Source organism: Subdoligranulum sp. DSM 23681 (assembly GCF_057005535.1).
The window spans coordinates 2183004-2239841 of the sequence record NZ_CM168050.1; the positions used below are offsets into that span (position 1 = coordinate 2183004).

General features: G+C 61.0%; 58 protein-coding genes and 1 pseudogene (2 of these 59 running past the window's edge). 48 read left to right on the top strand and 11 right to left on the bottom strand.

Annotated elements, in window-relative coordinates:
* The 8 genes in view from AC127K_RS10030 to AC127K_RS10065 are tightly spaced (at most 36 nt apart) and all read left to right on the top strand, a layout consistent with a single transcriptional unit that may run on beyond the window.
* Positions 1 to 639 carry the 3' portion of a DUF4867 family protein gene (locus AC127K_RS10030; protein ID WP_007048103.1) on the top strand. Its footprint begins 3 nt before the window's first position, so only the last 639 of its 642 coding nucleotides appear in the window; the start codon falls outside the window, past its left edge; its stop codon occupies positions 637 to 639.
* Between the two features lie 36 nt (positions 640 to 675).
* The gene (locus AC127K_RS10035) at positions 676 to 2166 is read left to right on the top strand and encodes an L-fucose/L-arabinose isomerase family protein (protein WP_483720476.1); all 1491 of its coding nucleotides are present in this window, start codon (positions 676 to 678) and stop codon (positions 2164 to 2166) included.
* 25 nt (positions 2167 to 2191) lie between these two features.
* Entirely contained in the window at positions 2192 to 2851 is a 660-nt protein-coding gene (gene fsa / locus AC127K_RS10040) for a fructose-6-phosphate aldolase (protein ID WP_483720477.1), read from the top strand.
* A gap of 1 nt (position 2852) precedes the next feature.
* Positions 2853 to 3704, top strand: coding sequence for a transketolase (locus AC127K_RS10045; protein ID WP_483720478.1), 852 nt, complete (start codon positions 2853 to 2855; stop codon positions 3702 to 3704).
* Positions 3701 to 4639 (top strand): transketolase family protein, encoded by a 939-nt coding sequence (locus AC127K_RS10050; RefSeq protein ID WP_483720479.1) that lies wholly within the window; start codon positions 3701 to 3703, stop codon positions 4637 to 4639. The genes AC127K_RS10045 and AC127K_RS10050 overlap by 4 nt, the downstream gene beginning before the upstream one ends.
* Before the next feature lies 1 nt (position 4640).
* On the top strand, positions 4641 to 5072 hold the full coding sequence (gene rpiB, locus AC127K_RS10055) for a ribose 5-phosphate isomerase B (protein WP_007048729.1): 432 nt from the start codon (positions 4641 to 4643) through the stop codon (positions 5070 to 5072).
* Positions 5072 to 5728 carry a ribulose-phosphate 3-epimerase gene (locus AC127K_RS10060; RefSeq protein WP_330032670.1) on the top strand — a complete coding sequence of 219 codons (657 nt, stop codon included), beginning with the start codon at positions 5072 to 5074 and terminating at the stop codon, positions 5726 to 5728. Before rpiB (AC127K_RS10055) ends, AC127K_RS10060 begins: the two co-directional genes overlap by 1 nt.
* Positions 5729 to 5959: a cysteine-rich KTR domain-containing protein gene (locus tag AC127K_RS10065; protein ID WP_330032671.1), complete on the top strand. Its 231-nt coding sequence runs from the start codon at positions 5729 to 5731 to the stop codon at positions 5957 to 5959. It abuts the gene before it with no gap.
* Positions 5960 to 6003: 44 nt separating this feature from the next.
* Here the strand turns inward: AC127K_RS10065 and AC127K_RS10070 are convergent, their stop codons facing one another.
* A complete protein-coding gene (locus tag AC127K_RS10070; RefSeq protein WP_483720481.1) occupies positions 6004 to 6363 on the bottom strand; it encodes a helix-turn-helix transcriptional regulator in 360 nt (119 codons plus the stop codon).
* 517 nt (positions 6364 to 6880) lie between these two features.
* Between AC127K_RS10070 and AC127K_RS10075 the strand changes: the two genes are divergently transcribed.
* The 4 genes from AC127K_RS10075 (at position 6881) to AC127K_RS10090 (ending at position 8341) form a co-directional block, all read left to right on the top strand.
* Complete coding sequence (locus AC127K_RS10075) at positions 6881 to 7141, top strand: hypothetical protein (protein ID WP_483720482.1); 261 nt, start codon at positions 6881 to 6883, stop codon at positions 7139 to 7141.
* A gap of 224 nt (positions 7142 to 7365) precedes the next feature.
* Positions 7366 to 7695 (top strand): hypothetical protein, encoded by a 330-nt coding sequence (locus AC127K_RS10080; RefSeq protein ID WP_483720483.1) that lies wholly within the window; start codon positions 7366 to 7368, stop codon positions 7693 to 7695.
* Positions 7679 to 8140: a hypothetical protein gene (locus tag AC127K_RS10085; RefSeq protein WP_483720484.1), complete on the top strand. Its 462-nt coding sequence runs from the start codon at positions 7679 to 7681 to the stop codon at positions 8138 to 8140. The genes AC127K_RS10080 and AC127K_RS10085 overlap by 17 nt, the downstream gene beginning before the upstream one ends.
* 6 nt (positions 8141 to 8146) lie before the next feature.
* Positions 8147 to 8341 carry a hypothetical protein gene (locus AC127K_RS10090; RefSeq protein WP_483720485.1) on the top strand — a complete coding sequence of 65 codons (195 nt, stop codon included), beginning with the start codon at positions 8147 to 8149 and terminating at the stop codon, positions 8339 to 8341.
* A 225-nt stretch (positions 8342 to 8566) separates the two neighbouring features.
* On the opposite strand, the gene AC127K_RS10095 is transcribed toward AC127K_RS10090, so the two are convergent.
* Entirely contained in the window at positions 8567 to 9412 is an 846-nt protein-coding gene (locus AC127K_RS10095) for a PocR ligand-binding domain-containing protein (protein ID WP_483720486.1), read from the bottom strand.
* Positions 9413 to 9511: 99 nt separating this feature from the next.
* On the opposite strand from AC127K_RS10095, the gene AC127K_RS10100 reads away from it, so the two are divergent.
* The 18 genes and pseudogenes from AC127K_RS10100 (at position 9512) to AC127K_RS10185 (ending at position 27901) form a co-directional block, all read left to right on the top strand.
* Positions 9512 to 11095: a xylulokinase gene (locus AC127K_RS10100; protein ID WP_193503355.1), complete on the top strand. Its 1584-nt coding sequence runs from the start codon at positions 9512 to 9514 to the stop codon at positions 11093 to 11095.
* Positions 11096 to 11123: 28 nt separating this feature from the next.
* On the top strand, positions 11124 to 11783 hold the full coding sequence (gene fsa, locus AC127K_RS10105) for a fructose-6-phosphate aldolase (protein ID WP_193503312.1): 660 nt from the start codon (positions 11124 to 11126) through the stop codon (positions 11781 to 11783).
* A gap of 1 nt (position 11784) precedes the next feature.
* A complete protein-coding gene (locus AC127K_RS10110; protein ID WP_483720487.1) occupies positions 11785 to 12636 on the top strand; it encodes a transketolase in 852 nt (283 codons plus the stop codon).
* Positions 12633 to 13571, top strand: a complete 939-nt coding sequence (locus AC127K_RS10115; protein WP_483720488.1) for a transketolase family protein — start codon at positions 12633 to 12635, stop codon at positions 13569 to 13571. The genes AC127K_RS10110 and AC127K_RS10115 overlap by 4 nt, the downstream gene beginning before the upstream one ends.
* Position 13572: 1 nt before the next feature.
* Positions 13573 to 14004 (top strand): annotated as a pseudogene (gene rpiB / locus AC127K_RS10120) (ribose 5-phosphate isomerase B).
* Complete coding sequence (locus AC127K_RS10125) at positions 14004 to 14507, top strand: ribulose-phosphate 3-epimerase (RefSeq protein ID WP_483720489.1); 504 nt, start codon at positions 14004 to 14006, stop codon at positions 14505 to 14507. The pseudogene rpiB (AC127K_RS10120) and the gene AC127K_RS10125 overlap by 1 nt, the downstream one beginning before the upstream one ends.
* Complete coding sequence (locus AC127K_RS10130) at positions 14417 to 14650, top strand: hypothetical protein (protein WP_483720490.1); 234 nt, start codon at positions 14417 to 14419, stop codon at positions 14648 to 14650. Before AC127K_RS10125 ends, AC127K_RS10130 begins: the two co-directional genes overlap by 91 nt.
* Before the next feature lie 315 nt (positions 14651 to 14965).
* Positions 14966 to 16444: an L-arabinose isomerase gene (araA, locus tag AC127K_RS10135; RefSeq protein WP_483720491.1), complete on the top strand. Its 1479-nt coding sequence runs from the start codon at positions 14966 to 14968 to the stop codon at positions 16442 to 16444.
* An 8-nt stretch (positions 16445 to 16452) separates the two neighbouring features.
* Complete coding sequence (locus AC127K_RS10140; RefSeq protein ID WP_193502944.1) at positions 16453 to 17148, top strand: L-ribulose-5-phosphate 4-epimerase; 696 nt, start codon at positions 16453 to 16455, stop codon at positions 17146 to 17148.
* Positions 17149 to 17225: 77 nt separating this feature from the next.
* Complete coding sequence (locus tag AC127K_RS10145) at positions 17226 to 19589, top strand: phosphoketolase family protein (protein WP_483720493.1); 2364 nt, start codon at positions 17226 to 17228, stop codon at positions 19587 to 19589.
* A 222-nt stretch (positions 19590 to 19811) separates the two neighbouring features.
* Positions 19812 to 20015 carry a cysteine-rich KTR domain-containing protein gene (locus tag AC127K_RS10150; protein ID WP_298729881.1) on the top strand — a complete coding sequence of 68 codons (204 nt, stop codon included), beginning with the start codon at positions 19812 to 19814 and terminating at the stop codon, positions 20013 to 20015.
* Positions 20016 to 20936: 921 nt separating this feature from the next.
* Positions 20937 to 21227, top strand: a complete 291-nt coding sequence (locus AC127K_RS10155; protein WP_483720495.1) for a hypothetical protein — start codon at positions 20937 to 20939, stop codon at positions 21225 to 21227.
* Positions 21172 to 22605, top strand: a complete 1434-nt coding sequence (locus AC127K_RS10160) for a recombinase family protein (protein ID WP_483720496.1) — start codon at positions 21172 to 21174, stop codon at positions 22603 to 22605. The genes AC127K_RS10155 and AC127K_RS10160 overlap by 56 nt, the downstream gene beginning before the upstream one ends.
* A gap of 234 nt (positions 22606 to 22839) precedes the next feature.
* Entirely contained in the window at positions 22840 to 23673 is an 834-nt protein-coding gene (locus AC127K_RS10165) for a DUF8171 family membrane protein (protein WP_483720497.1), read from the top strand.
* Between the two features lie 6 nt (positions 23674 to 23679).
* Positions 23680 to 25383, top strand: coding sequence for an ABC transporter ATP-binding protein (locus tag AC127K_RS10170; protein WP_483720498.1), 1704 nt, complete (start codon positions 23680 to 23682; stop codon positions 25381 to 25383).
* Positions 25380 to 26207 carry an energy-coupling factor transporter transmembrane component T family protein gene (locus AC127K_RS10175; protein WP_483720499.1) on the top strand — a complete coding sequence of 276 codons (828 nt, stop codon included), beginning with the start codon at positions 25380 to 25382 and terminating at the stop codon, positions 26205 to 26207. Before AC127K_RS10170 ends, AC127K_RS10175 begins: the two co-directional genes overlap by 4 nt.
* A gap of 12 nt (positions 26208 to 26219) precedes the next feature.
* Positions 26220 to 27044 carry a PHP-associated domain-containing protein gene (locus AC127K_RS10180; RefSeq protein ID WP_294542778.1) on the top strand — a complete coding sequence of 275 codons (825 nt, stop codon included), beginning with the start codon at positions 26220 to 26222 and terminating at the stop codon, positions 27042 to 27044.
* Between the two features lie 32 nt (positions 27045 to 27076).
* The gene (locus AC127K_RS10185) at positions 27077 to 27901 is read left to right on the top strand and encodes a MurR/RpiR family transcriptional regulator (RefSeq protein WP_294542777.1); all 825 of its coding nucleotides are present in this window, start codon (positions 27077 to 27079) and stop codon (positions 27899 to 27901) included.
* Positions 27902 to 27993: 92 nt separating this feature from the next.
* Here the strand turns inward: AC127K_RS10185 and AC127K_RS10190 are convergent, their stop codons facing one another.
* Positions 27994 to 28209 (bottom strand): TIGR03905 family TSCPD domain-containing protein, encoded by a 216-nt coding sequence (locus tag AC127K_RS10190; RefSeq protein ID WP_483720500.1) that lies wholly within the window; start codon positions 28207 to 28209, stop codon positions 27994 to 27996.
* 37 nt (positions 28210 to 28246) lie between these two features.
* On the opposite strand from AC127K_RS10190, the gene AC127K_RS10195 reads away from it, so the two are divergent.
* The 3 genes from AC127K_RS10195 (at position 28247) to AC127K_RS10205 (ending at position 30594) form a co-directional block, all read left to right on the top strand.
* Positions 28247 to 28432, top strand: coding sequence for a hypothetical protein (locus AC127K_RS10195; protein WP_483720501.1), 186 nt, complete (start codon positions 28247 to 28249; stop codon positions 28430 to 28432).
* 644 nt (positions 28433 to 29076) lie between these two features.
* On the top strand, positions 29077 to 29211 hold the full coding sequence (locus AC127K_RS10200) for a hypothetical protein (protein ID WP_483720502.1): 135 nt from the start codon (positions 29077 to 29079) through the stop codon (positions 29209 to 29211).
* Between the two features lie 21 nt (positions 29212 to 29232).
* Positions 29233 to 30594 (top strand): glycoside hydrolase family 2 protein, encoded by a 1362-nt coding sequence (locus tag AC127K_RS10205; RefSeq protein WP_483720503.1) that lies wholly within the window; start codon positions 29233 to 29235, stop codon positions 30592 to 30594.
* 183 nt (positions 30595 to 30777) lie between these two features.
* Here AC127K_RS10205 and AC127K_RS10210 read toward each other — a convergent pair whose 3' ends face one another.
* From AC127K_RS10210 to AC127K_RS10235, 6 genes are read right to left on the bottom strand one after another with little or no spacing between them, the layout of a single operon-like run.
* The gene (locus tag AC127K_RS10210) at positions 30778 to 31587 is read right to left on the bottom strand and encodes a carbohydrate-binding protein (RefSeq protein ID WP_483720504.1); all 810 of its coding nucleotides are present in this window, start codon (positions 31585 to 31587) and stop codon (positions 30778 to 30780) included.
* Between the two features lie 57 nt (positions 31588 to 31644).
* Positions 31645 to 33240 carry a glycoside hydrolase family 43 protein gene (locus AC127K_RS10215; protein WP_483720505.1) on the bottom strand — a complete coding sequence of 532 codons (1596 nt, stop codon included), beginning with the start codon at positions 33238 to 33240 and terminating at the stop codon, positions 31645 to 31647.
* 6 nt (positions 33241 to 33246) lie between these two features.
* Positions 33247 to 35337 carry a glycoside hydrolase family 36 protein gene (locus tag AC127K_RS10220; protein ID WP_483720506.1) on the bottom strand — a complete coding sequence of 697 codons (2091 nt, stop codon included), beginning with the start codon at positions 35335 to 35337 and terminating at the stop codon, positions 33247 to 33249.
* A 27-nt stretch (positions 35338 to 35364) separates the two neighbouring features.
* Entirely contained in the window at positions 35365 to 36717 is a 1353-nt protein-coding gene (locus AC127K_RS10225) for a glycoside hydrolase family 28 protein (protein ID WP_483720507.1), read from the bottom strand.
* A 20-nt stretch (positions 36718 to 36737) separates the two neighbouring features.
* Positions 36738 to 38318: a GH39 family glycosyl hydrolase gene (locus AC127K_RS10230; protein WP_483720508.1), complete on the bottom strand. Its 1581-nt coding sequence runs from the start codon at positions 38316 to 38318 to the stop codon at positions 36738 to 36740.
* Between the two features lie 19 nt (positions 38319 to 38337).
* Positions 38338 to 39492, bottom strand: a complete 1155-nt coding sequence (locus AC127K_RS10235; RefSeq protein ID WP_483720509.1) for a glycoside hydrolase family 88 protein — start codon at positions 39490 to 39492, stop codon at positions 38338 to 38340.
* 370 nt (positions 39493 to 39862) lie between these two features.
* Between AC127K_RS10235 and AC127K_RS10240 the strand changes: the two genes are divergently transcribed.
* From AC127K_RS10240 to AC127K_RS10280, 9 genes are all read left to right on the top strand, one after another.
* Positions 39863 to 41218 carry an ABC transporter substrate-binding protein gene (locus AC127K_RS10240; protein WP_294541338.1) on the top strand — a complete coding sequence of 452 codons (1356 nt, stop codon included), beginning with the start codon at positions 39863 to 39865 and terminating at the stop codon, positions 41216 to 41218.
* 93 nt (positions 41219 to 41311) lie between these two features.
* Positions 41312 to 42199, top strand: coding sequence for a carbohydrate ABC transporter permease (locus tag AC127K_RS10245; protein WP_294541337.1), 888 nt, complete (start codon positions 41312 to 41314; stop codon positions 42197 to 42199).
* A complete protein-coding gene (locus AC127K_RS10250; RefSeq protein WP_483720511.1) occupies positions 42199 to 43071 on the top strand; it encodes a carbohydrate ABC transporter permease in 873 nt (290 codons plus the stop codon). Before AC127K_RS10245 ends, AC127K_RS10250 begins: the two co-directional genes overlap by 1 nt.
* A 78-nt stretch (positions 43072 to 43149) precedes the next feature.
* Entirely contained in the window at positions 43150 to 45030 is a 1881-nt protein-coding gene (locus AC127K_RS10255) for a sensor histidine kinase (protein ID WP_483720512.1), read from the top strand.
* Positions 45005 to 46537: a response regulator gene (locus AC127K_RS10260; RefSeq protein WP_483720513.1), complete on the top strand. Its 1533-nt coding sequence runs from the start codon at positions 45005 to 45007 to the stop codon at positions 46535 to 46537. The genes AC127K_RS10255 and AC127K_RS10260 overlap by 26 nt, the downstream gene beginning before the upstream one ends.
* Positions 46530 to 48212: a DUF2264 domain-containing protein gene (locus tag AC127K_RS10265; protein WP_483720514.1), complete on the top strand. Its 1683-nt coding sequence runs from the start codon at positions 46530 to 46532 to the stop codon at positions 48210 to 48212. Before AC127K_RS10260 ends, AC127K_RS10265 begins: the two co-directional genes overlap by 8 nt.
* 181 nt (positions 48213 to 48393) lie before the next feature.
* Entirely contained in the window at positions 48394 to 48726 is a 333-nt protein-coding gene (locus tag AC127K_RS10270; protein ID WP_483720515.1) for a hypothetical protein, read from the top strand.
* A gap of 45 nt (positions 48727 to 48771) precedes the next feature.
* Positions 48772 to 49236, top strand: coding sequence for a sigma-70 family RNA polymerase sigma factor (locus AC127K_RS10275; protein ID WP_483720516.1), 465 nt, complete (start codon positions 48772 to 48774; stop codon positions 49234 to 49236).
* Positions 49226 to 50011 carry an anti-sigma-I factor RsgI family protein gene (locus tag AC127K_RS10280; RefSeq protein WP_483720517.1) on the top strand — a complete coding sequence of 262 codons (786 nt, stop codon included), beginning with the start codon at positions 49226 to 49228 and terminating at the stop codon, positions 50009 to 50011. The genes AC127K_RS10275 and AC127K_RS10280 overlap by 11 nt, the downstream gene beginning before the upstream one ends.
* A 61-nt stretch (positions 50012 to 50072) precedes the next feature.
* Here AC127K_RS10280 and AC127K_RS10285 read toward each other — a convergent pair whose 3' ends face one another.
* The gene (locus AC127K_RS10285) at positions 50073 to 51032 is read right to left on the bottom strand and encodes an AraC family transcriptional regulator (protein WP_483720518.1); all 960 of its coding nucleotides are present in this window, start codon (positions 51030 to 51032) and stop codon (positions 50073 to 50075) included.
* 149 nt (positions 51033 to 51181) lie between these two features.
* Here AC127K_RS10285 and AC127K_RS10290 point away from each other — a divergent pair, with 149 nt between their 5' ends.
* Positions 51182 to 52354 (top strand): MFS transporter, encoded by a 1173-nt coding sequence (locus AC127K_RS10290; RefSeq protein ID WP_483720519.1) that lies wholly within the window; start codon positions 51182 to 51184, stop codon positions 52352 to 52354.
* Between the two features lie 39 nt (positions 52355 to 52393).
* On the opposite strand, the gene AC127K_RS10295 is transcribed toward AC127K_RS10290, so the two are convergent.
* On the bottom strand, positions 52394 to 53056 hold the full coding sequence (locus AC127K_RS10295; RefSeq protein ID WP_483720520.1) for a Crp/Fnr family transcriptional regulator: 663 nt from the start codon (positions 53054 to 53056) through the stop codon (positions 52394 to 52396).
* Positions 53057 to 53252: 196 nt separating this feature from the next.
* Between AC127K_RS10295 and AC127K_RS10300 the strand changes: the two genes are divergently transcribed.
* From AC127K_RS10300 to nifS, 5 genes are all read left to right on the top strand, one after another.
* A complete protein-coding gene (locus AC127K_RS10300) occupies positions 53253 to 53579 on the top strand; it encodes a cupin domain-containing protein (RefSeq protein ID WP_483720521.1) in 327 nt (108 codons plus the stop codon).
* A 28-nt stretch (positions 53580 to 53607) separates the two neighbouring features.
* Positions 53608 to 53793 carry a ferredoxin gene (locus AC127K_RS10305; protein WP_483720522.1) on the top strand — a complete coding sequence of 62 codons (186 nt, stop codon included), beginning with the start codon at positions 53608 to 53610 and terminating at the stop codon, positions 53791 to 53793.
* Between the two features lie 42 nt (positions 53794 to 53835).
* On the top strand, positions 53836 to 55476 hold the full coding sequence (hcp, locus tag AC127K_RS10310; protein ID WP_483720523.1) for a hydroxylamine reductase: 1641 nt from the start codon (positions 53836 to 53838) through the stop codon (positions 55474 to 55476).
* A 177-nt stretch (positions 55477 to 55653) separates the two neighbouring features.
* Positions 55654 to 56586, top strand: coding sequence for a cysteine synthase A (cysK, locus tag AC127K_RS10315; protein WP_294542527.1), 933 nt, complete (start codon positions 55654 to 55656; stop codon positions 56584 to 56586).
* A gap of 38 nt (positions 56587 to 56624) precedes the next feature.
* Positions 56625 to 56838: the start of a cysteine desulfurase NifS gene (gene nifS, locus AC127K_RS10320; RefSeq protein ID WP_483720524.1), read on the top strand. Its footprint extends 977 nt past the window's final position; the window shows 214 of its 1191 coding nt (coding positions 1-214); it begins with the start codon at positions 56625 to 56627; the stop codon falls past the right edge of the window.

The window sequence follows — 56838 nt, forward strand, 5'->3', positions numbered from 1 at the left end:
ACCATCTATCCTGTTACTGCCCCCGAGTTTGCCCCTTACGGCCGTGTCATCACCGGATATGAAACCGAATGCGAGGCCGTGGTTGCAGCCCTGAGCGCTTCCACCCCGCTGCCGGAGGGCACCGACTATCTGGCTGAAGATCCGGCCCTGCAAAACCTGCCGGAATCCGCCGCGCTGGGGGCTTCGCTCTTTGGCGGTATGCCCTTCCAGATGGGCTGGTGCAACGGCCACAACACCAAGCTGAACTGCCTGGAATACCACCGGGACAGCGAGTTCAATCTGGGCACCCGGGACTTCATCCTCCTGCTGGCCAAGCAGGACGAGATCGTGGACGGCACGCTGGACACCAGCAAGGTGAAGGCTTTCCGTGTGCCCGCGGGTACCCTGGTGGAAGTCTACGCCACCACCCTGCACTACGCCCCCTGCCACACCGACCCCGCCAACGGATTCAAGGTGCTGGTGGCTCTTCCCAAGGGAACCAACACCGACAAGCCGAATATGCCCATCAAGGGCGGGGACGATGCATACCTCTGGGCCTGCAACAAGTGGCTGCTGGCTCATCCCGATTCCGCCGAGGCCGCCCAGGGCGCTGTGGCGGCCCTGACCGGCGAGAACATTGATATCGAAAAAGATCTATAACTAGAATCATCCACATAGAAAACGGAGGAATTTGACATGAAGTCTACCAACATTCCCGAAGTCCGCCTGGGCATTGTGGCTGTCAGCCGCGACTGTTTCCCCATTGCCCTGTCCACTCAGCGGCGCCAGAACATCGTGACCGCCTGCAAGACCAAAGGCTTTGAGCCTTATGAGTGCAGCGTCACGGTGGAAAACGAGACCGATATGCTCAAGGCTGTCGAGGAGGTCAAGGCCGCGGGCTGCAACGCCCTGACGGTGTTCCTGGGCAACTTCGGTCCCGAGACGCCGGAGACCCTCATCGCCAAATACTTCGACGGCCCCGTCATGTACGTGGCGGCTGCCGAGGGTGACGGCGACATGATCAACGGCCGCGGCGACGCCTACTGCGGCATGCTGAACTGTTCTTATAACCTGGGTATGCGCCACCTGAAAGCCTACATCCCCGAGTACCCCGTGGGCACCGCCGAGGAACTGGCGGACAAGATGGCGGAGTTCCTGCCCATTGCCCGGGCCGTGCTGGGCGTGAAGGACCTGAAGATCATCTCCTTCGGCCCCCGTCCCCAGGACTTCTTCGCCTGCAATGCTCCCATCAAGGGCCTGTATGAGCTGGGCGTGGAAGTGGAAGAAAATTCCGAGCTGGACCTGCTGGTGGCTTATAAAGAGCACGCCGACGACCCCCGCATCCCCGAGGTCTGCGCCGACATGGCCGCCGAGATGGGCGAGGGCAAGTATTACCCCGACCTGTTGGCCCGCATGGCCCAGTTCGAACTGACCCTGCTGGATTGGGCCGAAGCCCACAAGGGCAGCAAGAAGTATGTGGCCTTTGCGGACAAGTGCTGGCCGGCTTTCCCGTCCCAGTTCGGCTTTGAGCCCTGCTATGTGAACAGCCGCCTGGTCAGCCGCGGCATCCCTGTCTCCTGCGAGGTGGATATCTACGGTGCCCTGAGCGAATATATCGGTATGTGCGTTTCCGGTGACACCGTCACCCTGCTGGACATCAACAACAGCGTACCCAAGTACATCTACGACGAGGAGATCGCCGGCAAGTTCGATTACAAGCTGACCGATACCTTCATGGGCTTCCACTGCGGCAACACGCCGTCCTGCAAGATGTGCGCCGACCGTGCCGTGAAGTACCAGCTGATCCAGCACCGTCTGCTGGAGCCGGCGGGCAGCGATCCCGACTTCACCCGCGGCACCCTGGAGGGCGACATCGCGGCATCGGACATCACCTTCTACCGCCTGCAGTGTGACAGCGAGGGCAACCTCCGGGCCTACATTGCCCAGGGCGAGGTGCTGCCGGTGGCCACCCGTTCCTTCGGCGGCATCGGCATCTTCGCCATCCCCGAGATGGGCCGCTTCTACCGCCATGTGCTGATCCAGAAGCGCTATCCGCACCACGGTGCGGTGGCCTTCAGCCACTGCGGCAAGGCCCTGTTCGAGGTCTTCAAGTACCTGGGCATCGGCGACATCGCCTACAACCAGCCCGACAGCCTGCCCTATCCCACCGAGAATCCCTGGGGTTGATTGATCAGAAAGGAAGTCTTTTGTTATGAAATTCTTTATTGATACCGCGAACGTCAACGAGATCCGCGCCGCCAACGACATGGGCGTCATCGCAGGCGTCACCACCAACCCCAGCCTGATTGCCAAGGAGGGCCGGGACTACGCCGAGACGCTGGCTGAAATTGCCACCATCGTGGACGGCCCCATCAGCGGTGAGGTGAAAGCCACCACCAGCGATGCCGAGACGATGGTCAAGGAGGGCGAGGCCATCTACGCCCTGGACCCCAAGCACATGGTCGTAAAAATCCCCATGACCGCCGAGGGCCTCAAGGCCATCAAAGCCTTGTCCGCCAAGGGCATCCCCACCAACTGCACCCTGATCTTCAGCGCCAACCAGGCGCTGCTGGCCGCCCGCGCCGGTGCCACCTACGTCAGCCCCTTCCTGGGGCGCCTGGACGATATCTCCCAGCGGGGCATCGAGCTCATCGAGACCATCCACGACATGTTCCTCAACTACCCCGACATCGAGACCCAGATCATCGCGGCCAGCGTGCGCAACCCCATCCATGTGACCGACTGTGCCCTGGCCGGTGCCGACATCGCCACCGTGCCCTACAAGGTCATTGAGCAGATGCTGCATCATCCGCTGACCGATTCCGGCATCGAGAAGTTCAAGGAAGACTACTGCAAGGTGTTTGGTGAGTGATATGACAAAGGAAGAACGTCTGAAGCTGCAGATCGCAGCCTGCAAGGTGCGTATGGGCGTGATTGAATCCACCCACGGTGCCAAAGCCGGGCACCCCGGCGGCAGCCTGTCCGCCGCCGATATGTTTACTTACCTTTATAATAAGGAAATGCGCGTCGACCCAACCAACCCGAAATGGGAGGACCGGGACCGGTTCGTGCTCTCCAAGGGCCACACGGCGCCGGGCCTGTACAGCGCACTGGCCTACCGGGGATTCTTCCCGGTGGAGGACCTGCCCACCCTGCGCCACATCGACAGCTACCTGCAGGGCCACCCCAACATGAACACTGTGCCCGGCGTGGACATGTCCACCGGCAGCCTGGGCCAGGGCGTCAGCGCGGCCGCCGGTATGGCCAAAGCCGCCAAGTACCTGCACAAGGATGATGTGCGTGTGTATGCTCTCCTGGGCGATGGCGAGATCGAGGAGGGGGAAGTGTGGGAAGCGTTCCTCTTTGCGGCCAAGTACAAGCTGGACAACTTCTGCGTCATCATCGACCTGAACGGGCTGCAGATCGACGGCCCCACCAGCGAAGTGATGCCCACCGACCCGGTGGATGCCAAGATGCGGGACTTCGGTTTCCGCACCGTCACCATTGACGGTCACGACTTCGCCCAAATCGAAGATGCGTTCCAGTATTTCCACACCCAGAACGGCGCCCCCACCGCCATCCTGATGCACACCACCAAGGGCAAGGGCGTCAGCTACATGGAGAACCAGGTAGGCTGGCACGGCAAGGCCCCCAACGACGAGGAATACAAGATTGCCATGGACGAGCTGAACGCTCAACTGGCAGAACTGGAGGCGCAGGCATGAGTGAAGTGAAGAAGATCGCCACCCGCGACAGCTACGGCGCCGCCCTGGTGGAACTGGCGAAGGACCATCCCGACGTGGTGGTGCTGGACGCCGATCTGGCCGCCGCCACCAAGACCGGCGTCTTCAAAAAAGCCTATCCCGACCGCCATTTTGACTGCGGCATTGCCGAGAGCAACATGATGGCCACCGCCGCCGGTATGGCGGCTATGGGGCTGGTGCCCTTTGCCTCCAGCTTTGCCATGTTCGCCGCAGGCCGCGCCTTTGAGCAGGTCCGCAACTCCATCGGCTACCCCCACCTGAACGTCAAGATCGGTGCCACCCACGGCGGCATCTCGGTGGGCGAGGACGGCGCCTCTCATCAGTGCTGCGAGGATTTCGCCCTTATGCGCTCCATCCCCGGCATGACGGTGCTTTGCCCTGCCGACGACGTGGAGGCCAAGGCTGCCGTCAAGGCTGCCTATGAGCACGAAGGCCCCGTCTACCTGCGCTTCGGCCGCCTGGCCCTGCCAGTGTTCCATGATGAAGCTACCTTTAAGTTCGAGATCGGCAAAGGCGAGCAGCTCACCGAGGGCAGCGATGTGGCCATCATCGCCACCGGCCTGGAAGTGAACGAGGCCCTCATTGCCGCCGAGCAGCTGAAGAACGAGGGCATCCAGGCCCGGGTCATCAACCTGTGCACCATCAAGCCGCTGGACGAGGAACTGGTCGTCAAAGCGGCCAAAGAGTGCGGTGCCGTCGTCACCTGCGAGGAGCACAGCATCCTGGGCGGTCTGGGCGAAGCCGTGGCCGCCGTACTGGGCGAGCAGTGCCCGACGAAGATGCGCCGGGTAGGCGTGAAGGACGTTTTCGGTCACTCCGGCCCCGCCTGGGATCTGCTGGAGCAGTTCGGCCTGCGTTCCGACGCCATCATCGCCGCTGTAAAGGAGCTGGTGTAAGATGATCGCCATCGGCTGCGACCACGGCGGATACGAACTCAAGCAGAAGATTTTGGCTCACCTGCGGCAGCGCGGACTGGAATACCGGGACTTCGGCTGTGATTCTACCGCTTCGGTGGATTACCCCGTCTATGGCAAGGCGGTGGCCCATGCCGTGGCATCGGGCGAGTGCGAAAAAGGCATCGTCATCTGTAGCACCGGCATCGGCATCTCCATCGCCGCCAACAAGGTGCCCGGCATCCGCTGCGCGCTGTGCGGGGATTGCTTCTCTGCCAAAGCCACCCGCCTGCACAACAACGCCAACGTGCTTGCTCTGGGCGCGCTGGTCACCGGACCCGGCCTGGCGCTGGAGATCGTGGACATCTTTCTGGACACGCCTTTCTCGGAGGAGGAGCGTCACAGCCGTCGGGTATCCCAGCTGGAGGAAGAATAATGTTTGAACTGTGTGCATCCATTCTGGCCGCCGACTTTGCCAATCTGGAGCGGGACATGCGGGCGGCCAATGCCGCCGGTGTGGATGCCTTTCACATCGACGTGATGGACGGGCACTTTGTGCCGGCCATCTCCTTTGGTACGGGCATGGTGCGTACGATGGAACGCCTGACCACCAAACCCCTAGACGTTCACCTGATGGTGGAAAAGCCGCTGGATTTTCTGCCGGAACTGGAGGAACTGGGGGTAAAGCGGGTCTCGGTCCATTACGAGATCCCGGGCGGGCCGGAAGCGGCCCTGCGGGCCATCTGCGCCGCCGGGATGCAAGCCGGGCTGGTACTCAACCCCGAAACGCCGGTGGAATCGGCCCTGCCGTACCTGGCCCAAATTTCGCAGCTGCTGCTGATGACGGTACACCCCGGTCGCGGTGGGCAGGTCTATCTGCCCGGCAGCAACGAGAAGATTGCTGCTGCCAAAAGTCTGCTGCAAGGGCAGGGGAGCAATACCGTCATCCAGGTGGATGGCGGCATCACCCCTGGTACCCTGCCCGGCGCCTATGCGGCCGGGGCACGGAGCATTGTGGCGGGTAGTGCGGTTTTCTATGGAAACATATATCAAAATGTGTGTGCATTGCGTTCGGAGAAGGCAAAACCGTAGATGTTTGTAGTAAAAGGCGGCGCCAAAAAAAGAGCAGACTGTTTGGCAAATGAATGTACCGCAAAATCTGTATGGGTTAATTGCCCGGTTTGCCACAATAAGACGAAAACAAAGATTTATCAAGATACATTGGCGCTTCGTTTCCCGATGTATTGCCCGAAATGCAAAAAGGAAATGCGGGTAGATATCATCCGAAGAAAAATCTATCCCTGCACAAAGGTCTATAAATAGCAGCAAGGCCCGCTTTTCATGCAACTGAAAAGCGGGCCATTTTCTTAAACGGTTTCTACTTCGCCAACTTCATCCATTCGCCGTGTGTGGATCAGGATCTCGCGATTGATAGATAACAGCATCTCCAGTTCGTCACCGGTGCAGCCAGCAAGCATGCGCTGAAATTGATTCAGCATAGTGTCAACATCGCTACGCTCCGGGTAAAAGATTGCATTGGCATCGATGCCCAGAAAACGGAACAACAGATAGATGGATTCAAATTCCGGGTTGGCAACGCCGCGTTCAATATTGGAAATTGATTTCCCTGTCACACCAATCGTTTCGGCAAGCTCTTTCTGCGTCAAGCCATGAGCGATTCGCGCAGCCTGCACTACGGCAGCGAGCTTTTCAGAAACATCATACATCCCGTTCACCCCAAGAAACAAATTTCGACAATTTCGTGCTAAATACATTGTATTGTTGTCTGTTGGCAAGTTGAACGAATGTAAATTCCATATTGAAAAGAAATAAAATTCTAAATTGGGAAGGGGAAACTTGGTTGGCTGTAATAAAGCGTTGCCAGAAAATAATACAAAACATTATTTTCAACTGATCGTATAGCGCACACACGCAGCATCCAGGAAAAATATATCTATCCTGCCGTAAAGAGCAGAGAGCAGGTGCCCTGTGGCACTAGCTCTTCTGCTCTTTTTGTTTTATGTTCTGCGGTAGGGTGCCGATCTCCACCATGCATAAAACTTTTCTATGTCCAAAGAAAGGTTATTCAATGCGTGGAATTTTATTTTTTAAATAGTAAGGTTTATTTCCTATTTAACCATTACGATAGAGACAGGGCAACGGAAGGGAGGTGGTGCGATGGATGCAATGGAGCGTCGATGTCAGATTATCGAAATCCTTTGCGATGCAAAAATGCGCATTAAAATGCGAGATCTGGCTTCCCGGTTCAATGTATCCATCCGCACCATCCGCACCGACGTGGATGTATTCTCACTTACATACCCCATTCAGACCACAAGGGGACGATACAATGGCGGTATCGGTTTCATAGATGGATACCGGCCAAAGAATGCGCGCCTCACCCCGACACAGCGTGACTTCCTCTATCGGATCATGCGAAAAGTTTCCAAGTCTGACCAGGAGATCGTACAGAGCATTCTTCACGACTTTGCCCTGACGCAGTAGTACTGCCCGTACCTTGACAACCGAATACCCAGCACGGAGGTACGTTCCCGGTGTAAGAAGCGTGATCAGAGAAGCGCCATGACGTACAATCTCTCCCCGGCAAGGTGGTGAGATTGTGCCGAGCGATCCATTCTACTGAAAAAGCAGTGAGAGCTGCTTCGCCATGATCTGCATGGGAGATAATGATAGCGTGGGGGGAGGACAACCCGTATGGGCACCCCACAGTGCAGACATTGAACGCCCTGCAACAGCATGGATTACCCTATGTCCGCCTTCGGTATACCGACGGGCAGGGAGCCCTCAAGCCGCTGACCCGCGGCCTGATTCATGTTTCGGTCAAAGGCGGCACCCTTCTGGGGCTGGGCAACGGATGCCCCTATAACGATACGGGGTATCTCACCTCCAGCACCGACACCTACTACGGAGAAGCGCTGGCCATTGTGCGGCCGGACGGCTCCGGTCCTGTGCAGGTCGCGGCGGAAAGCCCGCTGGGGTCGGCACAGACAGAAATCCCATGGAGAGAGGAAGGCAATGACCATGAGTCGTACCGGTAAGCAGGGGCCCTGGCAAGCGGTGGTCCGCTGCTGGAAAGCACACCCCCGGATTGCCCAGTTCATCACCTATTTTATGGTGGGCAACTTGGCCACGGTGGTGCAGCTGGTGCTCATTCCCGTTTTGCAGCCCATTCTGGGCAGCATCAGCCTGGTGAATGTGGACCTGTATCTGTTCGGCCCAATCGGTGATCCCCAGACCATGACCACGGTGACCGCCGTAGGGCAGACCGTCAGCGGGCTGAACCCCTACTATGTTTTCAACTTTACCGGCGGACCGGTCAACACCCTGGTGACAAGGACCCTTAACGGCATCACCGGCAGTTACCTGACCCACGGCGGGGTTGCATACTTTCTGGCAACGTTCATCCCGCTGATCCTCTCCCAGGTCGTCAGCTTCTTCCTGCAGCGCAAAGTGACCTTCAAGTCCAGCGGCAATATCGCCTGACAGGCCATGTGGTATTTCGCGGCCTTCCTGGTCATTACGGTGGGGGCCAACGCCCTGTACGGAATCTATCAGCCTTGGCTGTACAGCACCCTGGGGGAGGCCATCGGCGGTCTGATCGCGGCGTTCCTCCAGTGCTGCATCGCCTTCTGGGTGTTCTTCCCCATTATGAAACTGATTTTCCTCAGCCAGAAAAAGGCATAACCATTCTTTCTCCACAAAAAGCCATAGGCAGCGTCTGAAAAGACAACCTGAATCAAACGCAAAAGCAGCCCTCTTTCCCGGCGGTCCCTTGGGATCCGTTGGAAGAAGGCTGCCTTTGCGTCTGCAAGAATCAATCCGAAAAAATCGAACAAAAATCCAGTAAAATGAACATCCATGACTATCCGTTGCCAGACGCAGGATGTATGATAAACACAGAATCGGCGCTCAGTCCGTTTCCCCGAACTGTTTGCGATAAGCCTGGGGCGTAAAACCGGTCTGCTTGCGAAATACCCGGAAAAAATAGTTGTAGTCGGCAATGCCGATTTTCTGGCAGATTTCGCTGTTGGTCAGCTTGGTGGTGGTGAGCAGCTGCATGGCGTGCCGGATGCGCAGCTGCCGCACATACTCATGGATGCCGCAGCCGTAGGTCTGTTTGGAAAGCTCATACAGCGCTGTGCGCCCCACGCCCAACGCGGTGCAGATCCGCTCGCTGGAAAGATCTTCGGCCAGATGTTCCAATACAAAGTGGTTGAGCCGTTCTTTCAGGCTACCGGGCACCAGTCGGGCCATCTGGGCCTGGCACAGCGCCTGGGCCGAAAAGGAAAGCAGATCCCCGGCCGCGCGCAAAATGCGGTAGGGGGTGCGGGGCAGCTGCCGGTAGGCTTTGGACAGGTCCTCCTCCGCAATGCCGTACTTCCGGCACAGTTCCCGGGCCCGGCACCATTCCGCGTCCTCGTCTGCCCCCTGCACAATGTGGCTCAGCAGCAGATAGCCCACCACTACTCCGTCCACCTGGATGGGGGTGATGGCCTCGATCAGGCCGGCATGGCAGGGATAGATCAGCGTTTTGCGCTCCTGCCGGGCCTGGCGGCAGGCTTTCTGGTCACATAGCCGGCAACCCAGCGCCCCTTCCGGGGTGGCTCGCACCAGTTGGCAAAAGGCCGGCAGATCCGAAGGATAGGACAAAACATCCACGCCCCACTCGTCAAACACGACGGTGCGCAAACCGGTCAATTCGTAAAAATCCTGAAGAAGAACCAGCAGTTCTTTCTTGTCGAAGACCGCACCCATGTCCCTCGCCTCCTTGTTTGTCCCTTTATCTGTATTGTAAATGGCGCCGGCGGCGCTGTCAATCTTCTCTCCATTCTCTATCTCACAGGCGGTGATCTTATGAAAAAAATTGAACAAAAATCCACTGCGCTGGGCATTGAGCTGGGCTCTACCCGCATCAAGGCAGTGCTGGCGGGCCCCGACGGTTCGGTGCTGGTCAGCGGCGCCCACGACTGGGAAAACCATTTTGAGGGCGGGTACTGGACCTACCCCCTGACGGAAGTCTGGGAGGGCATCCAGGATGCCTACCGCCATCTGGCCGAAGAGTATCAGAAAACTTACGGCGAACCGCTGACCACGGTGGGGGCCCTGGGTGTTTCCGCCATGATGCACGGCTATCTGCCCTTCGACCGGGACGGCCACCAGTTGGCCGCTTTCCGCACCTGGCGCAACACCACCACCCAGACTGCCGCCGAGGCGCTGACCCAGCGGTTCCACTTCAACATTCCCCAGCGGTGGAGCGTGGCCCATCTCTACCAGGCCATCCTCAACGGGGAAAGCCACGTCAGGAACATTGACTTCCTGACCACGCTGGCGGGGTATGTGCACTGGCAGCTCACAGGGGAAAAGGTGCTGGGCATCGGGGATGCCTCGGGCATATTCCCTATCGACAGTGCCGCCTGCGACTACGACGCCGCCATGATGGCCAGTTTCGATGAACTGCTGGCAGGGGCCGGAATGCCCTATCGCCTGCAGGACCTGCTGCCCCGGGTGCTCTGCGCCGGGCAGGATGCCGGATCCCTCACGGAGACGGGGGCACATCTGTTGGACCCCACCGGTACGTTGTCCCCCGGCGTGCCGGTCTGTCCGCCCGAGGGAGATGCCGGGACCGGTATGGCTGCCACCAATACGGTGGCGGTGCGTACCGGCAATGTGAGTGCAGGTACCTCCATTTTTGCCATGGTGGTGCTGGAAAAGATGCTGAAAAACGTCTACCCCGAGATCGATCTGGTCACCACACCGGACGGAGCTCCGGTGGCCATGGTCCACTGCAACAACTGCACCAGCGACCTGAACGCCTGGGTGAACCTGTTTGGCCAGGTGGCGGCTCTGTGCGGCACACAAGTGCCGGCATCCCAGTTGTTCCCGCTGCTTTTCAATGCCTCGCTGGAGGGCGCACCGGACTGCGGCGATGTGGTGCCGGTGAACTACTATTCCGGCGAGGGAGTGACCCACTTTGACGCGGGCCATCCGCTGCTGCTGCGCACGGCGGGCAGCGACTTCTCTCTGCCCAACCTCATGCGGGCGCACATCTATTCGGCCATGGCCACCCTGAAGATCGGGCTGGACATTCTCCAGGGGGAGAATGTGGCGGTGGACCGTCTGCTGGGCCACGGCGGACTCTTCAAGACTCCCGGTGTTGCCCAGCGGTATCTGGCGGCGGCTGCCCAGGCGCCCGTCACCGTCATGGAAACGGCCGGGGAAGGCGGCCCCTACGGCATGGCCCTGCTGGCCGGCTATCGGCTGGCGGTGCTGCAAGGCTGCCCGCTGAACCTGGCGGATTACCTGAAACAGAAGATCTTTGCCGGCTCCATGGGCACCACCCTGGAACCCCGGGAAGAGGATGTGCGCGGATTTACCGCGTTCCTGGAACGATACAAGGCTGCTTTGCAGGCGGAACGCGCCGCCGTGGAGCATTTCTAATCACAAAGAAAACAAGGAGTGTAACTGTATGAAATTCTTTATTGATACCGCGAACGTCAACGAGATCCGCGCCGCCAACGACATGGGCGTCATCGCAGGCGTCACCACCAACCCCAGCCTCATTGCCAAGGAGGGCCGGGACTACGCCGAGACGCTGGCTGAAATTGCCACCATCGTGGACGGCCCCATCAGCGGTGAGGTGAAAGCCACCACCACCGATGCCGAGACGATGGTCAAGGAGGGCGAGGCCATCTACGCCCTGGACCCCAAGCACATGGTCGTAAAAATCCCCATGACCGCCGAGGGCCTCAAGGCCATCAAAGCCTTGTCCGCCAAGGGCATCCCCACCAACTGCACCCTGATTTTCAGCGCCAACCAGGCGCTGCTGGCCGCCCGCGCCGGTGCCACCTACGTCAGCCCCTTCCTGGGGCGCCTGGACGATATCTCCCAGCGGGGCATCGAGCTCATCGAGACCATCCACGACATGTTCCTCAACTACCCCGACATCGAGACCCAGATCATCGCGGCCAGCGTGCGCAACCCCATCCACGTGACCGACTGTGCCCTGGCCGGTGCCGACATCGCCACCGTGCCCTACAAGGTCATTGAGCAGATGCTGCATCATCCGCTGACCGATTCCGGCATCGAGAAGTTCAAGGAAGACTACTGCAAGGTGTTTGGTGAGTGATATGACAAAGGAAGAACGTCTGAAGCTGCAGATCGCAGCCTGCAAGGTGCGTATGGGCGTGATTGAATCCACCCACGGCGCCAAAGCCGGGCACCCCGGCGGCAGCCTGTCCGCCGCCGATATGTTTACTTACCTTTATAATAAGGAAATGCGCGTCGACCCAACCAACCCGAAATGGGAGGACCGGGACCGGTTCGTGCTCTCCAAGGGCCACACGGCGCCGGGCCTGTACAGCGCACTGGCCTACCGGGGATTCTTTCCGGTGGAGGACCTGCCCACCCTGCGCCACATCGACAGCTACCTGCAGGGCCACCCCAACATGAACACTGTGCCCGGCGTGGACATGTCCACCGGCAGCCTGGGCCAGGGCGTCAGCGCGGCCGCCGGTATGGCCAAAGCTGCCAAGTACCTGCACAAGGACGACGTCCGGGTGTACACCCTGCTGGGTGACGGCGAGATCGAGGAGGGGGAAGTGTGGGAAGCCTTCCTCTTTGCGGCCAAGTACAAGCTGGACAACTTCTGCGTCATCATCGACCTGAACGGGCTGCAGATCGACGGCCCCACCAGCGAAGTGATGCCCACCGACCCGGTGGATGCCAAGATGCGGGACTTCGGTTTCCGCACCGTGTCCATCGACGGCCACGACTTTGCCCAGATCGAGGACGCCTTCCAATATTTCCATGCCCAGAACGGCGCCCCCACCGCCATCCTGATGCACACCACCAAGGGCAAGGGCGTCAGCTACATGGAAAACCAGGTGGGCTGGCACGGCAAGGCCCCCAACGATGAGGAATACAAGATTGCCATGGACGAACTCAACGCCCAGATGGCGGAACTGGAGGCGCAGGCATGAGTGAAGTGAAGAAGATCGCCACCCGCGACAGCTACGGCGCCGCCCTGGTGGAACTGGCGAAGGACCACCCCGACGTGGTGGTGCTGGACGCCGATTTGGCCGCCGCCACCAAGACCGGCGTCTTCAAAAAAGCCTATCCCGACCGCCATTTTGACTGCGGCATTGCCGAGAGCAACATGATGGCCACCGCCGCCGGTATGGCGGCTATGGGGCTGGTGCCCTTTGCCTCCAGCTTTGCCATGTTCGCCGCAGGCCGCGCCTTTGAGCAGGTCCGCAACTCCATCGGCTACCCCCACCTGAACGTCAAGATCGGTGCCACCCACGGCGGCATCTCGGTGGGCGAGGACGGCGCCTCCCATCAGTGCTGCGAGGACTTTGCGCTGATGCGCTCCATCCCCGGCATGACGGTGCTCTGCCCCGCCGACGACGTGGAAGCCCGGGCCGCCGTCAAGGCCGCCTACGAGCATACGGGCCCCGTCTACCTGCGGTTCGGCCGCCTGGCCGTGCCGGTGTTCCATGACGAAGCAACTTTCAAGTTCGAGATCGGCAAGGGCGAGCAGCTCACCGAGGGCAGCGATGTGGCCATCATCGCCACCGGCCTGGAAGTGAACGAGGCCCTCATTGCCGCCGAGCAGCTGAAGAACGAGGGCATCCAGGCCCGGGTGATCAACCTGTGCACCATCAAGCCTCTGGATGAGGAGATCGTTCTGAAAGCCGCCCGGGAGTGCGGCGCCGTGGTGACCTGCGAGGAGCACAGCATTCTGGGTGGTCTGGGCGAAGCGGTGGCCGCCGTGCTGGGCGAGCAGTGCCCCACGAAGATGCGCCGGGTAGGCGTGAAGGACGTCTTCGGCCACTCCGGCCCCGCCTGGGACCTGCTGGAGCAGTTCGGCCTGCGTTCCGACGCCATCATCGCCGCTGTAAAGGAGCTGGTGTAAGATGATCGCCATCGGCTGTGACCACGGCGGATACGAACTCAAACAGAAGATTCTGGCTCACCTGAAAGAGCGCGGGCTGTAATACAAGGACTTCGGGTGTGATTCCACCGCCTCGGTGGATTACCCCGTCTACGGCAAGGCGGTGGCCCACGCCGTTGCAGACGGCAGCTGTGAAAAAGGCATTGTCATCTGCAGCACCGGTATCGGCATCTCCATTGCCGCCAACAAGGTACCCGGCATCCGCTGCGCCCTGTGCGGGGACTGCTTCTCCGCCCGGGCCACCCGGCAGCACAACGACGTCAATGTGTTGGCGTTGGGGTCGCTGGTCACCGGTTCCGGTCTGGCGCTGGAGATCGTGGACATCTTCCTGGATACACCGTTCTCGGAGGAGGAGCGGCATCGCCGCCGCATTGCACAACTGGAGGAAGCCTGATGTTTGAACTATGCGCCTCGATTCTGGCGGCAAACTTCGCCTGCCTGAAACGGGAAGTCCGTGCCGCTGAATCGGCGGGGGGAGACGTTTCCCACATCGACATTATGGATGGCCACTTTGTGTCGGCTATCTCCTTTGGCACTGGAATCGTCCGCACCATGGGCCGACTGACCCAAAAGCCGCTAGATGTGCACTTGATGGTGGAAAATCCGCTGCCTTTTATACCGGAACTGGCCGAAGAAAAGGTGGAACGGGTCTCCGTCCATTACAAAATCCCCGGCGGCCCGGAAAAAGCCCTGCGGGCCATCCGGGAAGCAGGTATGCAGGCTGGACTGGTTCTGAACCCGGAAACCCCGAACGGGGCGGCGAAACCGTATCTGCACGGGTTGGATCGGATCCTGCTGATGACGGTATGCCCGGGCCGGGGCGGCCAGACGTATCTGGAGGGCAGCAATCAGAAGATTGCGGGCCTCTTCTGGACCGTGTCGGCAGTCGGGCTGTGATTCAGATTGACGGGGGCGTTACCCCTCAAAACCTGCCGGAAGCGTATGCGGCAGGTGCGCGTAGCGTTGTGGCAGGCAGTGCCGTTTTTGGCGGGACCGTCCAGTCCGGAGTGGCTTACCTGCGGAGGAGCTGTGCGTTCTGATATTGAAGAGAATCGGAGTTCTCCCATATCCGATCTCGAGAAGAAAAGGCCATCCTGCCAAAACCGCAGGATGGTTTTTGTTTTGCCACCAAAACGAACGGCGCTTTGGGAAAGTTATGCTCTTCCTGATTGCCCCGGGATTTTTGCAAGAAATTCGAACAAAAGTCCAGTAAATCGAACATCAATGACTATTCGCACCGAGGGGGCAGGGAGTATGATAACATCAGGAGTACAGCTTGGTTTCATTTTCCAAGAGAGGTTGCCGCCAACCGGAAAAACGGTTTGCCGGCAAGTATCGTAAGGAGGTATTTACCCATGCATATGCAAGAGTATGAATTCTGGTTTGTGGTGGGCAGTCAGTTCCTGTACGGCTCCGAGGTACTGGAAACGGTGGCCAACCGTGCCGCCGAGATGACTGAGGTGCTCAACGCTTCCGGCAATCTGCCCTGCAAGATCGTCTACAAGGTCACCGCCAAGACCAACAAGGAGATTGCCGACGTGGTGCGGGAGGCCAACTATGACCCCCGCTGCGCGGGCATCATCACCTGGTGCCACACCTTCAGCCCCAGCAAGATGTGGATCAACGGCTTTGTGGACCTGCAGAAGCCCTACTGCCACTTTGCCACCCAGTATAACCGGGAGATCCCCAACGAGGAGATCGACATGGACTTCATGAACCTGAACCAGGCCGCCCACGGCGACCGGGAGCACGGGTTCATCGCCGCCCGACTGCGGATGCCCCGCAAGATCATCGCCGGCTACTGGCAGGACGAGGAAGTCCAGAAGCGCCTGGGCCGCTGGATGCGGGTGGCCGTGGGCGTGGCCGTCTCCCGTGACCTCAAGGTCATGCGCTTCGGCGACAACATGCGGGAGGTGGCCGTCACCGAGGGCGACAAGGTGGAAGTGCAGGCTAAGCTGGGCTGGCAGGTGAACACCTGGGCCGTGGGCGATCTGGTAAAGGTGATGAACGAAGTCACCAACGCCGAGATCGACGCCCTGATGGAAGTCTACCGCGCCAGCTACGAGATCGCCACCAACGACATCGAGGCCATCCGCTACCAGGCCCGGGAGGAGATCGCCATCAAGAAGATGCTGGACGCCGAGGGCTGCAAGGCTTTCTCCAACACCTTCCAGGACCTGTACGGCATGGAACAGCTGCCGGGTCTGGCCAGCCAGCACCTGATGGCCCAGGGCTACGGCTACGGCGGTGAGGGCGACTGGAAGGTGGCCGCTATGACCGCCATCCTGAAAGCCATGGGCGAGGGCGGCAACGGCTGCTCCCTCTTCATGGAGGACTACACCTACAATCTGGTGTCCGGCGCCGAGTACAGCCTGGGCGCCCACATGCTGGAGGTCTGCCCCTGCTGCGCGGCGGAAAAGCCCCGCATCGAGACCCATCCCCTGGGCATCGGCATGAACGAGAAGGACCCTGCCCGTCTGGTCTTTGAGGGCAAGCCCGGCAAGGCTATCGTGGTGAGCCTTATCGACATGGGCGGCCGTCTGCGGCTGATCTGCCAGGACATCGAGTGCGTGAAGCCCATTCTGCCCATGCCCAACCTGCCGGTAGCCCGGGTCATGTGGAAAGCCCTGCCCAGCCTGACCACCGGCGTGGAGTGCTGGATCACGGCGGGCGGCGCCCACCACACGGTGCTGAGCTACGACGTCACCGCCGAGCAGATGCACGACTGGGCCAACATCATGGGCATTGAGTTCGTTCACATTGGCAAGGACACCACCCCCGAGGGACTGGAGCACGACCTGTTCCTGGCCGACCTTGCCTGGAAACTGAAGTGAGGCACACTATGCTGGAAGAACTGCGCAAACAGGTCTATGAGGCCAATATGGAACTGCCCCGCCGCAACCTCGTGACCTATACCTGGGGCAATGTATCGGGCATCGACCGGGAGAAGGGACTGGTGGTCATCAAGCCCTCCGGCGTGGAATACGACGAACTGACGCCAGAAAACCTCGTGGTACTGGATCTGGACGGCAACCGGGTGGAGGGGGAGCTGAACCCCTCCAGCGATACCAAGACCCACCTGGAGCTGTACAAGGCCTTCCCCACCCTGGGCGGCATCGTCCACACCCACAGCCCCTACGCGGTGGCCTGGGCCCAGGCCGGACGGGACATTCCCTGCTACGGCACCACCCACGCCGACTACTTCTACGGTGCCGTGCCCTGTGCCCGCCACCTGACCAAGGAGGAGCTGGACGAGGACTACGAGAAGAACACCGGCAAGATCATCATCGATACCTTCACCGACCGGGGCATCGACCCGGTAGCGGTGCCGGGGGTCATCTGCCACAGCCACGGTCCCTTCACCTGGGGCAAAGATGCGGCCCAGGCCGTCTACCACGCCGTGGTGCTGGAAGAGGTGGCGAAAATGGCCCTGCTGACCCGTCAGGTGGACTCCGACGCCGCCCCGGCGCCCCAGTACCTGCAGGACAAACATTACATGCGCAAACACGGCCCCAACGCATACTACGGGCAAAAGTAACGCAAGGCGTCTTGCATCCATAATTTCTGTGATTCCTTTCGTTTGCGAGGATTGGAAACCATAAGGAGGAATTGTCCATGAGTCTTTCCCAAGAGAAACTACAGCGCATAAACGCCTACTGGCGGGCGTCCAACTACCTGGCGGCGGGTCAGCTTTACCTGCTGGATAACCCGCTGCTCCGCCGTCCCCTGACCCGGGACGACGTGAAAAAGAAGATCGTCGGTCACTGGGGCACCGTACCCGGCCAGAACTTTGTGTATGTGCACCTGAACCGCATCATCAAAAAATACGACCAGGACCTGATCCTTATCTCCGGCCCGGGCCACGGCGGCAACTTCTTTGTGGCCAACGCCTACCTGGACGGCACTTACAGCGAAGTATATCCCAACATCAGCCGTGATGAAGAGGGTATGAAACGGCTGTTCAAGCAGTTCAGCTTCCCCGGCGGTATCTCCAGCCACGTGGCGCCCGAAACCCCCGGTTCCATCAACGAAGGCGGCGAGCTGGGCTACTCCATCGCCCATGCTTTTGGCGCTGTTTTCGATAACCCCGAACTCATCTGCGCCGTGACGGTGGGCGATGGCGAAGCCGAGACCGGCCCCCTGGCCACCAGCTGGCAGTCCAACAAGTTCCTGAACCCCAAGGGCGACGGCGCGGTGCTGCCCATTCTGCACCTGAACGGGTACAAGATCTCCAATCCCACCGTGTTCGGCCGCATGACCCGTGAGGAAATCGAGCACTTCTTCCTGGGCTGCTCCTGGAAGCCCTACTTCGTGGAGGGTGACGATCCCATGACGATGCACGCGAAGATGGCCGACACCCTGGACACCGTCATCGAGGAAATTCACGACATCCAGCGCCGCGCCCGCGCAGGGGAAGAGATGGGCCATATCCTGTGGCCCATGATCGTGCTGCGCACCCCCAAGGGCTGGACCGGCCCCAAAGTGGTGGACGGCAAGACCATCGAGGGCACCTTCCGCGCCCATCAGGTCCCCATCGACATCACGGTGGGTACCCCCAACCAGGAAGAACACCTCAAGCAGATCGAGGAATGGCTGCGCAGCTACCATCCCGAGGAACTGTTTGATGAGAACGGCACCCTGATCCCCGAACTGCAGGAACTGGCCCCCAAGGGCGACCGTCGCATTGCGGCCAACCCCCATGCCAACGGCGGCAAGCTGCTGCGGGACCTGCGCACGCCGGACTTCAAGGATTATGCCGTCGATCTGCCCGCCCCCGGCAGCGTCGAGAAGCAGGATATGATCGAACTGGGCGGCTACATCCGCGATCTGTTCAAGCTCAACGCCGATGCCAAAAACTTCCGCATCTTCGGACCGGACGAGACGATGTCCAACCGTCTATACAAGTGCTTCGAGGCCACCAACCGTGACTGGAACTCCACCACGGTGCCCGGCGATGAATTCCTGGCCCATGACGGCCGCATCATGGACTCGATGCTCTCCGAGCATCTGTGCGAGGGCTGGCTGGAAGGCTACCTGCTCACCGGCCGTCACGGCTTCTTTGCCTCCTACGAGAGCTTCATCCGGGTGGTGGACTCCATGGTGGCCCAGCATGCCAAGTGGCTCAAGGTCTGCAACCAGTTGCCCTGGCGCCAGAGTATCGCGTCGCTGAACCTGATCCTCTCCTCCAACGTTTGGCAGCAGGACCACAACGGTTACACCCATCAGGATCCCGGCTTCCTGGACCACATCGCCAATAAGAAGGCCGACGTGGTCCGCCTCTACCTGCCGCCGGATGCCAACTGCCTGCTCTCCTGCTTTGACCACTGCATCCGCAGCCGTGATTATGTCAACGTGCTGGTCACCTCCAAGCATCCCCGGCCCCAGTGGCTGACCATGGAGCAGGCGGTCAAGCACTGCACCCAGGGCGTCGGCATCTGGGAGTGGGCTTCCAACGATGCCGGCCAGGAACCCGACGTGGTCATGGCCTGCTGCGGCGACACCCCCACCCTGGAAACCCTGGCCGCTGTCAGCATCCTGCGCAAGGCCCTGCCGGAACTGAAGATCCGGGTGGTCAACGTGGTGGACCTGATGAAGCTGGAGCCTGCCACCAAACATCCCCACGGTCTCACCGACGCCGACTACGACGCCCTGTTCACAAAGGACAAGCCCATCATCTTTGCGTTCCACGGCTATCCCACCCTCATTCATGAGCTGACCTACGACCGTGCCAACCGTAACCTGAGCGTGCACGGCTACCAGGAGGAAGGCACCATCACCACCCCCTTCGATATGCGGGTACAGAATGAGATCGACCGCTTCCACCTGGTCAAGGATGCCATCCAGCATCTGCCCCAGCTGGGCAACCGTGGTGCGTACCTCATCCAGCAGATGAACGACAAGCTGGTGGAACACAAGAACTACATCCACGAAGTGGGCCAGGACCTGCCCGAGATCCTGGACTGGAAGTGGGAGTCCTGAGCCAAGCGGCCTCCCTTGAGAACGCCGACAGCTGAAATTTACAATATAACATCCTGAACCAATAACCGCGCCGGGTAAGATAAAACCGGCGCGGTTTTATGTTTCGTGATTTGGATCACTGTAAGTATAAATAACTGCCCAGGGGGGCGAACGGACAAGATTTTTAAATCGCTCAAGTATGGAAAATAATTTGAAGCGAAAAACATTTTCAAGGATGGCAACGTGAAAAATCTGATAAACAAGAAATTGACGGATAAAGATGAGATCAGATCAGCATGGGTACTATGTCCATTTTGTCAGGCGAAAACTAATACTAAAATACTTGATGATTCTATTCTTCTTCGTTTTCCGCTCTACTGCCCCCGATGCAAAAAGGAAATGAAGGTAGATGTCATCCAAGGAATAATTTATTTCTGTTCTCAGTAAAAGAAGCAAAAGGTAAGACCCGCTTTTCGAATGTGTGAAAAACGGGTCTTTCTTTATACGGTCTGAACCTCACCAACCGAGTCTTTTTTTCTGGTGTGAATTAAGATTTCACGGTTAATGGAAAGCAGCATCTCAAGTTCATCTTGTGTACAAGTGTCGATTAAATGATGAAATTGTTTCTGCAGATTAGAGGTGTCTCCATGCCCAGGGAAGAAAACATCGTTGACATTGATGCCTAAGTAACGGAACAGTAAATAGATGTACTCTCGACTACATATCCGATTGAAACGACACGGGGGCGATATAACGGAGGAATCAGCTTTATAGAAGGATATAGTCCGAAAAGTCCCCGACTGACTTTGGTGCAGCGAGATTTTCTATATCGAATTATGAAACAACTATCGAAGTCTGATCAGGAAATAGTGCAGAGCATCCTCCACGATTTTGCCTTTATGCAGTAGTACTGCCTGAACCTTGACAACTGAATACCCAGCACGGAGGCACGTTCCCGGTGCAGGAAGCGTGATCGGAGAAGCGCCATGACGTACAAGCTCATACCCGGCAAGGTGGCGAGATTGTACCGAGCGATCCATTCTACTGAAAAAGCAGCGAGAGCTGCTTCGCCATGATCTGCATGGGAGATAATGATACCCTGTTTGCCCCGCACGTCAGACGGGGTGGACGACCTTGGGTTGCAATCCTTAGACCTCTGGAACGCCAGTGAAGGCTGCGCAAGCGGCTGCCTAACGAAAGTGAACCGTGTTCCCAACTGCCAGGGGGGCGAGCGGCAAATATGGCATTTCTGTATATTACTCTTTTTTGCCGAACATCAACAACCCCATGTGTTGATGTCGAACCCGTGCGGCGCAGTGCAGACCGCTGCGCCGCACTATTTTGCCATCAACCAAGGAGATGATCTTATTGACTAATCCAGAAACCGGATACGAGAAAGCCCACCGACAAGCAGAGCAGATATTCCGGGAAGTGTTTTCGGCCAGAGGGATGAACGTACGCGAAGGCCAGATACGATTGTGCCATGCGATGCTGGATACCTTGTTTGGCAGGGATGTGGCCCTGTGTGACGCCGGTGTGGGTCTGGGCAAGACCTATGCAGAAGATCGCCTGTCGGAAGTTCGCCCAGGAGCATGGCTGGCGTGTGGTACTGGAAAAAGCCGAGAAGGGAATCTCGGGTTCCAAAGTTTCCGCCAGTAAGCGGGATGTGATTCAGGAACTGCGCAGCGAAGCGGGCAAGGGAAACTTCGATATCCTTCTTGTGTATATGTTTGACCGGCTGGGACGCATCGAGAGTGAAACGCCGTTTGTACTGGAATGGTTCGTCCAGCACGGCATCCAGATGTGGAGCACACACGAAGGCCAGCAGCGTATCGAAAGTCACGGCGACAAGCTCATGAACTATATCCGGTTCTGGCAGGCGGCAGGGGAAAGCGAAAAGACTTCCATGCGAACCAGGGACCGCATCCGTCAGATCGTTTCCAGTGGACATTTTGCCGGAGGTTTTGTCCCTTACGGATATCGAGCTATTAATAAAGGTAGAGTCAACAAGAGAGACCAGCACGTAAAGGATCTGGAAATCAATCCAGATGAAGCGGAATGGGTCCGGGAAGTGTTTATGAAAGTGGCGGAAGAAGGTGCCAGTGGATATGCCATGGCACAGATGCTGAACCAACGAGGACTGCGTACCCGCCAGGGGGCGGAGTTCCAGTCTTCCAACATCAAGAGAATGATTCAGCATGAAGGCTATACTGGATATATCATTACTAAGGCGGCAAGATCGGAGTTTATGCCGCAGCTGCAGATCATTGATGAGGCTTTGTTCGCCAAGGCCAACGAGATGATCAGCAAGAGAAGCAAAAAGGCTATGAAAGATAAAAACGCTGCCCAAAAGAGCAGCAATCCAACATTATTGGCCGGCATCATAGTCTGCGCACATTGCGGGGCGAAGATGTCGGCCTTTTTGCATACGGACCGATATAAGCTGGCCGATGGGAGTATCCGGGAGAAGGTGCAGGCCAAATACAACTGCTACCAGCGCGGTCAGCACCTGCGGCAATGTGATTGTCAGTCACTTTATCTGGCAGAGCGTGTAGACAGAATTGTGCTTACTTACGCCGATGAACTGTTCCGCAAGATTAAGAGCGAGCCTTATGATAAGAGCATCGAGCAGAAGATTCGTCAGCAAGAAGCAAACCATAATAGAAAAAAGCAGGCTGCCGAGAAGAAAATCAAGGCAGCCCAGTACAAGCAACAACGCTATGAGGATGAAGTGTTGAAATGTCTGGAAGGGGAGAGCGCCTTCTCGCAGGAGATGCTGGCCCGGCTGATTACGCAGGCAGAGGCAGAAGTCAGACAGGCAAAAGATGAATACGCGGCCTTGCTGCAGAACAATGATGACCGAACTACAGTGCAACAGATTCGTAGCTACTACGATGAGTTCCTTGGTTGGGCCAATGAATTTGATCTTGCTACGGTCGAAAGAAAAAGAGTCATCCTGGCGCACCATACCAAGCAAATCCGAACGTACTTCTTTTTGAAGGTGCGTTCGGATTTGCTTTTTATTTTCAGATTATGAAATAGAGTGAGCCTTGCAGGGGTCCCTGCAAGGCTCACTCTATTTCATCTACGATGAGGCTGGAATGACCGACGGAATACAGATGTACGCTAGCCGGACCCTACTTTACTGAAAATTAACTTTCATTTTACTGCTTTATGGTGGAGAAAATTTCATAAGCGGCCTACAATGAAACCGTACCCCGCAAAGGGGAACAAAACAGAGCGAACGAAAACATTGGGGAGGCAATCCGCTATGAATGCAATGCAAACCAAGACGATGAATCAGTCCCAGAAACTGATGGTCTTTGTGCTGACCATGTCGCTGTACGGACTGGCTACATTGTTCACCGAACTGATCCCGAAATTCCAGGTAGGCCTGGTGGAATTTTCCGTAGAATATTTCCTGTTCATCCCGCTGGTGCTGGCCATGCTGTTTGACCCCCTGTCGGCGGCGCTGGGCGCAGCCACCGGTGAGCTGGTTTTCAGCGAGATCATGCTGGGCCAGTTCGGCGGGCTGGGCGAGCTGGAAAAATTCATCACCGTCACCATCGGCGTCTATCTGGCAGGACGGCTGGTGCGGGATCCCCGCAACACCCGCATGGTGGGTCTGGCGGCTTTCCTGGGCACCGGCGCCCAGCTGCTCATGGGCACCATCGTGGATATCTGCAAGGTGCAGTTTGCCGTGGAGGACTTTGAGGCCGTGGCCGGCCTGCCCGAAAGCGTCTTTGCCACCGAAGGCTTTGCCTTCCTCAACGATCTGCTGTTCTCGGGCATCTTTTTCTGCCTGCTGCCCACCCTCTACCTGGTGCCCAAGCTCTACGGCAAGATCGAGCCGCTGCTGGGCATGAGCCCCCGCACACCGGAAAACGCCGCCCCCGCCCTCAGCGGCAAGACACTGGCGGGCTGTGCCGTGGCCTTTGTGTGCGCCGTTGCGGCCGAAATGCTGGCCACCAGCGGCCTGGAACTCATCGACTGGGAGGCTTCCTGGGCGGAAAGCGGCACCGCCTTTGCGGTGGGCATGATCGTGGCTGCCGTCATGGTTCTGGCGGTGCTGGTCGTCATGAAGAAAAAGGCTGAGGCGAAGTAAAGCGGTATGTCCATCATCGAGATCAAAGACCTTTGTTATACCTACCCCGGCGCGGCGCAGCCCACCCTGCGGCATCTGGATCTGACGGTGGAACCGGGGGATTTCCTGGCCATCGTGGGCAACAACGGCTGCGGAAAATCCACCCTGTGCAAGGTGCTCAACGGGCTGATCCCCCACTTCATCACGGGGACCTTTTCCGGCTCGGTCAAAGTGGCCGGACAAGAGACCCTGCAAAGTGATGTGGGCAGTCTGGCCCGCAGGGTGGGGTATGTCTACCAGGATTTTGAAAACCAGATCGTCCGCCCCACCGTGCTGGACGACGCTTCTTATGCCTGCCTGAACTATGGCATGGAGGATTATCGGGCTCTGGGCCGGCAGGCACTGGCCCGGTGCGGCCTGCAGGGGCGGGAAGAAGAGTACGTCTGGCAGCTCTCCGGCGGGCAGACCCATCTGCTGGCATTGGCGGGAGCGGTGGCTCTGGGACCGGAGATCCTGATTCTGGACGAGCCCATCGCCCAGCTGGACCCCGGCCATGCCGACCGCATCTACGGCGTGCTGCGGGAACTCAACGAAAAATGGGGCAAGACCATCCTGGTCATCGAGCACCATACCGAGTACATTGCCGACTACTGCAAGCATGTGCTTCTTCTGAAAGAGGGCCGGGTGCAGTGGCTGCTGCCCACCCGTCAAGCGCTGGGGCGGGTGGAGGAACTGCGGCAAAGCAACATCTTTCCGCCTCAGGTGACCCAGGCCGGCTATGCCCTGCAGCAGCAGGGCCTGCTGGACCCGGCACAGGAACTGCCCTCCACCGTGGAGGAAGGCGTTGCGGCCTTTGCGCCGCTGCCCCGCAGAAGGCTGCCCCCGGAAACCCCTTCCCGCCCGGAACCGGGCCCCGAAGCCGCTGCCCTCCATGGGGTGACGGTGGCCTACCGCAGCGTCAAGGGAGCTCCCCGGGTGGTTTTTGAAGGGCTGGACCTGACCTTCCGCAAGGGGGAAAAGATCGCCCTCATCGGTTCCAACGGGGCGGGCAAATCCACCCTGATGAAGCTGCTGGTGGGGCTGCTCAAACCCAACCAGGGCATGGTGTCCCTGGACGGCACGCCGCTGCGGGATACCAAGCCGGAGGCGCTCTCCCGCCGTATCTCGCTGGTGTACCAGAACCCCGAGGAGATGTTCATCAAGGACAGTATCCAGGCCGATATCGCCTACGCCATGCAGGTGCGGGGCGTGGACCGCTGGCAGGAAAAAACCAACGCCCTGCTGGAACGGTTCCGCCTGACCGAGCTGGCGGACCGGGACGGACGGCTGCTTTCCGGCGGACAGATGCGTCGGGCCAGTCTGGCCATCGGCGTGGCGCTGAACCCGGGCATCCTGCTGCTGGACGAGCCCACCGCCAACCTGGATATCGCCACCCGGCGGGAGATCCTGCGCACCCTCCGCGATATGAAAGAAATCACCGACACGGTGGTCATTGCCACCCACGATATGCAGCTGGTCTGCGAGTGGGCCCAGCGCATCGTGGTGCTCTGCGGCGGCAAGGTGGTGGCGGACGGCACCCGGGACCAGATCTTCGGGGATGCCGCCCTGGCGGCCCGGGTGGGCATCCGCCCGCCGGAAATTTTCGCCATGGGCCGCGCCCTGGACCAAGGGGCTTTGTGCTACACGGTGCCGGAATTTCTGCGGCAGTTTGAAGGAGAGAATGGGGTATGATGCAGAAACTGTCTGAAAACATCCTGGACAAATTTTCCATGGATTTCCTGCGCAACCAGGTGCTGAAAAACGCCTACGGCAACAACGATACCGTCATTGCCGCCCGGGACCCCCGGGTGCTGCTGGTGTGGTATCTTTTCTTTGGGCTGGTGCCCTGGTTCGTGCAGGACACCGCCTTTCTCCTGGGCTGCTTTGTGCTGGTGATGGTCACCACCCTGCTGGCCCGGGTGGCGGGGCTGGTCCTGCTGCTCTTCGGGGTGGGGGTGTTCTCCCAGACCGGCTACCTGCTGGTGGTCACCTGGCTGTTCGGCGGGGACGCCTCCGCCATCGCACCCCTGCTGGTGCTCACCCTCAAGGTGGCCACCATCTCTCTGGCGTCGGTGACGGTCTTTTCCGGGCTGGACCCTGACCGGCTGGCCAACGGCCTGATGTGGTTCGGCTGTCCCGAACAGCTCTCTTTTTCCATCTCCTACGCCTACCGCATCCTTCCCATGCTCATGGAGGAATTCCAGAACGTGCTGCTCAGCTACCGGCTGCGGGGCAATCCGCCCGCCCATGATACCCTGACAGGCAAGATCCGGTATCTGGCCTACCAGGTCAAAATCATCATGGCCGCCTTTTATCCGCTGATGCTCAACACCGCCAAGCGCAGCCGCACCACGGTGGAAGCACTGGAACTGCGGGGCTACCGCTATGCCGCCCAGAACAAGACGGTGCGGCGCATCAAGCTGGCCGGGCTGCATCTCACCTGGGACGACGGCATCTTTGCCGCTGTGTCGGTGCTGTGGGTGGCGGTCACCGTCCTGCTGGCCGGTCTTGTATAACAGGAGGAAACTATGTATCTCGATTTTCATACCCATGGCAAGTTGGCCAAAAAGCTGCCTTTTTCCGAAGAATACACCCACTGGCTTTTTGGGGAAGCCCGGGCGGCGGGGCTGGATGCCATCTGCCTGACCGAGCATTTCAACACCTGGGGTTTTGCCGAACTGTACCGGTATATCGTCTCCCAGTCTGAGCGGGAAGGGGACACCCTGGTCTTTGACGGGCTGCGCATCTTTCCCGGCATGGAGACCGATATTGCCGAGGGCGGGCACATCCTGTCGGTGGGGCCTATGGAAGCCATCCTCGAACTGAACCGCCGTCTGGAACCCCACAAGGTAAAAGGCAATTTTCTGCCTTTTGCGCAGCTGATGGATCTGTTTGAAGAATACCCCGTCTTTGTGGGCGGGGCCCATCCCTTCCGGGCGGGGGGCCACATCCCCGAACTGCCCACCGACCAGCTCACCCGGCTGGATTTTCTGGACATGAACGGCAAGGATCTGGCCGAGGACCGTGCCCGCACCCAGCGCCTGACCACCGGACTGGGCAAGACCCTGGGACTGCCGGTGGTCAGCGGCAGCGACACCCACCAGGCCGTGCAGTACGGCTGCGTGCGCACCCGTTTTGCCGAAACGTTGACCACGGTGGAGGCTCTGAAACGGGCGGTAAACGGCGGAAACTATGAAATCAGCATTTCGGACAACGCCGCCCGCCAGGTGGCCACGGCGGCTCTGCTCAAGCGGTCTCTCAAGGAGATCCACGCCCTGGGCGGGGATTATGTCTCGGTGCTGCTGGGCAAAGAGCCGGCCTGGACTGCCCAATACGCGCCGGCTGTGGTATAATACAGGCAAATATCATCCTTGGGAGTGTCTCTATGCCGCTGCAATTTCCCCAAAGTCCCGAAAAACTGACCCCCGCCGAGCGTCGCCTGCTGGAATTTATCGAAAGCCACCGGGAAGAGTTTCTCTTCATGACCATCGGGCAGCTGTCGGCGGATCTGGGCGTTTCGGAAGCCACCATCTCCCGGTTCGCCCGCCATCTGGGCTGCCAGGATTTCAAACAGCTGAAAAACTGGGTGCTGGCCCAGAACCACCTGGAAGGGCCGGCGGGCAAGCTGGCCCGCACGGTGCTGGCTGACGGCGAGTTTGACCCCCGCCACTATCTGCAGCAGCAGCAGACCTGCCTGCAAAAGACCATGGAAGCCTTGGATATTGCCGCTTTTGGGGCGGCGCTGGAGGCGCTGCTTAGTGCCCGCCGGATCTTCATCCAGGCCAAAAGCGCCTCGGTCTCCATGGGGCAGCTGCTGTTCTTCCGGCTGCGGCGGCTGGGCCTGCCGGTGGAACTGCTTCCCGGCAGCGGTTCGGAGCTGCTGGAAGGGCTGGTCCAGGCGGGAAAAGGGGATCTGGTGGTGTTTTTCGGTTTCTCCAAGGTTTCGGCAGAAGGGCGGATGATCCTGCGCCGGCAGAAGGAAGCGGGCTACCGCACCCTCTGCTTTACCGGGCGGCTGCATCCTCCCGCTGAGGACCGGGCCGATCTGAACCTCTATGTCTACCGTGGTACCGAGAAGGAATATCACTCCATGACGGCGGCCGCGGCTTTGGTGGATACGCTGGTGGTGGCCGCCTCCCAGCGGCTGGGTGCCGACGGTGCCGCCCGCCTGAAGGAGCTGCACCGGATGAAGCAGGAATTCGGCAGATGAGATAGAAGACAGCCCCCCGGTTTGACCGGGGGGCTGATGGTATATAGGTTGGGCACAGAGGCGGCGCCCGGGTTCCTGCGGAGGGCTCGCCCTCACCGGGAAATGCAGTCCTGGGCCTGGGCGCGCCGGCACTGCAGCGCCTTTGCCAGCTGATCCGGGCAGGAAGTCCCTTTGTCCAGACACTGGATGCCATCCAGCCGCGCGATGGCCTCTTCCACGGACATGCCGGTCAGCACCCGGCTCAATGCCTGGGTAAATCCGGGACAGCCCCGCACAAATTCCACCGAACGGATGACCCCGTCCTGCACGTCCAGGTGAATTTCTTGGGAGCAGGTGCCGGTTGTTTTGTATACGAACGGGGAGCTCCTCTGTCGGCAGCAGCCCGGACAGGCACTGGATGACCCCGGTCAGCTGATCGAAAGTTATTTTGCACAGCATCCCGAGGCGGAAGAACTGGTCATCACCAACCTGAGTTCAGCCTGTTTTTCCCCCAAAGACATCGTTCTGGAACTGCAGCAGCCGATAACCTGAACATTGCCCTCTGGCTTGTGCCGGGGGGCTTTTTGTTGGGATTTTCCGCTTGACTTTCTCATTATAGGAACGGTTATGGTGGTGTACGGTGATGTTAATGCCATCCTGCCCATTGCCGTCATCGCCCTGGCACCGGGGCTGATGAGCGGCGAAAATCAGCCTTTGCCTGGGGCAGGATGCATCCCGGGCAGACCTCGCTGGCAGAGGCCGTACACAGGAAAGACATCAGAATTTTTGCCCAGCTCAGCCGAGACAGTACGGCAGCCGTCTCTGTGGTGACCGGACCTGGTTTCACCGGTAGGTACTGCAGGCAATGCGCCGGGAGGCGGGAAGAGGCCTGCCCGGTGGCGGTCCGGCTGGGCGGCTGTGGCTACCAGGAGGGCGGCAGTTACCCTAGAGGACTGCGTGGCAGCCTGCCGGATTCCGGAACAAAGCGGCGCCGATCTGATCGGCGTGGGGCGGGCCATCTTCCACAACCCTCATGGGGCAGATTGAGGATCTGACCAAGAGAATCTCAGAACCCGAACTGTCCGGCCGGATGCTTTTCTTCGCACAGCGGGCCTGTTATACTGTATTCAAAGCATAAGGAAGGGACTGAGGTGGCGTGAAACCGGGAACCGGCCAATATCCGCTGAAAATGTCTTTTGCCGCACGTTCTCCCTGCCGGTGACCTGGTATCGGCTGCGGAGGCCGTCATCATGCTGCCCACCATCCTCATCTATGTGATCTTCCAGCGGCACATCCTGGCCGGTGTTGCGGCGGGTGCCGTCAAAGAATGACCTGTTTCGGAGGAGATTTTCATGCTTGTCACATCCCCTGACCTTCGCTGGCTCACCGACCCCACCGTGTTCGCGGTGAACCGTCTGGATGCCCATTCCGACCACCTCTGCTGCCGCACAGCGGAGGAAGCCGCCGCCGGACGCAGCAGCCTGCGCCAATCTCTGGACGGCGAATGGCGGTTCGCCTACAGCCCCAACCCGGCCGCCCGCCCTGCCGATTTCTGGCGGGAGGACGCGGACCTTTCCGGCTTCGATACCATCCGGGTCCCCGGACATATCGAGCTCCAGGGCTACGGTCAGCTGCAGTACATCAATACCATGTACCCCTGGGACGGCCTGCGCGCCCTGCGCCCGCCGCAGATCGACTGGGACAACGCTCCTGTGGGCAGCTACGCCCGGGACTTCACCTTGGACGAAGGCCTGTGGGGCCAGCGGGTCTGCATCAGCTTCCAGGGGGTGGAGCAGGCCTTGTACCTGTGGTGCAACGGGCAGTTTGTGGGCTATGCCGAGGACAGCTTCACCCCCTCGGACTTTGAGCTGACGGATTGCCTCCGGGACGGCGTCAACCGCCTGTGCGTGGAAGTGCACAAGCGGTGCAGCGCCTCCTGGATCGAGGACCAGGACTTCTTCCGGTTCTCGGGCATTTTCCGTCCGGTGTTCCTCTATGCCAAACCCAAGGTACACCTGACCGACCTGTGGCTGGAGGCGGGCCTGGAACCGGACAACACCACCGGCACCCTGACGCCCCGGCTGAAACTGGAAGGGGAGACCGCGGGCGCCCGCGTGACCCTGCGCCTGACAGACAGCGAGGGCTGTGCCCTGTATGACGGTCCCGTCACCGGGGACACCCTGGAACTGCCGGGGATCCAGCCCTGGAGCCATGCCACCCCCACCCTGTACCGGGCGGAACTGACCCTGTACGATGCCGATGGCACCGTGCAGGAGGTGGTGCCTTACCGCATCGGATTCCGCCGGTTCGAGATGGTGAACGGCATCATGTGCCTGAACGGGGAGCGCATCGTCTTCAACGGGGTGAACCGGCACGAATGGAACGCCGAGAAAGGCCGCGCCATCGACCCGGCGGATATGTACGCCGCCATGGAGGTGTTCCGCCGCAACAACATCAACGCCGTGCGCACCTGCCATTACCCCGACCAGAGCCTGTGGTACGACCTGTGCGATGAAAACGGCATCTACATGATCGACGAAACCAACCTGGAAAGCCACGGCAGCTGGCAGAAGCTGGGCGCCGTGGAACCCAGCTGGAATGTTCCCGGCAGCCTGCCGGAGTGGAAGGACTGCGTGGTGGACCGGGCCCGCAGCATGTTTGAGCGGGACAAGAACCACGCCGCCGTGCTCATCTGGTCCTGCGCCGGTCTTTGAGGGTGTCGTTTTGTTACAGGGAAAAAGGCTGCTGTGCGATAAGGGAGTCCGCCCTTGCGGCATGGCCGCACGAACCGGGTACGCGGGCCGGAAACGACCTCCACGGGACGAGACCGGCCAAACAGAGCGGAACAGGAGACCAGAAATCCGAACACTTGCCTTTGTTCCGTTTCGGGCCGGAAATCAGGCACGGCCTTCCGGGGCTTCCGTGCCCCAGACTTCCAGCTGGGTCAGCGCCGGGAAGGGGCTGGGGTCATCGGCCTTTTCCAGATCGCACAGTTCCAGCCATTCCACCGTGCGGGGCGAAACGGAAAACCGCTGGGGTTCTGCCGTCTGGCTCAGGGTCAGGGTCTCCCGGCTTTCGTCGCTGAAGACCACCGCCGCACGGGTCCACCAGCTGTCATGGGGAAAGTCCGCCCGCAGGGTCAGACTCAGCTGACGAACCTCCACCGGCCGGCCGAAATCCAGCCGGAAACGGGCTCGGGGATCCCGGTTGATGCCCCAGCTCTGGTACGGCCAGGCACCGTGGGCGCTGTTCTCGTAGATCCCGTCAATGGCATTCCGTGCCGCAAAGACCGCCTCGCCCCGGGTCTCCACATTGGCTGTGGCGTGGGGGAAAAAGCCGTGTTCCCCGTGGCAGTCGTAGGGATTCAGGGCCAGATTCCGGCAGGCGGTGATCTCGTCCACCGTGGCGGTGCGGGCGCGGATCAGATGAGAGGAACCGGTAAAACTTTTGGGGGAATAGTTGACCCGGTTGTCTGCGGGGGGGGGGATGGGGAAATCCATGGCGGACCCCCTTATATACACAAGGGCGGGCGGCATGGAGTCCTCCAGCTGGATGACGCAGTACACGCCGGAAGCACCGCATTCCAGGGCGATCCAGTCTCCCGCCTGGTAGGGGGCGGTGTGCACCAGGGAGACCCGGGATCCGGCCGGACTGACGGCCAGGGTCTCTCCCCGGGCGTTGAGAACTTTCAGCTTGATCATGGCCATTTCTGTTTCCTCTTTTCTTTTGGGAAGGGGGCTGCAGGGGACATCGGTTCCGGTCCCTCACCGCTCCTGATACAAAAAATACGCAAAATCCGCATAGCTGTGTCGGGCGTCCATGTCCTGGGCGCAAAGTCCCACCATGGCGCCGGTGAAAGCACAGCGGCCCCGGCGGGTCTCCACATAGTCATCGCTCAGGTGGTCGGCGGGCTGGACGTCGCCCAGGGGCTGCCAGCCTTCGCCCGCATCATGGAAGAAACGGGCCTGGGCGTGGTCCACCTCCACTTTCAGTTTCACCACCGCCCCGGTCAGCGGGACAGCCTCGCTGCCGTAGGAAAAATCCTTGTAATCGCAGCGCAGGACCCGGAGGATCCTGGACCGGCGCACTTCATCCCAGGTCACATAGGCGTAGATCCAGTTGCAGGTATCGTAGAACAGCACCAGCCCCGCCATCTGCTGGAAACTTTCGGGGGAAAAGTCCAGTCTGGTTTCGGCGGTGAACCGGAAACTCTGCCAGCGTCGGGCAAACAGGGTCTGCCTGTGATGGCTGGAAAGGCTCTGCCCGCCGTACAGGCGCAGCCAACCGGGCCGGACCGTCAGGCTGTAGTCCTTTTCCGGGACCAGGGGGGTGCGCAGGGTCTTGAAGCTGGGCGGCAGGGGAGACGCCGGGGAAAAGTGTACGGCTTCGCTGTGGTCCCGCAGCTGTACCGCCTGTGCCGCCGCCCGGGGCATGGGCACTTCCAGGTCGGGGTGGCAGCTGCCGTTGATGAGCCGGGGCCAGCCGTCCACCCATTCGATTTTCTGCAGGGCGGTTTCCCGTCCCAGGGGGCAGCATCCCCGGCGGATCAGCGGGCGGGCGCAGATGTGGGTGATGTACCATTCCTCGCCGATCTGGATAAAGCAGGCGTGCCCGCTTTTCTGCAGGGGATTGTCGGGATCGTCCCGGGCGGTGAGCAGCGGAAAGAAGGGGGATTCCTCAAAGGGACCTTCCAGCGTGCGGGCCCGGGCCACGGTGGCCGCGTGCATGTAGCCGGTGCCGCCCGCCGCGCAGAGCAGATAATACCAGCCGTCCTTTTTCAGGATCTGGGGCCCTTCACAGACGCCCAGGGAGGTGCCCCGGTAAAAATGGGACCGCTTGCCCACCAGCCGGCGGGTCACGGGATCAAATTCCTGGATGACCGTGCCGGCAAAGCCGGGATTTTCCAGCCGCCAGTCGAACAGCATGTTCAAAAAATAATGCCGGCCGTCGTCATCGTGGAACAGGGACGGGTCAAAACCGCTGGCGGTGACCAGGGTGGGATCACTCCACGGCCCGGTGATGTCCGGCGCTGTGGTGACATAATTCAGGGTGTCCTTGAAGGCGGTGGCGCTTTTCACGTCGGTATAGACCAGCCAGAACAGCCCGTCCGCGTAGGAGAGGTGCGGGGCCCACAATCCGCCGGAATTGTAGTTGCCCAGCATCTCGCTGGGGACCATCTCCCGGCGGGCGATGGGGGCGGCGGCCCAGGACCAGTTCACCAGGTCCCGGGAATGGTAGATCTCGATACCGGGCCACCAGTCAAAGGTGGAGGTGGCAATGTAATAATCCTGCCCCACCCGCAGGGCGCTGGCGTCCGGGGCAAACCCCGGCAGGATGGGATTGTGTATCCGATTGGCCATGGTGCATCATTCCTCGTTTTTCAGCAGGACGGCCACGCCGTCAAAGTCTTGCAGACCGGTCAGGTACAGGGCCGGTCCGCTCTGGACCAGAATGCCCGGTCGGGCCAGGACTGCCATCACGGTGCCCCGCACCGGCAGTTCCAGCGTTCCCGGCGCCTGGGCGAAGGTGTGGACCACCGCCAGGGTGGTGCCGGCCCCCCGGCGGACCAGGCCCTGCCAGCCCCGGGGGGCACGGTAGCTGGGCACATCCCGGCCATAGCGCCGGGTCTCGCCCCGGTCAATGACGGGGGCGGCTTTCCGGTAAAAGCGGATGCCCTGTTCGATCACCGTCCACTGTTCGGCGCTCAGCGCATCCGGCTCCCCCGAAAGGCACAGCCGGCCCAGCAGGCCGCTGCACAGCTGGTAATACAGCTTCTGCAGCGGCTGGCCGGCCTTGACCACCGCCCAGATCTGGCTCTGGCGGGGCAGGATCATCCGGTGCATGTTGGCCGCAATGACAGGGATCTCATCACATTCGTGGGCGTCGGAAAAGCTGGCCATGCAGCCCAGCTCCAGAAAGGCGTGGCAGAGCCGGTGCCCGCCGGAGGCACAGATCTCCAGCACCAGATCGGGCAGTTCCCGGCGGATGCGGGCAAAAAAGGCGGTGCTGGCTTCGATCTGCCCGCGCAGGCCTTCCCCCAGACTTTCGGCGCCGTCGCAGCCCAGACCGATGGTCTCGTTGTAGTCCACCTTCAGGTAGTTCAGGCGGTTGTCCCGCAGAAAATCGATCACATGGCGGGCCAGATAGTCCTGTACTTCCGGCTTGCGCAGGTCCCAGAACCGCCGGTCACCCACCGTGATGGGGATGCCGTGGCGGTGGAGCAGCCAGTCGGTGCGCTGGAAGCAGTCCGGCTCATCCCGGCCGGCTATCTCGAACTCGAACCAGATGCCCGCCTTCATGCCGGCCTGGTGGATGGCATCCACCACCGGTCCCAGGCCGCGGGGAAAACTTTTTTTGCTGACCTGCCAGCTGCCCAGGCGGCAGCCATAATCAAAGGGGCGGTCATCGTACCAGCCCGCGTCAATGACATAATACCCGATGCCCCGGCCGGCCAGGGACCGGACCTGCCGCAGGACGCTTTCCTCGGTGGGGCAGCCCCAGGTGGAGCAGAATTCGTTGAAGATCACCGGCAGTTCCCGCTCACAGTCGGGCAGGATGGCCTCGATGGCACGGCGGGTGTTTTCGGCCAGCGCCCGGGACGCCTGGTCCACGCCGCCCCGCACGGCGGTGAGAACGGCCTTGGGGGCGGTGAAGCTCTCTCCTGGCGCCAGGGTCTTGGACCAGGCACCGAATTCGGCATCCGCCAGCCCGCCGGACAGGGACAGACCGTTGTCTCTGCGGTACAGTTCCATCTGCCAGCTGCTGCCCTGGGTGGTGGCGGCCGCCCAGGTGATCTGCCGGACGGTGTCCTCCACCCCGCAGAAGGGGACATACCCCCGCACCGGCAGGCTGCCCACGCAGCCGAACCGCAGACTGTTGGCCGAACTGGGTTTCCAGCTCGGTTCCAGCTGCAGGTCCTCGGCCGGTTCGCTGACCAGCCGGCCTTCGGCGCTCCAGTGGGAGCGCATGCGGTGGATCACCAGGGTTTCGGGGTCCAGCCCCTGCCCGAAGGGGGAAAGACTGCCCAGGGTGAAGGAGGACAGCATTTCCAGGGTCAGGGGGACTGTGCCGGTGTTTTCAGCCGATACGGTCACCTCGGCGGCGGGGTTGTCCGCAAAGAGGGTCAGGGTATGGGTGTACCCCATCCCCCGGGGATCCTGCAGCCGGGTGGTGATGACGGTCCGGTCCGCCAGGGGCCGCACCGTCTGTCCCGCGTATTCCATGGCCAGGGTGGTGGGGCTGCTGCGCATGGTCTGCCCGCCGCTGAAAAAGGTGGGGGCATCGTCCTGGCGCAGCTTGGCCTGCACCAGGGGCTCGGCGGCGCAGTCGGTGCGGCAGATGCTGCTTTCCGTGCCGGCAGGCACCAGCAGTAGTTCCGCCGTGCCGGTCTCCCGCTCCCGGCGGTACACGGCGCACAGGCCGCCCAGGGCGGTCACGGACAGGATTTCACGGTTCATGCAATCACCTCATTTGTTGGTTGCCGGTCAGGTGGACCCCACCTCCCGGGGCCGGTCTTCACAGCCCTGCCGCAGAACAGCGGGCCGTCCGTCCGAATGAAGCAGGGAAAAGTGCAGCCCCTGTGTGACCAGTCCCCGCACATTCCGCAGATCCAGGTGGGTGGTCCGGCTCCAGTCGGGCCAGTAGTTCTCGCTTCCCGGCCCGTCGGGGGTGCACAGCCGGTCCGGCACTTCGGGGTATTCTTCCGGCAGGGTCCGGGGGTCCACCCCGCCGATGGCGGTGTAGCAAAAGTCCCGGATGGTCACATCCTCTATGGGATGCCGGACGTTGGCGTCAAAGCGGCAGCCTCCGAAGGCGGGACTGCCCATCACATCCCGGTCAAAACGGCGCTGGGTCAGGGCCATGGTCTCGTCATCCACCGCCGTAATGCCCGCAAAGTACAGGCGGGCGATCCGGCCGATGGGCGGCATGTGATCCAGTTCCAGGCTGCTGCCCAGATCATCCGGGCGGAACCGGTTGTTCAGTATGACGAAAAGGGGCCGCCGCACATTGTGCATGGCAATGTTGTGTACCATCACGTCGGTGATGGAGCCGCCCTCGCTGCACTCGATCTTGATGCCTTCCCGCCAGATGCTGCGCATGGTACAATTGCAGATGACCACGTTGGAGATGGGCCCGATGGATTTCAGCCCGATGCGGATGCCGGCGCAGACGGAGGTGAAGGAACAGTCCGAAATATGGACGTCCTCCATCGGCAGTCCGCTGGATTGCAGGCAGAGGTTGTCGTCGGTGCCCTGGATATGGCATCCGCGCACATAGACGTGGCGGCAGCCGTCAAAGTCCAGCCCGTCTCCATTATAGTTGGTATGGTTTTCGATGTACAGGTCCGCCGCGTGCAGGAACTCGCTGTCCAGGAAGGCGGTGGTCCAGGCGGCGGCATTGACCAGATGCAGCCCGGTGAGCCGGACATGCCGGCACCGCAGCATCCGCAGCATCATGGGCCGGCAGATATCCCCCGGGTTGGGAAACCGGGCGGCGTTTCCGTCAATGGTGCCGTCGCCGCACAGCCGGATGTGTTCCGCGTCCGCCGCAAACAGAAAACAGCGGTCCAGTTCCGGCTCGTTGCGGTAGCGGTTGTGATGGGTGTCACGGCCGTAATCGGCAATGTCCGGGCTGGCAAGCAGCACCGCCCCGGCCGCGATCTCCAGGGTCAGGTTGCTTTTCAGATAAAGGGTGCCGCAGCAGAACCGCCCGCCGGCCAGCAGGACGGTCCCGCCTTGGGCGGCGGCCGCGTCGATGGCCGCCTGCACCGCGGCGGTATCCCGGGTCACGCCGTCGGCGACGGCGCCGAAATCCCGGGGATCAAACACAAAAGACATGGATCCGTCCTCCCCTCCGGTCAAAGAGACTGCAGCAGCACCACCGCCCAGGGAGGCAGGGACAGCTCAGCCTGCAGGACGCCCCGGTCGTCCGCGCGGAGCACTGTGCGGCCGGTGGCCCCGGCGGCCTGACGCAGGGCACGGGTCTGGTCGGGGGTCAGGTTTTCCGGGGCCCCCATCTGCCGCCAGAGGGCAGCGGCATCGCCGTGGGCTTCATCCAGCTGTTCCACCAGCACGGTCTGGCAGGGACGCAGGCCCCGCAGGTCCAGTGTCAGCAGGGCGGGGGTGCCGTCGGCCAGCACGCGGGCGGCGGCCTCATGATCGGGAAAGGCACACATGGGCACGGCTTTGGGCTGGGCGTCGGAATAATTCCAGGCCATGGCCCGCAGCTGCTCGTCCTTGCGGGTGATGATGCAGTCTCCGGTCCGGTGCAGCAGGGTATCTCCCAGGCGGTGCATCATCCGGTAGACATGGTAGGCCGGCTTGGGGATGCCGTTGAAGTTGAACAGCCCGAACCCGCCGTGGAAGGGCAGATGCCCGCCGCCCAGCTCCTCAAAGATATCGGTGAAGGTCCAGTAGGAGAGACAGCGGATATTTTCGTTCACCGAAAGGGCCGCATCGGCTATATAGCAGGCAGCGGGCAGTTCATCGTGGGAGCAGTCCCGGCTGGAAGGGGAGGAGCTCCACTCGGTCAGACAGAGCTCGGCCCGGGGGTAAGCGCTGCGGGCCACCGCCTGCCGCAGCCACTCCACGTCCTCCTCCAGGCTGCGGCGCTTGCGGGTGCGCTTGCAGGTGTTGCCGTGCCCGTCCAGGGCCCAGTCGGTGGGGTAGGGATGGGCGGAAACAAAATCCACCGGCAGATGATGGGCGGCACAGTAGGCCAGGAACTCCTCGATCCAGACCCCGTGCCAGTCCAGGGCGTCCAGATCCTCCGCAAAGGCGGTCAGCTGCCGGGAAGTGTCCTCCACCTCGCCGTCAAAGCGGTCATCCGGCACAAAGTTGCTGGTGGCGGGACCGCCCACCCGCAGGGCGGGGTCCGCGGCCTTGACGGCCCGGGCGCTGACGGCATACAGAGCGAAATACTGGCTGCGGGTACCGTTCCAGAAAGCATTCAGGTCCGGTTCGTTCCAGATCTCAAAATACCAGCGGCGGACCTCCTCGGCGCCGTAGCGCGCCACCCAGTGGCGGCAGGCCGCGCCCACCAGATCCGCCCAGGCGTCCAGGTCGGCGGGCGGGTCCACCCGGCCCTGCCACCAGAACTGGGTGCGGGTGCCGCCGGCCAGCACGGCGGGGCAGAACCCGAATTCCACAAAGGGACGGACGCCCATGGCAAGCAGGGCGTCGAACAGACTGTCCACATACTGCCAGCTGTAGCGCAGGGCACCGCTCTCGTCCCGGTAGCAGACATGCATATCATCGGTGAGCAGCCCGTGAAACCGGACATACTCAAATCCGCATTCCCTGTGGGCACGGCACAGCTGGGCCTGCCAGTCCGCACGCAGACCTTCGCAGGCTCTGCCCGCGCCCACACAGACAGAATAATGGTGGGCAAAGGGCTGTCCGGCGGCACCCAGGTCCCCTTGCATGGCAATCACTTTCACAGGTATGGATCCCGCCTCCTTACCAAAGAAAAATGCCCTGTCCGGTCAGTTTCAGCAGCGCTTCCAGGAAATAGTAATCACCGTAGGTGAAGTTGACGTTGTGTTCCCGACCGTGGTAGTCGGCGGAGCAGTTGCACAGAAATCCGTCCCGGCCTTCGTCCCAGTCGGCGGTGTCGTCCAGCCGGTGCAGCATCCTCAGGGCGGGGGACAGGTAGACTTCCTGCTTTTCCGGCACCAGGTCCGCCAGTTCCAGCAGCCCGCAGGCAGCCACGGCGGCGGCAATGTCGTCGTACCAGCGGGGCTCTTCCGGCTGGCAGAAATCCACCGGAATGGCCCCGTCGGCGGGGATGTGGGCGATGAAATAGGCGGCGATCTTTTCCGCCATGGCCAGATACCGCACCGCACCGGTGTGTTTGTAGCTCATCACAAATCCGTACAGCCCCCAGGCCTGCCCCCGGGTCCAGCTGGAACCCTGGGCATAGCCCTGCCCGCCGTAATCCCGCACAAAGGAGCCGGTCTCGGGATCAAATTCCACAATGTGCCGCACGCTGCCGTCGGCCCGCACAAAGTTGGCGGCCACCGTGTCGGCGTGGGTCATGGCGATCTTCCGGAAGCGGGGGTCGCCGGTCTCCTCACTGGCCCAGTACAGCAGGGGAATGTTGAACATGCAGTCGATGATGGCCCAGCCCCGGGTATCCGCTTCCGAGCCGGGAATGTCGTTCCAGGCCCGGATAAACCCGGCGGGATTGAACCGTCCGGCCAGCAGGCTGGCGGCATGCAGGCCCCGGCGGCGGGCATCTCCGTCTGCGGTCAGGCGGTAATCGGCCACCGCGCTGGGCAGCCACATGAACCCCACGTCGTGGTGCAGCCCGCAGTAACTCCGAAAGCAGTCGTCCAGCCGCCGTTCGGTATAGCGCGCCACTTCCTTATAGGCTTCGTCCCCGGTCATCCGGTAGGCCTGCCAGAGCATGCCGGCCCAGAAGCCGTTGGTCCACCAGCACAGGCCGTCGTCCGGGGTGTAGGTACCGCCGTCCGCCTTGTTGTTGTGTACGCCGTCCACGGCACGGCTGGGGATTTTTTCGGCGCTGCGCACCCGCACGGCGCGCAGCTTGTGTTCAAACCGGCGGGCGGCGTCCTGCGCCCAGGCGGCTTCGGTCTTGTGGGAAAGCAGCATAGGAAGAATCTCCTTTTCTGTAAAATAAGGGAGTGTCCGGTACTTTTGTTGTCTCTATCTTATCATTTGGCCACGGCGGAAAAAAAGGCGGAAATTTAAGGGCAAAGTGGGATTTTTGCAGGCTTTGGCGGCGGAAAAAATCCTTTTGGCCTGCTGGTCCGGCAAGATGGTGAAGACAGGAGAAAATCTTTTGTGCATGTTGACGGCTGTCAGACAAAATGTGGGCTTTTTTTAGTGAAACAAGTTAAATTCACCCACGTTGGTCTAAAAAAAGCGCCTGTTTCTTTGGCCGACAATCCGGTACAATAATCACAACGAAAGGGGCACGGCCCCGAAGAGAACGCACAAATCCAACGAAAAGGAGAACACCATGAAAAAAGCATTGTCCGTTTTGATGGCGGCCGGAATGACAGCTGCCATGCTGGCCGGATGCGGCGGCACGGCGCCTTCCTCCGAGAGCACCGCAAGCACCGAGAGCAGCACCGCGGAAGCGGCCGCTGCCGAGAGCATTGTCACCGAACCCACCGAGATGACCTTCGTCTTTGCGGACGGCGACGACGCCTTCAAGACCCAGATGAACAAGATCGTGGATGGCTTCAATGAGAAGTATCCCGACATCACCATCACCATCCAGCCCGGTGACGGCGGCTCCTACAGCGAGTTCCTGAAGACCAAGGACAGCGTGGGCGAGTTCCCCGACATGATGGAAATGCGCGACACCGCCATGTATGTCCGCGCCGGCAAGCTGGCCCCCCTGAGCGACGAAGTGGCGTCCCTGTTCAGCTCCAATGTGGACTTTGACGGCGTGACCTACACCGCGCCCTTCTCCGGTGCCAACACCATGGGCATGATGTACAACAAGCAGTATTTCGCCGACAACGGCCTGGAGATCCCCACCACCTGGGACGAGTTCATCACCCTGTGCCAGACCATCCAGGACAAGGGCGACATGGCCCCGCTGGTCGTGGGCGGCAGCGATGTGTGGCATATCGGCTTCCTGTATGACCTGTGCTACGCCAACGACGTGCTGGAGACCGACCCCGACTTCATCGAAGAGTGCTACACCGGCGAAAAGAACTTCTCCGACCCCAACTACCAGCAGGCGCTGACCGATCTGAGCCAGCTGCTGGGCTTTGCGCAGGAAGGCTGGGCCTCCACCCCCGACGCCCAGATCACCACCTTCTTCGTCAATGACATGGCTGCCATGATGTTCTCCGGAACCCATATGTTCAGCCAGATCACCGACGCCGACCCTGAGTTCGAGTTTGGCTGGTTCGCGGTTCCCGACCGTGAGGGCAAGGTTTCCCTGCTGGGCGGCGGCACCGCCGGCGGCTGGGCCCTGAGCGCCGAAGCGGCCAAGGATCCCAACAAGCAGGCTGCCTTTGATGCCTTCTGCCAGTACTTCTTCAGCGATGAAGTGTACGGCGAGTACTGCGAGGTCATGGCTGCCATCCCCACCACCGCCACCATGCCCACCATGGACGTGAGCGAGCAGTTCCAGGATGTTCTGGACGCCCTGGAAAGCGCTGACTACCTGCACCTGATGTGGAACCAGGAGATCGGCAACAAGGAGCTGCCTCCCGACTTCCGCAACTTCGCCTACAAGACCTGCATCGAGATCGCCCAGGGCACCCGCGATGTCAACTCTGCCTCGGAAGAGCTGCAGAAGACCTGGGACGTTGCCCTGCAGAGCTTTAACCCCACCACCGGTCTGGGCGTAGCGTAAAAGCGTCAGACAAAAGGGGCGCGTTTCCCCGCCGGGATGCGCGCCCCCTTTCTTTTGACAAGATCGCCACACGAAAACGGAGGTTTCCCGACCATGCTGTCAAAAAAGAAGAAATTTGATAAAACGGCGTTCCTGTTCATTGCGCCCGCCTTCGTGCTGTTCACGCTGTTTATCACCGTGCCGACCATTTCCAGCTTTTATTACAGCTTTACTTCCTGGGACGGCATCAACCCGAACATTACCTTCATCGGGTTGGCCAACTACAAAGAGATTTTCACCAGTGCCCGTTTCGGCAATGCTCTGAAGAATACCGCCCTGCTGACTGTGGTGATCTCCATCTGTGAAAACGTGGTGGCGCTGGCCCTGGCCCTGCTGGTGGACAACGTCTGCCGTGCCAAAAATCTTTTCCGGGCCATCTTCTATCTGCCGGTCATCCTGTCTGGCATCGTCTCCGGCTTTATCTGGAAGATCATGTACAGCTACAACTTCGGACCCATCAACAAGGTCCTGGACGTGCTGGGCCTGGAAGCCCTCAAGCAGGACTGGCTGGGCAATGCGGACATCGCCATCTGGGCCGTGGCTGTGGTCATGATCTGGAAGGGCGCCGGCTACTACATGATCATCTACCTGGCCGCGCTGCAGGGGGTTCCCCAGGATGTGCAGGAGGCCGCCACCATCGACGGTGCTTCCGCGGTGCAGCGGTTCCGCTACATCACCCTGCCCCTGATCTCCGGCTCCTTCACCATCTGCTTCACCCTGTCCCTGATCAACGGCCTGAAGGTCTTTGACCAGATCGCCGTCATGACCGATGGCGGCCCCGGATTCGCCACCGAGACCATTGTCTATCTGCTGTACAAGTCCGGCTTCGGCGAAGGCCGCCAGGGATACGGCACGGCCGTGGGCGTGGTGCTGCTCTTCATCATCCTGGTGCTCAACAGCATCCAGTCCACCATTCTTCGCAAACGGGAGGTGCAGCTGTAATGGCAACCAAAACCGCACAGGTCACCGAGACCACGCCCCTGAACAAGCAGAAATTCAAGGCATCCACCGTTGTCACCTTCGTTGTCACGGCAGTTCTGGCCTTCCTCTTTGTCTATCCCATCTACTTTGCGGTGATCTCCGCCTTCAAAAGCAACGGCGATATCCTGAAATCGCCCCTGTCTTTTCCCACCGAGCTGTACCTGAAAAACTTCCAGGATCTGTTCGCCAAGACGGATTTCTTCACCGCCATCTGGCACACGGTGTTCCTGACCGTGGTCAGTGAGATCCTCATCGTCCTCATCGTGCCGCTGGCCGCCTACGCCATCGAGCGTCACAGAAGCCGCAGCACCAAGTTCATCTACCTCTACTTCACCGCCGGCATGATGGTGCCCTTCCATCTGTACATGTTCCCCCTGTTCAAGGAGATGAAGGTCTTCCACATCTACGGTACCCTGTGGGGCCCCATCATCTGCTACATCTCCGGGTCGGTGGCCTTCGGCACCCTGCTGTACACCAGCTTCCTGAAAGGCGTGCCCCTGGAAATCGAGGAAGCCGCCAAGATCGACGGCTGCACCGAGTTCATGGCCTTCTGGCGTGTGGTGTTCCCGCTGCTGGGCCCCTGCACCGCCTCCCTGATCGTGCTCAACGGTCTGGGAATCTGGAACGACTTCCTCATGCCTTACCTGGCACTGCCCTCCGATCAGGCCAAGACCATCACGGTGGCGGTCTACTCCTTCGTGGGTCAGTACACCGCCCGCTGGGACATCGTGTTTGCCGGTACGCTGATCTCGCTGGTACCTGCGCTGATCATCTATGTCTGCCTGCAGAAATACTTTGTCAAAGGCATCATGTCCGGCGCGGCCAAAGGGTGAAAAAAAGGCTCTGTTATGGTATGATTGGGTGCGGGCAGATGCCCGCACCCAATTTTGGATTTTTGGAGTGAACGCATCATGGAAAAAGCACGCCGCCCGCTCCGGGTCAGTCTGTTTGCAAAATTCACCATCGTCACCATCCTGCTGGGCATCCTGCCCATCGTACTGCTGACCACCGTGATGCAGCGCCAGATGCTCACCGAGTACCGGGACAGCCTGGAAACGGTCTATGAGGACGCCATCGCCTATTCGGCCTATTCCATCCGGGCCCGGCTGGACAGCTACACCGACCTGTCCAAGTTCTGCTACTACTACAACTATTCCTCCCAGGGGGACTTTTCCTATGATTACAACAACTACGACAACCTGCACAAGATCCTGACGGGAGAGTATTTCACGGACAGTGCGGATGTGGCCGCGTCCATCCGGTGGGAGATGGGGCTGTTCCTGAATTATCTGAACAAGACCGATCCCAGCATCGAGGCCACCCATTTCGTCTACGCCCCCGCAGGGCAGACCCCCGTGTGCTACCACAAGGGCAACTACAACAACTCCAACTTTGATGACGCCCTTTTCCTGGAGATGATCGGCTACAGCCGTCTGGACACCACCAGCCGCAAAATGCTGCTGATCCCCACCCACGAGCTGGACTATGTGGGGTTCCGCGGGTCCCGCACCCAGTATGTGCTCACGGTGGGACGCAACTATTACGACATCACCGGCACCGTGGGCAACGAAAAATACCTGGGCACCCTGTTCATCGATCTGAGCACCGACGCCTTCGACCAGCTGTTTGATACCCTGAACCTGACCGACGGCGGCACCGTCTATGTGACCGACGCCGCCGGACACTGCTACTTTTCCTCCGACGAAACACTGGTGGGGCAGACCCTGGACACTTCAGTAGAGCCTTCCCACGGGCAGATGTGCCTGCAGCAGGAGATCCCGGAATACGGCCTGACGGTCTGGTGCACCCAGAGCCGCCTGCCCATCGAAGCCCAGATCCGGGCCATGCAGCAGATCATCACCGTGGTGGCCGCCCTGTCCCTGGCCTGCCTGCTGCTGGGGGCCATGTTCTTCTCCCGTCGTCTGACCCAGCCGCTGCGCAACATTATCCAGCATATGGGCGAGGTGGAAAGCGGCAACTTCTCCGGCCGCATCCCGGTGACCTCCAACGATGAACTGGGCTATCTGACCCAGCGGTTCAACCGGATGAGCGCCGAGCTGGACACCTATACCAAGCAGGTCTATGTGGCCAAGATCAAACAGACCGAAGCCGAGCTCAACGCCCTGAAAAGCCAGATCTACCCCCATTTCCTGTACAACACCCTGGAAGTCATCCGCATGACCGCCGTCAGCCGGCAGGACAACATGGTGGCGGAGATGGTGGAGGCCCTGTCCGATCAGATACGGTATGTGATCGGCACCGTCAATGACCTGGTGCCCCTGCGCAGGGAGATCGACATCCTGACCAAGTATGTGTATCTGCTCAACTGCCGCTTCAACAACAAGGTGGTCTTTTCCTGCAGCTGCGGCCATCTGGTGGACTGCCTGATCCCCAAACTGATCCTGCAGCCCATTGTGGAAAACGCCTTCATCCACGGCATCAAGCCCATGGAAGGCCAGGGGCATATCCAGCTGGCGGCGGAACGGGTGGAGGACAAGATCGTGCTCACCGTCATGGACAACGGGGTGGGCATGACCGAGGAGGCGGTGAACCGCATCTATGCCCTGCTGGACAGCGACCAGCCGGGGGAGAAGAAGGATTATGAGTGGGGCAGCATCGGGCTGAAAAATGTCCATGACCGGCTGCGCTACCTGTACGGGACTGAATACGGCATCTCCCTGTTCAGCACCCCCGGGGTAGGCACGGTCATCCATGTGACCATCCCGGGCAACCTGAAGAGCCGGGAAGACAAGGAGGAAAATACGCATGCTGACCATGCTGATCGCGGATGACGAACCGGTCATCATCAACGGCCTGAAAATGCTGATCGACTGGTCCCAGCTGGGCATCGAGATCTGCTGCACCTGTGAAAACGGCAGCAATGCTTTGAGTGAGATCCTGGCCCGGAAACCGGACCTGGCCCTGCTGGATATCTCCATGCCCGGAATGATCGGCATCGAGATCCTGAAAGCGCTGTATGCGGTGCAGTCAAAGACAAAGGTCATCTTCATCAGCGGGTTCCAGGACTTTTCCTATGCCCACGACGCCCTGAGCTACGGGGCCGTGGAATATCTGCTCAAACCCGTCAAGAAGGACGAACTGCTCCGCGCCGTGCAGAAATGCCTGCCGGTCTCGGTGGACTATGAGGAGCCGGACGGCCCCTCCACCGGCAACGGACTGCAGGAAGCCTTCAGTCGGGCGGCGGCCCTCTCGCCGTCCCGGTATCTGCTGGTGGTGGTGCAGCCCCTGGGGCTGACCGGGCGCAACCAGATGGAGATGCAGCTGATCAAGTTCTCCTTCTTCGGCCAGCTGGACACCCTGTGCCAGCAGGAAAAACGGGGATTTGCCTTCCAGAAAGGGCAGAACTATTTCCTGCTCCTGACCGATATGACCGAACAGCAGGCGGACGACTGGCTCCATGAGGTGCAGAAAAAGCTGTCCCAGCGCAGCGGGTGTTCGGTGGGGTTTGTGTACAGTCCCGCCACAACGGAGATGAATCTGGTCCCCACCTATACCCGTCCCTGCCGGGATGTGTGCCAGCGCTATTTCTACTTTGAAGGCTGGCTGCCGGATACGGTGCTGGCCATGGACCGGTCGCCCTTTGCGGGGCGGCAGGCCACGCCCGCCCAGCTCCATGCCCTGCAGGAGGAGATCGCCTCCACCTTCATGGAGCAGGACCGGGACGCCTGCAGCGCGGCGGTGGACCGGTACCTGGATGCGGTGGCCTGCGCCGCGGACGGCCGTGCCGATACCGCCATGTACCATCTTCTGGTCTGCCGCCGCATGATCCAGGACCGGCTGGAAAAAACCGGCGTACGCTGTGCGGGGGGCAGCAATGAACTGATGGATGCGGCCCGGGAAGCCCCCGACTACCGCGCCGTGACCCGGCTGTTCCGGCAGGCTCTGGACGAACTGTACGAAAAGATGGCCGGTCAGGTGCGGAAGAACGAACACAAGGACATCCGCCGGGTCATGGACTACATCTCCGAACACTACCGGGAAAACCTGACCCTGGATGTCCTGGCCAAGCACATTCATATGAATTCCTTTTACTTCAGCAGCTACTTCAAAAAGCAGGTGGGGCAGAACTTCAAGGATTATCTGAACCGCGTGCGGATGGAACACGCCATGGAACTGCTGCTCAGTACGGACAAACGCAGCTACGAGATCGCCGACGAGGTGGGATTCCGGGATTACCGCTATTTCAACGAGGTGTTCAGCCGGTATTACGGCAAGACGCCCGCGGCATACCGCAAGGAGTTCCTGGCCGGCAAAGGGGAGGCGCATGAAAATGAATGAACGGGACGTCTGGGCCGGCCGCATGCTGGCCCTTCTGGAACCCCTGAGATCCCGGCTGACACCCGCCGGTTCCGGCTTTGATCTGGGGGCCACCGCCGCCCACTATGAGACCGCCACCATACCGATGGAGGCGTTCAGCCGTCCCCTGTGGGGGCTGGTACCCTTCTGGGCGGGGGGAGGCCGTGCTCCCGAATGGGAGGCGCTCTGCCGCCGGGGTCTGGCAGCCGGGACCGACCCGCAAAACCCCGGCTATTGGGGCCCCTGCCGGGATCTGGACCAGAAATTTGTGGAGATGGCCGCCATCGCCTACGGCCTGCTGCTGACCCCCGGGGTCCTGTGGGACCCGCTGGCGGAGGAAGAAAAAGACCGTCTGGCCGCGTGGCTGAACCAGATCAACCGGTATGAATGCAGCCAGAGCAACTGGCAGTTTTTCTGCATCCTGGTGAACTGCGCCCTGAAAAAACGGGGCCGTCCCTACAGTGCCGAGCGCCTGGAACTGGGGCTGCAGCGCATCGACAGCTATTATGCGGAGGGCGGCTGGTACCGGGACGGCAAAAATGGGCAGAAGGATTACTACAACGGCTTTGCCATCCTGTTTTATTCCCTGCTGTACACCGCCGTCATGCAGGAGGAGGACCCCGTGCGGTGCAGCCGCTTCCGGCAGCGGGCCGAAGAATTTGCCCGGAGTTTTGTGTACTGGTTCGGGGAAGACGGCCCTGCCGTGGCCTACGGCCGGTCCCAGACCTACCGCTTTGCCCAGTGTGCCTTTTTCTCCCTGTGCATCGGCCTGGAAATCCCCGTTCTGCCCCTTGCCGTGCTCAAGGGCCTGGTGGTCCGCCACCTGGACTGGTGGGGCCAGAGGCCCATCCGGGACAACGGGGGCGTGCTGAGCATCGGCTACGGGTATCCCAACCTGATGATGTCGGAAAACTACAACGCCCCCGGGTCCCCCTACTGGTGCATGAAGGCTTTCGCTTTTCTGATGCTGCCAAAGGACCATCCCTTCTGGACCGTCACACCGGCGCCCATGCCGGCGCTGGAATCCGCAAAACCGCTGCCCCAGGCGGATGTCCTGGCCCAGCGCGTGCAGGGCGCAGCGGTGATCTATCCGGCCGGACTGCGGATCGGACATGCCTTTCCCCAGATGGAGGAAAAGTATGCCAAGTTCTGCTACAGTTCCCGGTATTCCTTCTGCATTGCCCGGTCCCAGCGCACACTGGAGGAGGCGGCCCCCGATTCCACCCTTTGTTTCCGGTATCTCGGCCAGATCTTTGTCCGGGGCAACGGCGGTGACTGGACCCTGACCGGGAACGGGATCCGCTGGCAGTGGTCTGCGCTGCCCGGGGTGGAGGTGGTGACCGAGATCACCCTGCTGGCCGACGGCCATCTGCGCCGGCACACCGTCACCGCCGCCTTTCCCTGTGAGGCCTTTGATGCGGGATTTGCGCTGCCCGCCGATGTGCCCGGTGCCCTGGCGGAAACGGACGGCCCCGCCGCCCGCGCGGCATACCCCGGCGGATTCTGTGCGGTGTCCTCGCTGTCCGGCGGTACGCCGGCGGTGCTGGAGCCCGTCCCCAACACCAGCCTGGTATTTCCCAAATGCCAGATCCCCCTGGTGCGGTATGACATCCGCCCCGGGACCACGGTGCTGGAAACACGGGTGCAGTTTGCCTGAAAGGCCGGCCCCCGCACGCAGCCCTGCCGGTTGACACCGCCGGAAGGGGCGGGGTAAGGTGAACAAAGAAAAAAGTGGAGAGCAGATGAATGGATCGGCCCCTCTCGGTCGTATTCCAGGTGAAAGAGGCCTCAGGGCCGCAACGGGCGGTATGCCCACAGAATCACGGGAGGGGATCCAGATGAAAAAAGCAATGGTAACGGGTCTGGCGGCGCTGGTTTTCGGCGTCTGCGCAACGGGCGCACTGGCAGCCGGCCATCACGGCGGCTATGGCATCAGCGGCATCACGGCGGTGCAGAGCGTCTGCCGGACGGATGCGGACGGAAACACCGTATGCGGCGATCATACCTGCCGCCGGGATACGGACGGGGACGGCCTGTGCGATATCTGCGCGGAGGCGGTGACCTGCTGGAACGATGCAGACGGTGACGGGGTGTGTGATGTGTGCGGAGCGGCCTGCGGCAGCATGGCCGGCGGGCACCACGGCCGGGGTCATGGCCATTGCGGCGGATAAAAGGCAGGCAGCGGGCAGGGGATTGGCATGCGGAGCGAACAAGAGGTGAACAGAGTCATTGAACGATACGCCGACACAGTGCGGCGCATCTGTTTCGTGCACCTCAAAAACCGGGCCGATACGGAGGATATCTTCCAGACGGTCTTTGTGAAGTATCTGCTCCACGGCGAACCCTTTGCGTCGGAAGAACACGAGCGGGCCTGGATCATCCGGGTGACCCTCAATGCCTGCAAGGACCTGCTCAAGAGCTTCTTCCGCAGCCGGACGGTACCGCTGGAAGAACTGACGGACCGGGCCATGCCCGCAGAGACGGAGCAGCGGGAGGTTCTGCAGGCCGTCCTTGCCCTGCCGGTGCCTTACCGGGATGTGATCTACCTGCACTATTACGAGGGCTATACCGCCCCCGAAATTGCCGGCATCCTGGGCAAAAACGTCAACACGGTCTATACCCGGCTGACCCGCGCCCGCGGGCTGCTGCGGCAGGCCCTGGGAGGTGAGGATGATGCGTGAACAGCTGCGGGAAGCCCTGGACGGCATCCGTGCCGAGCCGGAACTGAAGGCGGCTGCCCGGGCGGCGGTGGCACGGCGGGCGGGACGCAGGGCGCCCCGGCTGCGGCCGCTGCGTCTGGCCCTGGCTGCGGCGGCCTGTGCCGTGGCGGTGCTGGGGGGACAGTGGCTCTACTTTACCCCCACCGCCCATATCAGCATCGACATCAACCCCTCGCTGGAACTGGGGGTCAACCGGTTTGACCGGGTGGTGTCGGTGCAGGGCTGGAACGAGGACGGCACCGCCCTGGCCGGGGAGGTGTCGGTGGAAAATCTGCCCTACACCGAGGCTGTGCAGACCATCCTCTCCACCGACACGGTGCAGACCCTGCTGGCCGACGACGCGGTGGTAGAGATCGGGGTCATCGGGGAGGATGAGACCCACTGTGCCCGGATGCTGGCGGATGTGGAGGCCTGTACCGACGAGACCAACACCCACTGCTACCAGGCCGACACCCATGAGGTGGAGAAGGCCCACGATTGCGGGCTGTCCTACGGCAAGTACAGCGCCTACCGGGAACTGGCGGCGCTGGACCCCACCGTCACCCCGGAAGAGGTGCAGCAGATGACCATGCGGCAGATCCGGGACCGGATCGCGGCACTTTCGGGCACGGCATCCCCGGAGACCGCCGCGCCGGCTGCCTCCGGAGGCGCATGGGGTTCCGCCGACTGTGAGGCGGCGCAGAACCAGGAAACGGAAAAAGGGCATCACGGGGAAGGCCACCACGGCGGCGACTGACCCGGCTCACTATCCTGAAAAACCGGACGGCCACGGGAGCGTTCCCTGGTCGTCCGGTTTTTTACGGTTTTCTTTTTTCGGCCTGTCGCCTGCGGTAGGCGGCGGGGGTGAGGTTCAGGTGCTTCTGAAAGACCTTGATGAAATAGCTGCTGTCGCTGAAGCCGCAGCGGGCGGCCACCTCCTGAACAGGGACGGCGTCGTCCTGCAACAGCTTTTGTGCGGCGTTCAGGCGGCACTGCAGCAGGTAGTGCATGGGGGATTGCCGGTAGTATTTCTGGAAGCAGCGCCCGGCCTCGCTGCGGCTGATGCCGGCGGCGGCCGCCACCTGCTCCAGGGTGAGAGGCTCGGCGTAATGGCAGCGGATAAAGCGCACCATCTGCTGCATCCGGATCTGGGTGCGGTGACCGGAACGGCGGGCGGGGGTGCGGCCCAGTTCTTCCCGGCGCAGGTACAGCAGGGTGAACAGCTGCAGCAGCCGCTGCTGGACGACCAGCTCCGGGCAGGGGGAACTTTCCGGTCGGACGGCGGGGCAGGCAGGGCAGGGCGGCAGGATGCTGGGCTGGCCGCACAGCAGGCCGTAGACCTCGAACAGGGCCCGGGATGCCTCGGCCTGCCAGGGAACCAGCGGGGAGAGGATCACATGGGAAATCGCCGGCCCGCTCAGCAGCGGACGCAGGTATTTCTGGAACACTGTGCCGGTCAGCGGGGCCAGTACCTCCTCCGAAAAGACGATGTTGGGGCACAGACAGGGACGGCCGGGGGCGCTCAGGCGGTAGCTGTGCAGCTGCCCGCCGCCCACCACCACGGATTCCCCCGCCCGCAGCAGCCGCTGCTCATCCCCGATCTGGAGCCACACATCCTGTCCCGTGGCGGAGAAAACCTCGTACCCGAAATGCCAGTGCAGGGGCACCTGGCCGTCCGGCCACTGGTTCAGGTCGTCCACATAATACTGGATGGGGAAAAAGGCATCCGCGAAGGAAACGGATTCCTGCAGCTGATGATCCAAAAGCAGGCTGAGCATTCCCGCAGTACACCTCCTGACTGTTTTGGGTAAATTCTACCATAAATGGCGGAGATATGCCATAGATGGCCCCAAAAGACTGTGATAAGATTGTATCCGGCATCGCCGGACAAAGCACCGGCAACACACAACGAAAGGCGGTTTTCGGTATGGCAACGGTCTTGTTGCTGGTCATCTATATTGCGTTTATCGGCCTGGGAATCCCTGATTCCCTCTTCGGGGCGGCATGGCCGGCTATTTATGCGGAGCTGGGTCTGCCCCTGGCCAGCGGCACGGTCATCAGTGTCACCGTCTGCTGCGGCACCATCCTGTCCAGCCTGCTCAGTGCCCGGGTCATTGCCCGGTTCGACACCGGCTGGGTGGCGGCGTTCAGCACCGCCCTGACCGCCCTGGCGCTGCTGGGCTATTCCTTTTCCCACAACCTGGGGTTCCTGTGCCTCTTTGCCCTGCCTCTGGGGCTGGGGGCCGGGGCCATTGATATCGCCCTGAACAACTATGTGGCGCTGCACTACTCGGCGGCCCATATGAACTTCCTGCACTGCTTTTACGGGGTGGGGGTGTCCATCAGCCCGTATGTGCTGGCGGTGGTGATCCAGTCCAGCGGCAGCTGGCGGGGCGGTTACCGCACCGCGTGTGTCATGCAGCTGGCCATTGCCCTTCTGCTGGTGGTCACCCTGCCTTTGTGGAACCGGGCCCACGGTCCGGCCGGGGCAGCGGAGGAGGAATCCCCGCAGCGGGTCCTCTCCTTCCGGCAGACTCTCCGCATTCCCGGTGTGGGAGGCATGTGCCTGCTCTTCCTCACCTCCTGCGGCATTGAGTATACCTGCGGCAACTGGGGCAGCACCTTCCTGGTGGAGACCCGGCAGATGTCGGTGGACCAGGCTGCCCGGATGATCGTTTTCTATTACATCGGCATTGCGGTGGGCCGGTTCCTTTCCGGGCTGCTGTCGGTGCGCCTGGGCAGCTGGAAGATCATTGCCCTGGGGCAGGGGACCCTGGGGGTGGCGGTGGTGCTTCTGCTGCTTCCCGCTCCGGCTGCCGTGGCAGGGCTGGGACTGTTCCTGGTGGGGCTGGGCAACGGCCCCATGTTCCCCAACTTCAACTACCTGACCCCCCTCAACTTCGGGCGGGATGTCTCCCAGAGCGTCATGGGCACCCAGATGGCAGCCTCCTATGTGGGCATTATGGTGGTGCCGGCGGTGTTCGGCCTGCTGGGCCAGCAGCTTGGCACCGGCCTGTTCCCCGCTTACCTGCTCCTGTTCTATCTGGTCATGGCGGCCGCCACCCGGGTGGTCAAAACCCGCCTGCATCCCGCGATCTGAAAAAACGCCTGCCGCATGGTTTGCGGCAGGCGTTTTTGGTTACAGGGTGTCCTCCCCGGTGCGCAGCAGATGAAAGCGGTTCTTGTGGAAGGTCAGAATTCCTTCCTTCTGCATGTGGCCCAGTTCCTTGGAAAGGGCGCTGCGCTCCACGTTCAGATAATCGGCCATCTGCTGGCGGTTGAAGGGAATGGTGAACTCCATGCTTCCCCGGCGCACCGCCTCGGCGGAAAGATAGGTCATCACCCGGGTACGGATGCTCTTGGAGGTAATGCAGACCATCCGGGTGGACCAGGCCAGGTTTTTCTGAGTGGACAGCACCAGCAGGTTCTGCAGCAGTTTGGGGTACCAGGATTTGCCGTAGTTGCCGGGGGTCAGCAGTACCCCCAGGTCCACGAACAGCACCCGGCTGTCCCGGGCGGCGGTCACATCCACCATCAGGGGCTCGTTGCAGAAGGCATAGGTCTCCGCAAAGGACTGCCCCACCCCGATGCTGTGCAGGATCAGCCGGGTGCCCCACACGTCCATGTTCTCAATGTGGATCTCCCCGTCCAGCAGAATGCCGAACTCCCGGGTCCGGTCCCCGGTTTGAAAGAGCACCGCCCCTTTTTTGTACTCCGCCTGACGCACGCATCTGCCGGATACCAGGTCCCGGTATTCCGCCTCATCGATATTGCGAAAGATCGGCGGCTGTTTTTCGGTCACCGGAACTCCCTCCTTTTTCCGTGGTTATAACCACATACTTTTTCTGTCATTATAGTATACTGGGATCCGTAAGGCAAGGATGCCCCGGCGGGAGCCTTTCAACACTCCGGTGGAAAATCTTCGCCTCCGGTTCCGCGCATAAAGCGGAACAAACCGAAAACCCTAAGACAAGCGGCAACATCGGGAGGTCCCATCCATGAAGATGAAAAATATCAGCCAGGCCGAAGTCCTGGTGCTCAAAGACCAGATCGCCTACCAGGAAGGCCAGGTGGTCAGCAAGACCCTGGCCCAGAACCAAGCCCTGAGCATCACCCTGTTTTCCTTCGCCAAAGGGGAGGAAATCAGCACCCATGCCTCCGGCGGGGACGCTTTTGTCACCTGCCTGGACGGGGTAGGCAAAATCACCATCGACGGGCAGGACTATCTGCTCAAGGAGGGCGAGTCCATCGTCATGCCCGCCGGTCACCCCCACGCCGTCTACGGCCAGGAAGCCTTCAAGATGCTGCTGGTCGTGGTATTCTGAACATCTTATAGACAAAGGAGAATCTACTATGAAAGCATTTGTGGATCAGGAAACCTGCATCGGCTGCGGCCTGTGCGCTGCCACCTGTGACGCCGTCTTCCGGCTGAACGACGAAGGCAAGTCCAAAGCCTACGGCGCCGTCACCGAGGAAAACCAGGCCGATGTGCAGACCGCCATCGACAACTGCCCGGTCTCGGCCATCAGCTGGCAGTAATCCCCCAAAAAACAGAAACCCTGTAAGGAGAACCCAACCCCTATGGAAACCAAGATGTTTTGTTATCAGTGTCAGGAAACCGCCGGCTGCAAGGGCTGCACCCTGGTGGGCGTCTGCGGCAAACAACCCGACGTGGCCGCCATGCAGGACCTGCTGGTGTATGTGAGCAAGGGCATTTCCGCCGTGACCACCGCCCTGCGCAACAGCGGGGAGGAGATCCCCACCGAGATCAACCATCTCATCACCCTGAACCTGTTCACCACCATCACCAACGCCAACTTTGACAAGCAGGCCATTGAGGCCCGCATCCGTGCCACCCTGAACGCCAAGCAGGAACTGCTGGCCCGGGTGCAGGACCCCGCCGCCCTGCCCGAAGCCACCCGCTGGAACGGGGAAGGGGACTGGGAGGCAAAGGCGAAGCAGGTGGGCGTCCTTTCCACCGAAAATGAGGATATCCGCTCTCTGCGGGAGCTCATCACCTACGGCCTCAAGGGGCTTTCCGCCTACTCCAAGCACGCCAACGCCCTGCTGCAGGACGACGGCGAGGTGGACGCCTTCCTGCAGCGCGCCCTGGCCGCTACCCTGGACGACTCCCTCACCGCCGACGAGCTGGTGGCCCTGACCATGGAGACCGGCAAGTACGGTGTGCAGGGCATGGCCCTGCTGGACAAGGCCAACACCACCGCCTACGGCAACCCGGAGATCACCCGGGTGAACATCGGGGTGGGCCAGAACCCCGGCATCCTGGTCTCCGGCCACGACCTGCGGGACCTGGAGATGCTGCTGGAGCAGACCCAGGGCACCGGGGTGGATGTGTACACCCACTCCGAGATGCTGCCCGCCCATTACTACCCGGCCTTCAAGAAGTACCCCCACTTTGCGGGCAACTACGGCAACGCCTGGTGGAAGCAGAAGGAAGAGTTCGAGTCCTTCAACGGCCCCATCCTCATGACCACCAACTGCATCGTGCCCCCCAAGGACAGCTACAAGGACCGGCTGTACACCACCGGCGCCGCGGGCTATCCCGGCTGCAAGCACATCCCCGGCGGCATCGGGGAAGCCAAGGACTTCTCCACCCTCATTGCTCAGGCCAAGACCTGTCCGCCGCCCCGTGAGATCGAGACCGGGGAGATCGTGGGCGGCTTCGCCCACGCCCAGGTGCTGGCCCTGGCGGACAAGATCGTGGAAGCGGTCAAGTCCGGCGCCATCAGGAAGTTCGTGGTCATGGCCGGCTGCGACGGCCGCGCCAGGAGCCGGGAATACTACACCGACTTCGCCAAGGCCCTGCCCCGGGATACTGTCATCCTCACCGCGGGCTGCGCCAAGTACAAGTACAACAAGCTGGACCTGGGCGACATCGGCGGCATTCCCCGTGTGCTGGACGCCGGTCAGTGCAACGACTCCTACTCCCTGGCGGTCATCGCTCTCAAGCTGAAGGAGGTCTTCGGCCTGGAGGACATCAACGACCTGCCCATCATCTACAACATCGCCTGGTATGAGCAGAAGGCGGTCATCGTGCTGCTGGCCCTGCTCTACCTGGGGGTGAAGAACATCCATCTGGGCCCCACTCTGCCCGCCTTCCTCAGCCCCAACGTGGCCAAGGTCCTGGTGGACAACTTCGGCATTGCGGGCATCGGCACCGTGGAGGAGGACATGCGCCTCTTCTTCGGCGAAAACGCCTGATTGCCGAAAAACAAGTGCAGCAACGCGCAAAAGCCCTGCCGGAAGGCAGGGCTTTTGCTATGCCCGGAAGGGGAGAGGGACGCGCGGAAATAATTTTCCTACAAAACCTATTGACATAGTAGGTTATGTGCGCTAGAATAATACCAACTTAAACAGTAGGAATATGGAGGACCGCTTATGAGCCGCATTTATACATCCGCCGACCAGCTGATCGGCCGCACCCCGCTGCTGGAACTCACCCGCATCCAGAAGGAGCTGGGCCTGCACGCCCGCATCCTGGCCAAGCTGGAAGCCTTTAACCCTTCCGGCTCGGTGAAGGACCGCATCGCCAAGGCCATGCTGGACGATGCCGAGGCTTCCGGCCGGCTCAAGCCCGGGGCCACCATCATCGAACCCACCTCCGGCAACACCGGTATCGGTCTGGCAGCGGTGGGGGCGGCCCGGGGCTACCGGGTCATCCTGGTCATGCCGGAGACCATGTCGGTGGAGCGTCGGGCCATGATGAAGGCCTACGGCGCCGAGCTGGTGCTCACCGAGGGCGCCAAGGGCATGCGGGGGGCCATCGAGAAGGCGGAGGAACTGGCCGCCGCCACTCCCGGCAGTTTCCTGCCCCGCCAGTTCCAGAACCCCTCCAACCCCCGCATCCACCGGGAGACCACCGGCCCCGAGATCTATGAGGACACCGACGGCCAGGTGGATCTCTTTGTGGCCGGTGTGGGCACCGGCGGCACCATCACCGGCGTGGGCACCTACCTGAAGGCCCGCAACCCCGGCACCCGGGTGGTGGCGGTGGAGCCTGCCGGGTCCCCGGTGCTCTCTGCCGGCCGGGTGGGTCCCCACAAGATCCAGGGCATCGGTGCCGGATTCGTGCCCGACACCCTGGACCCCGCCATCTACGATGAGATCCTGACGGTGGAGGAGGCCGACGCCTTCGAGACCGGCCGCCTGCTGGGCCGCCGGGAAGGGGTGCTGGCGGGCATCTCCTCCGGCGCGGCGCTCTGGGCCGCCATCCAGCTGGCCCGCCGCCCGGAAAACCAGGACAAGACCATCGTGGTGCTGCTGCCGGACACCGGCGACCGCTACCTGTCCACCCCGCTGTTCGCGGACTGAATCCTGTACCGCGGCGCATCTCATAAAGGAGAATTCCCATGATCTATCTTGACAATGCGGCTACCACCCGCCTGAGTGACGCCGCTCTGCAGGCCATGCTGCCCTATTTCCAGGAGCAGTACGGCAACCCCTCCAGCCTGTATGCCTTCGGGCAGCAGGCCCAGGAGGCCCTGACCGCTGCCCGCACCACCGTGGCCCGACTGCTCAACGCTGCTGACCCCCGGGAGATCACCTTCACCTCCGGCGGCAGCG

Coding starts and splice junctions, on each gene's coding strand:
- AC127K_RS10035 (WP_483720476.1), top strand. CDS start 676: ATGAAGTCTACCAACATTCCCGAAGTCCGCCTGGGCATTGTGGCTGTC.
- fsa (WP_483720477.1), top strand. CDS start 2,192: ATGAAATTCTTTATTGATACCGCGAACGTCAACGAGATCCGCGCCGCC.
- AC127K_RS10045 (WP_483720478.1), top strand. CDS start 2,853: ATGACAAAGGAAGAACGTCTGAAGCTGCAGATCGCAGCCTGCAAGGTG.
- AC127K_RS10050 (WP_483720479.1), top strand. CDS start 3,701: ATGAGTGAAGTGAAGAAGATCGCCACCCGCGACAGCTACGGCGCCGCC.
- rpiB (WP_007048729.1), top strand. CDS start 4,641: ATGATCGCCATCGGCTGCGACCACGGCGGATACGAACTCAAGCAGAAG.
- AC127K_RS10060 (WP_330032670.1), top strand. CDS start 5,072: ATGTTTGAACTGTGTGCATCCATTCTGGCCGCCGACTTTGCCAATCTG.
- AC127K_RS10065 (WP_330032671.1), top strand. CDS start 5,729: ATGTTTGTAGTAAAAGGCGGCGCCAAAAAAAGAGCAGACTGTTTGGCA.
- AC127K_RS10070 (WP_483720481.1), bottom strand. CDS start 6,363: ATGTATGATGTTTCTGAAAAGCTCGCTGCCGTAGTGCAGGCTGCGCGA.
- AC127K_RS10075 (WP_483720482.1), top strand. CDS start 6,881: ATGCGAGATCTGGCTTCCCGGTTCAATGTATCCATCCGCACCATCCGC.
- AC127K_RS10085 (WP_483720484.1), top strand. CDS start 7,679: ATGAGTCGTACCGGTAAGCAGGGGCCCTGGCAAGCGGTGGTCCGCTGC.
- AC127K_RS10090 (WP_483720485.1), top strand. CDS start 8,147: ATGTGGTATTTCGCGGCCTTCCTGGTCATTACGGTGGGGGCCAACGCC.
- AC127K_RS10095 (WP_483720486.1), bottom strand. CDS start 9,412: ATGGGTGCGGTCTTCGACAAGAAAGAACTGCTGGTTCTTCTTCAGGAT.
- AC127K_RS10100 (WP_193503355.1), top strand. CDS start 9,512: ATGAAAAAAATTGAACAAAAATCCACTGCGCTGGGCATTGAGCTGGGC.
- fsa (WP_193503312.1), top strand. CDS start 11,124: ATGAAATTCTTTATTGATACCGCGAACGTCAACGAGATCCGCGCCGCC.
- AC127K_RS10110 (WP_483720487.1), top strand. CDS start 11,785: ATGACAAAGGAAGAACGTCTGAAGCTGCAGATCGCAGCCTGCAAGGTG.
- AC127K_RS10115 (WP_483720488.1), top strand. CDS start 12,633: ATGAGTGAAGTGAAGAAGATCGCCACCCGCGACAGCTACGGCGCCGCC.
- AC127K_RS10125 (WP_483720489.1), top strand. CDS start 14,004: ATGTTTGAACTATGCGCCTCGATTCTGGCGGCAAACTTCGCCTGCCTG.
- AC127K_RS10130 (WP_483720490.1), top strand. CDS start 14,417: ATGCCCGGGCCGGGGCGGCCAGACGTATCTGGAGGGCAGCAATCAGAA.
- araA (WP_483720491.1), top strand. CDS start 14,966: ATGCATATGCAAGAGTATGAATTCTGGTTTGTGGTGGGCAGTCAGTTC.
- AC127K_RS10140 (WP_193502944.1), top strand. CDS start 16,453: ATGCTGGAAGAACTGCGCAAACAGGTCTATGAGGCCAATATGGAACTG.
- AC127K_RS10145 (WP_483720493.1), top strand. CDS start 17,226: ATGAGTCTTTCCCAAGAGAAACTACAGCGCATAAACGCCTACTGGCGG.
- AC127K_RS10165 (WP_483720497.1), top strand. CDS start 22,840: ATGAATGCAATGCAAACCAAGACGATGAATCAGTCCCAGAAACTGATG.
- AC127K_RS10170 (WP_483720498.1), top strand. CDS start 23,680: ATGTCCATCATCGAGATCAAAGACCTTTGTTATACCTACCCCGGCGCG.
- AC127K_RS10175 (WP_483720499.1), top strand. CDS start 25,380: ATGATGCAGAAACTGTCTGAAAACATCCTGGACAAATTTTCCATGGAT.
- AC127K_RS10180 (WP_294542778.1), top strand. CDS start 26,220: ATGTATCTCGATTTTCATACCCATGGCAAGTTGGCCAAAAAGCTGCCT.
- AC127K_RS10185 (WP_294542777.1), top strand. CDS start 27,077: ATGCCGCTGCAATTTCCCCAAAGTCCCGAAAAACTGACCCCCGCCGAG.
- AC127K_RS10205 (WP_483720503.1), top strand. CDS start 29,233: ATGCTTGTCACATCCCCTGACCTTCGCTGGCTCACCGACCCCACCGTG.
- AC127K_RS10210 (WP_483720504.1), bottom strand. CDS start 31,587: ATGGCCATGATCAAGCTGAAAGTTCTCAACGCCCGGGGAGAGACCCTG.
- AC127K_RS10215 (WP_483720505.1), bottom strand. CDS start 33,240: ATGGCCAATCGGATACACAATCCCATCCTGCCGGGGTTTGCCCCGGAC.
- AC127K_RS10220 (WP_483720506.1), bottom strand. CDS start 35,337: ATGAACCGTGAAATCCTGTCCGTGACCGCCCTGGGCGGCCTGTGCGCC.
- AC127K_RS10225 (WP_483720507.1), bottom strand. CDS start 36,717: ATGTCTTTTGTGTTTGATCCCCGGGATTTCGGCGCCGTCGCCGACGGC.
- AC127K_RS10235 (WP_483720509.1), bottom strand. CDS start 39,492: ATGCTGCTTTCCCACAAGACCGAAGCCGCCTGGGCGCAGGACGCCGCC.
- AC127K_RS10240 (WP_294541338.1), top strand. CDS start 39,863: ATGAAAAAAGCATTGTCCGTTTTGATGGCGGCCGGAATGACAGCTGCC.
- AC127K_RS10245 (WP_294541337.1), top strand. CDS start 41,312: ATGCTGTCAAAAAAGAAGAAATTTGATAAAACGGCGTTCCTGTTCATT.
- AC127K_RS10250 (WP_483720511.1), top strand. CDS start 42,199: ATGGCAACCAAAACCGCACAGGTCACCGAGACCACGCCCCTGAACAAG.
- AC127K_RS10255 (WP_483720512.1), top strand. CDS start 43,150: ATGGAAAAAGCACGCCGCCCGCTCCGGGTCAGTCTGTTTGCAAAATTC.
- AC127K_RS10260 (WP_483720513.1), top strand. CDS start 45,005: ATGCTGACCATGCTGATCGCGGATGACGAACCGGTCATCATCAACGGC.
- AC127K_RS10265 (WP_483720514.1), top strand. CDS start 46,530: ATGAATGAACGGGACGTCTGGGCCGGCCGCATGCTGGCCCTTCTGGAA.
- AC127K_RS10270 (WP_483720515.1), top strand. CDS start 48,394: ATGAAAAAAGCAATGGTAACGGGTCTGGCGGCGCTGGTTTTCGGCGTC.
- AC127K_RS10280 (WP_483720517.1), top strand. CDS start 49,226: ATGATGCGTGAACAGCTGCGGGAAGCCCTGGACGGCATCCGTGCCGAG.
- AC127K_RS10285 (WP_483720518.1), bottom strand. CDS start 51,032: ATGCTCAGCCTGCTTTTGGATCATCAGCTGCAGGAATCCGTTTCCTTC.
- AC127K_RS10290 (WP_483720519.1), top strand. CDS start 51,182: ATGGCAACGGTCTTGTTGCTGGTCATCTATATTGCGTTTATCGGCCTG.
- AC127K_RS10300 (WP_483720521.1), top strand. CDS start 53,253: ATGAAGATGAAAAATATCAGCCAGGCCGAAGTCCTGGTGCTCAAAGAC.
- AC127K_RS10305 (WP_483720522.1), top strand. CDS start 53,608: ATGAAAGCATTTGTGGATCAGGAAACCTGCATCGGCTGCGGCCTGTGC.
- hcp (WP_483720523.1), top strand. CDS start 53,836: ATGGAAACCAAGATGTTTTGTTATCAGTGTCAGGAAACCGCCGGCTGC.
- cysK (WP_294542527.1), top strand. CDS start 55,654: ATGAGCCGCATTTATACATCCGCCGACCAGCTGATCGGCCGCACCCCG.